Source organism: Spirillospora sp. NPDC049024, from assembly GCF_040649235.1.
Classification (GTDB): Bacteria; Actinomycetota; Actinomycetes; order Streptosporangiales; family Streptosporangiaceae; genus Spirillospora.
Genome location: NZ_JBEZFD010000005.1, coordinates 342,945 through 399,010 on the forward strand (window position 1 = coordinate 342,945; position 56,066 = coordinate 399,010).

Below are 56,066 nucleotides of genomic sequence, written 5' to 3' on the forward strand. Positions count from 1 at the left end.
CGAGCGGGCGCGCGCCCGGCCATGATGCGGGCGATCCATGCCCGTCCCAGTTCGTGCTCCCCTCGGACCTTCCTCTCCGGAGGGGAGGGCGTCGACCGGAGACTCTCACCATCGAGCCGGTCGTACAGGGCTTGAAGGTCATCCCAGCGCTGTTCATCGGCAAGCCGGCGGACAAGCTCGGTAAGTCCCTCGCTCTCCATCTCCCCAGACTCTCCGATCGGCACCCGGACGCGGAAGAGGCCGCGGGCTCTGGTCTGGAGACGTCTGAGACCGCCACCCGGGGTATCCGGCGATCACGGAGGCGGCCGCCCGGGACGAGCCGAGGCACTTGCCTGCCCGCCGCGACCAGCCGGTACCGAGGCCGACGAGGTCGCCGTCGTCCGCTTCAGCGCCGGCGCCGCCTTCACCTTCCAATCCCGCCGCTCACTGCCGATCACCCCCGTCTGACCACCACCTTCCACCGACTCGACGTAGGCCTAGGATCCGGGGGCGTTCCCCCGGAGACCGGTCAGCGTGGCATCGACGAGGCGACCGATCGCGGCGGGATCGTGCAGGGTTCCGGCCGCTGCCAAGGCATGGAGGCAGTAGGAGGCCAGCTCGCCGGCCGGGATGTCCTGGCGCACGGCTCCCGCGCCTGCCGCGTCGGCCACCAGTTCCCCGACGAACTCGCGCAGGTGCAGGTGGGCGGCGGCGACGTGCTCACCGCTGTGCAGCACGCCGGAGGCCTCGTCATCATGCCGCCCCCGCTCCGAGACGGCCTCCGCGTACGCCGCCAGCACCGCTTCCAGCCGCCGTGCCGGGCCCTCGGCCTGGTCGCGGATCTCGACCAGGCGCATCAGGTGCTCGTCGATCTGCCGTTCGTGCCAGGCGAGCAGGATGGTCTGGACGTCGGGGAAGTACTTGTACAGCGTCGCGCGCCCGATACCGGCGTCCTTGGCGATCTGCGACATCGTCACGCCGGTCAGCCCCCGCTCCGCGACCAGGGCCGCGGTGGCGTCCAAAGCGGCGTCCCGGACCGCGTCGCGGTGCGCGGCGATCGTCTCGCTCCACAGTCTCGGCATGCCGTCGATCATACGCAGTGAAGCGTGTATAGACAGTTGACGCGAGAGCGACAACCTGTATCGTAAAAGCGCCGAGACGGACAGGAGTGTTCCCGTGACCGAGTTGCCCCCGACAGACTGCGTCCACAGCGCGGACCCCCACGCCGGCCGTCCGCCCTGGGAGATCGGCGCTCCTCAACCCGCGCTGAAGGCCCTCGCGCAGGACGGCGCGCTTCGCGGCCGCGTGCTCGACGTCGGCTGCGGGACGGGGGAGCACACCCTGATGGCCGCCGCCTCCGGCCTGGACGCCACCGGCATCGACGTGTCCGCCGATGCGTTGCGAGCCGCCGACCGCAAGGCACGCGAGCGCGGTCTGACCGTCCGGTTCCTCCACTACGACGCACTCCGGCTGAGGGAGTACGGCGAGACCTTCGACACCGTGCTGGACTCCCTCGTCCTGCACGCGTTCCGGGCCGCTGACCGCGCCGTGTACGTGGCGGGCCTGCGCACGGTCCTGAGGCCGGGAGGGCGACTGTTCGTGCTGTGTTACAGCGACCGGCACACCGGGAACCCTGCCGTCCCGCACCGGTTGTCCCGCGACGACCTCGAAGCCTGCTTCGCCGACGGCTGGGCCCTGGAGTCGGTCGAACCCACCAAGTGCGCCTCGAACCTCAGCACAGAGGGCATCGCCGCCTGGCTGGCGACCTGTACCCGAATCTGAACACCGTCAAGGAACCGGCATGCCGACCTCAGAAACCGTCCTCCGGACCGAACGTCCCCAGCGCTACCTAGTACAACTGTGTCGCCACGCGGCCGCCATGGGGAAGACCGACGGAGGCCACGGCCCCCACACACCGGACCTGCACGTCGACGCTGAATACTCCGAATCCCACGGCGTCGTCACCCTCGCCCCATGGGGCCAAGCCACCCTGGACGCCGACGAGTCCACTCTCACGGTGCGCGTCGAAGCCGCCGACGAGGAGGCCCTGCAACGAATCCAGGACATCGTCACCCGAGACCTGGAACGCTTCGGCCGCCGAGACCAGCTAACCGTCACATGGCCGCCGAACGGCACCGCGCCAAAGCCACGGCCTCCCGCTCGGCACCGCCGCCGCTACGCACTTCTCCTGATCGTGCTCGCCGTGGTGGCCGTCCACTTCGCGGTGGGGGGAGCGATCCTGTCCCGCTGGACGGCCCTGTCCGCCGACATCGTCCTCGCGGTCATCGCAGGGAAGATCCTCTTGGTAGCCCTGGGCCGCCGTGCGCTTCGCAATCGGCACGTCCCTCACCCGCACGTGCGTCTCGGAAGGTCCGCCCCCAAACCGGAGTGAGGACCTTCGACCCTCCCGAACACCGACCTTGGCCGCTGCCGATCATCCTTTGACCGGAGCACCGTGGAAACGTCCCACCAGAAGGCACGAGCCGAACCGCGCGAGGAGCGACACGGCCGGCCCTGGGAAGGAGGGGGCCACGATGATGTACGGCGACCACATGAACGGCTGGGGCTACGGCTTCATGACCGTCGGCATGCTGCTGTTCTGGGCCCTGCTGATCTTCACGGTCATCGCGCTGGTCCGCTACCTCCCCGGCAAGGACCACCGGCCGCCCCCGCCGCCGCAGCCCCCGGCCGAGGGCGCCGAACAGATCCTGGCCGAGCGCTTCGCCCGCGGCGAGATCGACGAAAGGGAGTACCGCCACCGCCTGGCCGTCCTCCGAAACGACACCACTCCAACCCCGAGCCCCTGACGCCCACCCGCCGACGAGACCTGGGATGCCGTCCTCTCGTCCGCCTGAGTCGCGCCACAGAGGCCGTGACAGGCGCCGCGATGGGCCGGGGAGCATCCACCCACCAGAATCTCGCTCGGGCCGAGGTCGCGTCCGGGATCCTCAAGCCAGCAGGGGGCTGATGACGCTGTAGAGGCCTTCGGTCAGCTCAGGGCGGTCATGGAGCACGTCCTCCAAGACCGCCCGCCAGCATCCGGCTTCTTTGTAGTAGGCGTCTTCCCGCTGAAGCCTGAGACGGGTTTCGAGCAACCGCGCTTCGAAGCCCGGCCCAAGGCACCGGCCGACCTCACCGCTCATCCACCAGCACAGATCGCTGCCGGCGGCCGCCACCAGAACGCGCGCGGCATCGAACGCCACCCGTTGCGGGCTCACGGCGGCCATGGCACAAAGCTACGATCAGCCGTTCGCCCTGTCGATCGCTCCCCGAATTCGGTCAGCCCCGTTCTGCGGCAGCGGCGCGCCCCTAGCGACAGCCGCAGGAACGGAACCGGCCGAGAAAGGCTCGCGGCTAACAAAAAGGAAACGGCCGCCTCCCCAGGATGAAAGGAACCGAGCCAAGGGGAAGGTGATTCACGTGAGAATGCTCGCCAGAGCGTTGGGCACGTCGGCGGCCGCCGTCTGCCTGGCCACGGGAGCCGTGGTGCCGGCCGCCCCGGCGGAGGCCGGCACGGGCAAATGCATCGATTACCTTGAATCATACGGCTGGGTGGCCAATGCCAAGATGCTGAAGGCCTGCCAAGTAGGTGCCAAGGGCGACACCAAGCAATGCATGGCCAAGCTGATGGGCCAGTATGTGCCCAAATCGATGGCGGCCGCGGCCTGCATTCGGGCGAAGGACTAGCAGCGCGGTGACCACCCTGCCTGATCTTCCCGCGTGCCCGCGTCCCTCGCCCCGGTCTGGCGCATGTCCGGCCGATACGGCGGCAGGCGGGAAGACCGGGCTCTCTCAACGGCCATCACGGCGCCAGCCGTTCCAGTGCCGCGAGGGCCTTACCGGGCACAGGCCGCTCGTATCAGGCGCTCGGTCCGGTCGGCGATGGCCGGGACGTCGTTGAGGGCATGGGTGGCGGTGTCGACAACGGTGGTGAACGGGTCGTCCTCCGCCTTGGGGTCGAAGCGTGCTCCGTTGAGCTTGAGGAAGACATCGGTCGCGGCGAGGCGACCCGCTTGTTCCCATCGGTGAACGGGTGAGGGGTGGTGAGCGAGTGCAGCAGCGCGGCGGCCTTTTCGAGAAGGGTGGGGTAGGGGTCCACGCCGAAGGTCACCGTGGCCGGCCGTGCGGCAGCGGATGCGACCAGCCCGAAGTCCCGTACGTTGAGGTGCTCGCCGACGGCCCGGCGCCCGACGGCGACGATCTCTTCGGCCGTCAGGTAGCGCACGCTCACGCGTCGCCCAGCCGGTCCAGCAGGTTCCGGTGGTCGCGGGCGGTCTCGTCGGCGAGCTCGAGCACGTGAGCGAGCTCGCGCCGCTGCCGGTACTCCTCAAGCGCACTGATCAAGATCGCGTTCTTGGACCGCTGCTCGGCCGCGGCCGCCTCATCGAGCCGGGCGTCCAGGTCGTCGGGAAGACGGGCTCTGTCAGCACTGGGCGTGCCGATCCGAAAGACCCTCGCGCGGGTGGTAATTGCGGCGGTTCTCGTTCTTGTCTTTTGGCGGAATCTCTTTCCGAAGGTGAATGCCTTTGATAGGTCCTGCGGTGCGTGCGAGATCGATGTACGGGTGAGGGGGGAGTAATTCCTGGTGAGGTGCCTGATTCACTCGCGCCGGCCTGGTGGGAGGTTTGGGGCTATCGGGATGAGGAGGCGGGTGGCGCCGGTGCCTACGAAGATGGTTTGTTCGGCGATTGCGTAATCGGCGGGGGTGGCGTCCGCGGGCTCTGCCATTGTTTGCGGGTTCCGGTCGAATCGGGGGTGGTTGGACGAGGCGATCTGCAGGCGGAGGCGGTGCCCGGCCGGGACGACGTGGGCCAGTGAGCCCAGGGGCAGTCGGTACGACTCGCGGCGGCCCGGTTCGAGCGGGACGGGGGCGCCGCCGTGCCGGTACCGCGCTCGGACGATGCCGTCGACGAGTCCGGTCGACCGGCCGTCCGCGTCGACCTCGGTGAGGCGCGCCGTCCAGTCGCAGTCCTCGGCGGAGGATGCGGCCTCCAGGTGCAGGACCACCTCGCCGGCGATGGTCAGGTCGGACTCCAGCGGCGCCGAGGTGAGCACCAGCACGTCCTGCCGCGCCTCGATCTCGGACTGGTCCTTGGGGCCGGAGTTGCGGGCCACGAGGAGGCCCGGCAGGAACGTCGCCCCACCGGTGGTCGGGACCGGGTTCGCCGGATCGGAGCGGTAGGTCAGCGTCCCCGGTTCAGCGGTGCCGTCCCGTGTCAGGCGGCCGCCGGCGTCCAGGGTCCAGGACGTCGGGGTGGTGGCGGGCGGTGGCCAGGACGGCAGATCGTGCCAGGTGTCGGAGCCGGTGAAGAAGATCCGCGCCTTCGGCAGATCCGGTTCCCGGCCCTCGGCGAGCGCCGAGAAGAACTCCAGGTGCAGCGCGGTCAGGTCGGTCTCGGCTCCGTATCCGTGCCAGCCGTCGCCCTGCCACGTGCTGAGGTTGCCGTGGGACCACGGGCCGACGACCAGGTACTGCCGGCGGCGCGCGTCGTCGGTCGCGGCCTCCGCGCTGAGCCGCTGGAAGTTCCGCAGCGTGCCTTCGAGGAAGATGTCGTTCCAGCCGCCGATGTGGAGTGCGGCGACGTCCATCCGCCCGTAAGCGTGGGACGGGTCGATGGCGTCCCAGAACTCGTCGCGGGCCGGGTGGTCGAGCCAGTCCCGCAGGTAGGGGGCGATCGCCTGGAGGCCGGGACGCCGCAGGGGCAGCCGGTCCATCACGCTCCAGGGGTCCTTGCGGAGTTCGTCCAGAAGCTCCCGGGCCGCCTCGCGCCGATCAAGGTCCGGCGGTGCGAGCGACTCGGTGATCCACAGGAGGACGAACCCCAGTTGCAGCGCGCCGCCGCGGTAGGTCCAGCCTTCGTAGTAGTCGGAGCCGGTCAGCTGGGGGGCGATGGCGCGCAGGCCCTTGGGCGCGACCGACGCGGCCAGCAACTGGGTCGCGCCGATGTAGGAGGCGCCGTACATGAACACGTCTCCGTCGCAGAAGTCCTGCTCCAGGAGCCAGGCGATGGTGTCGCGGCCGTCGTCCGCCTCATGTGCGAACGGGGTGAAGACGCCCTCCGAGGCGTACCGGCCGCGGGTGTCCTGGACGACGACCGCGAAACCGGCGTCGAGCGCGCGCAGGATCTCCAGCCCGATGATGTGCTGCGCCATGAGCGACGACGACTTGTCATACGGCATCCGCTGGAGCAGCACCGGAAACGGGCCGTGGCCTTCGGGAAGCCAGATGTCGGTGCACAGGTTCACGCCGTCGCTCATCGGCACGTCGACGTCGCGGCGCACGGTGTGGGAACGGGCGGTCATCGGCGAGCGCTCAGCAGCTTGGCGCGGAACCGGTCGAACGCGACCGCCAGGATCAGCAGCGAGCCCGTGGCGACCTGCTGCCAGGACGAGTCGACGTTCATCAGCGTGAGCCCGTTGCTGAGCACGCCCACGATGAGCAGGCCGATGATGGTGCCGAACACGCCGCCGGTGCCGCCCTGCAGGCTGGTGCCGCCCAGGATCACCGCGGTGACCGCCGCCAGTTCCAGGCCCGTTCCGGTGGTTCCGGACGAGGACCCGATGAGGGAGGTGTTGAGCAGCCCGGCCAGCGCCATGCACAGCCCGGAGATGACGAACGCCAGGAACAGGTTGCGCTTGACCCGGATGCCGACCAGCCTCGCGGCGTTGGAGTTGGCGCCGATGGCGTACATCTCCCGCCCGTAGACGGTGAAGCCCATGAACAGCGCGAACACGGCGGCCACGGCGAGGAAGACCAGCGCCGGCGCCGGGACGTCGAGGAAGGGCCGGGCCAGCGCCCAGCCGAATCCGTCGACCGCGATGTTCTGGCCCTTGCCGACCGCCAGCGTCAGGCCGCGGAAGATGGCCAGGGTGCCGAGCGTTGTGATCAGCGCGTTGATGCCCAGCACGTTGACCAGGAAGCCGTTGAGCAGCCCGATGGCGATGCCCCCGACGACCGCCACCAGCACCGCCTGCGCCGTGCCGAGCTCGGGCTGGAGCTTGACCAGCAGCAGGCCGACGAACCCCACGCCGCTGCCCACCGACAGGTCGAACTGCCCGGAGACCAGCAGCAGCGTGGCACCGGCGGCCAGCACACCGGTGATCGAGATGGCGGTCAGGATGTTGGTCGCGTTATCCCAGTTGAGAAAGTACGGGGAGTTCGCACTGAAGAAGGCGATCTCCAGGATCAGGAAGACCACCAGCGCGGCGCTGTTGGGGATCCGGGCGAGCGCGGACCCCCGGCCGGCGCGCCCCTCCGGCGCCGGGTCCCGGTCCACGGCAGCGGCCGCGGACCCCCGCTCGACGGTGCTATCGGACACTGAGAGCTCCTCCCGCAGATTCGGTGAGTCGGTCGGTGGTGATCTCGGCGCCGCCGAGAACGGCGACGATCCGCCCGCGGACCATGACCGCCGCCTGGTCGGCGACCGCGACGATGTCCTCGTAGTCGGAGGACGCGACCAGGACGGCGGTGCCGTCCGCGGCGAGGCGGCGGATCGCCTGGTAGATCTCCTGCCGGGCGCCGACGTCGACGCCCCGCGTCGGCTCGGCCAGCACCAGGACGCGGGAGCCGCATTCCAGCCAGCGGGCCAGCAGCACCTTCTGCTGGTTGCCGCCGGACAGGGTGCCGATGCCCTGGTCGGGGCTGTTGCGCGAGCGGACGGACAGGGCCTCGTGCCAGCGTCGGTAGGCCCGCGCCTCCCGCCCGCGGGTCATCAGGCCGCCCCGTCCGGCCAGGCGCCGCCAGCTCGGCGCGGCGAGGTTCTCCGCCACCGACCGCGACGGCAGCACCGCCTGGCCCTGCCGGTCCGGCGGAAGGAACCCCACCCCGGCCCTGATCGCGTCCGTCGGGGTGCGCAGCCGGAGCGCCTTGCCGCCGAGGCGGAGTTCGCCCCGCGCCATCCGGCGCATCCCGAACAGCGTCTCGGCCACCTCCGAAACGCCCGAACCGACCTTGCCGTACAGCCCGACCACCTCGCCGGGGGCGATGGACAGCGACACGTCGGTGAAGTTGTCACCGGACGCGTCGCGCAGGGCCAGCACCGCGGACTCGCGCGAGGACGGCCCGTCCTGCGGCCCGACGAACCGGCGGGCGACGACCGCCCGGCCCACCATGGCCCGCACCAGGTCGGCGGTGGTCACCTCGGCCACCGGCCGGTCGAGCGAGATGCGGCCGTCGCGCAGCACGCAGGCCCGGTCGGCGATCCGGAAGACCTCGTCGAGCCGGTGCGTGATGTACACGATCGCCACGCCGGAGTCGCGCAGATCGGCGATCAGCTCGAACAGCCGTCCGGCCTCCACGTCCGACAGCGCCGCGGTGGGCTCGTCGAACAGCAGGCACCGGCTCTCCCCGGCCAGCGCCCGGGCGATCTCGACGATCTGCCGCTCGCCCAACCGCAGCTCGCTGACCAGCCGGTTCAGCGGGATGTCGGCGCGCAGCCGGTCCAGCAGCCCGGCCGCGCGGCGATGGGTCTCCTTCCGGCTCACCATGCCCAGCCGCCGCGGCCACGCGCCCAGCACCACGTTCTCCGCCACGGTCAGGGTGCCCGCGTCGGCGATCTCCTGCGAGATCAGGCGGATGCCGGCGGAGCGGGCCTCGGCCACCGAACCGAAGCGGCGGTGCTCGCCGTCGATGAGGATCTCGCCGCCGTCCGCGCCGTGGTCACCGGCGAGGATCTTGACGAAGGTGCTCTTGCCGGCGCCGTTCTCGCCCAGCAGCGCCACCACCGATCCGGCCTCCGCGGTGAAGTCGATGCCGTGCAGGACCTTGACCGGGCCGAAGGACTTGGTGATGCCGCGGGTGCTCAGGAAGGACATCGAGGAGCCCCTAGCACGCGTACGACGGGTAGTACCGCTTGACGGTGTCCTTGGTGACGAACTCGTGCGGCACCAGGAGCTCGGCGGGGAGCTTCTCGCCCTTCATCGCCTTGATCAGGTTCGGGACGAGGATCTGGCCGTACTTCTCCGGGAAGTAGGCGACGCTGCCCAGCCAGTGCGGGGCGTTGTAGATGACGCAGTTCTTGGGGTTGAGGTTCTGCACGCCCAGGTAGAGGTCGTCCATCCGGTTCTGGGCGCGGGCCGCCGCCAGGGCGCCGATGACGACGTCCTCGTTGATGCCCACGACGATCACGTGCTTCGCGCCGGGCAGCGCGGTCAGCGTGTCGGTCATCTGCCGCTGCGCCGGCTCGCTGAGGCCGCCGGGCCCGGTGTCGAGCGTCCGCAGGTTGTGGATCTTGCCGCAGACGCTCTCGAAGCCCTTGCGGATGCCGCCCATCCGCAGCTCGTTGACCTGGCCCACCGCCTTGGACTCCAGCGAGACGAAGGCGTCGTACTTGCACTTGTTCTGCTTGGCGAAGTACAGCCCGACGTTGTAGCCGACGAGCTGGCCGGCGTACTCGTTCGCGGCGCCCATGAAGGTCGTCTGGCACGGCTTCTGCTCGATGTCCACGGCCATCACCGGCACGGACGGGCCCGCGTCGCAGATCCGCGGCGCGGCGCCGGCGTCGGCCTGGAAGGTGATCAGACCTTGGGCCTTCTGGGTCTTGAACTGCTTGGCGCAGTCCAGCGCGACCGCCGCGTCGGCCTTGGAGTCGCAGGTGATCAGCTTGGCGCCCGCCTTCCCGGCCTGCTCCTCCACGCCGCGCTGCACGTCCTGCGGGAAGCCGACGGAAAGGTTCAGCTGGGTGAAGCCGATGGTCAGACCCGCACCGCTGCCGGGCTTGGCGTCCTCGAACTTCGCCACCCCCGCCGGCGGGGTCGGCGGCGGCGCGTTCACGCCCGCGCCCCCTCCGCCGCCGGCACCGGCCGCTCCCGCGTCGTCGCCGTTGCACGCGGCCAGGGAGGCCATCAGCGCGAGCGATGCGCCCGCGACGGCGATCGCACGCGATCGACTTCGAACGAACATGGGCCCTCCAGATGTACCGTCCCACCAGGCGGGTGGAACGCCTCATGGACTGAAACCGGGTCGCCGTCGCCGCCGAAGCGGAGCCGGGTACCGTAATCAACCTGAGGTTTGATCGGCGCCGGGTGACGCCCGACACGTTTTGGAAACCATCACGCAGGGCGGTTTCCCGAGCTACCCGCCATCCGTCGGCGCTTCCCCGCCAACCGGCGGGTGCCCGCGCGGCGGGAGCGGTCGCGACGATGGGGAGTCATGACGGAGATGGGCAGCAGCCGGGCGCGCACGATCGGGCCGCCCCCGCCGTTCGACGCCGAACTGGCCGCCGGCCTGGCCGTCGTGCAGGGCGGCGCACCGGTGCCGTTGACCCCGGACCTGATCGGCGCCCTCCGCACCGGTCACGTCGCCGCCCACGCGGTCGGCGACGACGGGCTGCGCCGGGGCGGCGCCTACACCTTCACCGACCACCGCGTCCCCGGCCCCGCCGGCGCCCCCGACGTCACACTGCTGGTGTGCACGCCGACGGCGCTGGACGCGCCCGCCCCGGTGATCTACCACGTGCACGACGGCGGCATGGTCGCGGGCACCCGCCGGTCAGGCATGACGCCGATGCTGGACCTGGCCGAGCCGCACGGCATGGCGGTGGTGTCGGTGGAGTACCGGCTGGCGCCCGAGCACCCCTTCCCCGCCTCGGTGGAGGACTGCTACGCCGGGCTGACCTGGATCGCCGAGCACGCCGACGAACTGCTCATCGACCCGGACCGCATCGTGATCGTCGGGGTCAGCGCCGGCGGCGGCCTCGCGGCGGCGGCCACCCTGCTGTCCCGAGACCGCGGAGGCCCCGCGCTGTTCGGCCAGATGCTCGGCTACCCCATGCTGGACGACCGCAACGACAGCTGCTCCACGCTGCAGATGCGGGGACTGGGCGTCTGGGACCAGGTCTCGAACGAGACCGGCTGGCGGGCCCTCCTGGGGACGGCGTACGGCCGACCCGACGTCTCTCCCTACGCCGCCCCGGCGAGGGCCACCGACCTGTCCGGGCTGCCGCCCACGTTCATCGACGTGGGCTCGGCGGAGACGTTCAGGGACGAGGCCCTCGCGTACGCGGACCGGATCTGGCAGGCGGGCGGCGACGCCGAACTGCACGTCTGGCCCGGGGGATTCCACGCCTTCGACGCCTGGATGCCGCAGGCGGCGCTGTCGCAGGCCATGACCCGGGCCCGGCACGACTGGCTGCGCCGGCTGCTGGCGACGTGAGCCGGCCCTGAGCACAATGAACCGATGAGAGAGCTGGTCGGCCGCCTGGAGGCGCTGGACCCGGACGCCGGGGCCGCGCTGCGGGTCATCACGTTCTTCGACCAGCTGATCGAGCGCCGCGCCGGACTGGAGAACGTCGTGCGCGGTGCCGCCGTCCTGTCCGGCCATCCGGCCGTGCTCGTCGACACCGACCGCGGCGTCCGCATTCGTGTGACGCCCGACGGGACCCGCACCGAGCTCACGCCGTCCGAGCCCCAGCCCGGATGGTGCCGGCTGACCGTCGACTCCCACATCACCGTGTGGCTGGAACACCCCGGACCACCCGGGCCCGTCGAAGCGATGGTGATGGAGCGGGCCGCGATGTCGGCCCGCACGATCCTCGACCGCACCCGCGGCCGGGCCCGCCCGCAGCCGCGCCACGACGCCGAACTCGTGGAGGTGCTCCTGGACGCCGCCGCGTCGGTGGAGGACCGCTCCCATGCCGCGAAGCAACTGCGGCTGAAGCCGTCAGAGCTCGCCCGAGTCGTCGCCGAGGTCGATGGCCCGCTCCACGTCAGCACCACGTCCCCGGAGGGCGACTCACGGGTCGGCGTCGGCCCCGCGGTGCCCCTTCTGGAACTGCCCAAGACGGTGGCGGCGGCCCGGGCGGCTGCGCAGTTCACCGCGCAGGGCACGCCGACCGACCCCGGTCCGAGGATCGTCTACGCCGAGGAACTGGGCGGCCTCATCCTGCTGGCGGCCGCAGCGGACGCACCCCCCGACACGTTGCCCGACATCGCCGCCGTGGAACGAGCGGCGGCCGCCGCCCCCTGGATGCTGCCGACCTTGGACGCACTCGCCACCGGCGGAAGCCTCCGCACGGCGGCCGCGGCCCTGAAGGTCCACCACTCCACCCTCCAGGAGCGAACGACCCAAGCCGAACGCCTCCTAGGCTGGCCCCTACGCGACCACCCCGGCCGAGTAAGACTCACCGTCGCCCTAATGCTCCGCAGACTCCACCGCAACAAGGCGCAGGCCTCCTGACGGTCACTCCCGCGGGTGGAGTCGCCTGACGGCGACGGTGTGCCGGGCCAGCGCGTCCGGCCGGGGATCGATGCCGATGCCCGGCCCGTCGGGCACGCGCATGAGGTCGTGGTGCAGGACGAACGGCTCGGTGAGGTCCTCGGCGAAATAGCGGTCCGAGGCCGACAGATCGCCGGGGAGGGTGAAGCCGGGCAGAGCGGCCAGCGCCAGGTTGGCGGCGCGGCCCACGCCGGTTTCGAGGTTGCCGCCGCACCAGACGGGGACCCCGTGCGCGCCGGCGAGGTCGTGGATCCGCCGGGCCTCCAGGTAGCCGCCGACACGGGCCGGCTTGACGTTGATGGCCCGGCAGGCGTCAAGCGCGATGGCTGCGGCGGCGTCGCGCGCGGTGTGGATGGACTCGTCCAGACATATGGGGGTCGTCAGTCGCCGCTGCAACTGCGCGTGGGCGTACAGGTCGTCTTCCTGCAACGGCTCTTCGATGAGCAGCAGGTCGTACTCGTCCAGGCGGCGCAGGTGACCGGCATCGCCGAGGGTGTAAGCGGTATTGGCGTCCACCTGTAGCCGCAGGTCGTTCCCGAACAGTTCCCGGACCGCGCGCACGGGTTCGAGGTCCCAGCCAGGGGCGATCTTCAGTTTGATGCGGGCGTAGCCCTCGGCGAGATACCGCTCCACCACGTCGAGCAGCTCGCCGACCGAGTCTTGGACGCCGACGGACACGCCCACGGGAACGGCCTCCCGCGACGCGCCGAGGAAGGTGCCGAGGGACATCCCGTAGGAGCGCAGCTCGGCGTCCAGCAGCGCCGTCTCGAGCGCCGCCTTGGCCAGGCGGTTGCCCTTGACCGCCGCGAAGACCGGGGCGAGATAGGCGACCCGCGCCTCGGGCAGCGCGAGGACGCCGGGCAGCAGGAAGTCGCGGAGGACGATCTCGGCGGCGCCGGCGAACTCCGGGTAGTAGCCCGGGTCGGGGTCTCCGGCGAATTCGGCCCAGCCCTCGGCGGCGTCGGTGACCACGTGCAGCAGGAACGTCTCCCTGGTCGTCATGGTCCCGGTCGAGATTCGGAAGGGGCTCACGAGCGGCAGTGCGACCTCGATCAGGTCGACGCACTCGATCCTCATCGTCCGGCTATCGCTGGGCTGTCCATCGGCACCTCTTCTCCGATGCGCAGGCCTGGCGGACCGGTCCGTCTCTTTCGGCCTGCACCTGAAATGGGAAGTCCGGATTGATAACTTAGCTCTATGGGTCAGCGTGGACCACGGGCCGTAGAGATCGCTTTGTCGGGCCGAGAGCGCGCCGAGTCGGTGCGTTGTGCCGGGCCGGCGGATGGGCGGCCGACCGAGCGGTCCCGGATCGCGCCGGCGTGCGCCGAGGGGATCTTGAATACCGCGCTGACGGCCGAGTCGGGGTTGATCGCGACGACGATGGGTGAATGGCGTCACCGGTTCGCCGTGCGGAGTTTCGCCGAGTCGGCGGACGGTGAGCGAAGCGGGCGGCCGCAGATCGCGCTGGTGCTTTCGGGGCCTGAGCGCGCCCAGTCGATCCCGGCAGGTGCCTCGCTGCCGCGATGCCGGATCCCGGCTATGTGCGGCAATGGCCGCTCGCACCGGATCGCCGAAATCTTCCGTCGTCGGCCAGGTTCTGTGGAAGTGTGATTTCAGATACGCGTATCGGTGAATCTCTCAAGCTCTCCGGCCATCCATTGTTCGCAGCCGAGGCGGTCGGTTGTGCGCCGCCGCGGCGCCCCTGAATTCAATATATTTCCGAACCGCTTCCCACAAGATCGTTTCGCCTTGTTCGGTATTGCATCAGGCATTCGGATGCGAGGACGATGCCCAATGCGATGCCGCCCGCCTCCGGCCCTCCGTCAGCACTGAAAGGCGACATAACCGACAAAACGCCATCTAGGGCGGTGAGCGCTCTCCCCGCTGGGGCGAGATCGTTCGGTGTGCTCCCGGCGGCGGTTGTCGGCCACCTGACGACATCATCCTGTCGGCGCCCAAAAACAGTGAACCAACTTAGACTCACCATTTAGCCGCAGGATGCCGGTCATAGCGGCTTGGTGGGTATCGTGGTGAAACCGGCAACTCTTCTTCGCTCAGGAGAGCGGCGGTGATATAACTTCCGTTCGGGATGCTTAGCGATGGCCCACCTTTTGGTTGATTCGCTCGGCGCCGCTCTCTGGGGGCAGGTGGGCGACGCTTCGGAATCAGCCGAGATGGCACCGAGCCGAGGTACCCGCCGTCCCAAGAAGACCTCGGTGTCGAAGGAGTTGTGATGGGCCCTACCCACCACGATGTGATCATCGTCGGCGGAGGCGTCATCGGAGGTGGGATCGCTGAACACCTGCGATGCGGGTCGCGCCTGCGGGTCACCGTGGTGGAGCGGGAGTTCGGCGCCTGCGTGAAGACCAGCGCCTCCCAGGCGGCGGCCGGTGGGATCAACCCGCATCTCTACGACGAAGCACACGGCGCCCTCGGGCCCATGGCCCAACGCAGCCGTGACCTTTACCCAGGCTGGATCGAGCGGCTCTCCGCCGCCTGGGGCAGGCCGATCGGACTCCGCCCTTCGGGTCTCCTCTGCGCGGCGATCGAGGAGAAGGAGCACGCCCGGCTGGTCGACGACGTGCTACCGCTCCTCCGCGAGCGCGGTGTGGCCGCCGAGGAACTGGGCGCGGACGAGGCGCGCAGGCACGAGCCGCTGCTGGGGCCCGCCGTCAGGGGAGGGCTGTGGCTGCCGGACGATCTGGCGGTCGAGCCCGTGCGAGTGATGGCCGCGCTGGAGGCGGTCCTCGAGGCCGACGACGGCTTCACCTACGTCCAGGACAGCGCCGAGTCCATCCACGTGGACGGGGATGGCGTGCGGGTCGTGCTGAGATCCGGGCGCGTCCTGCGGTCCGATCGGGTGGTCGTCGCGGCGGGGCACCTGAGTCATGAGCTGGTCAAGGACTTCATCGACTGGCGGGACGACAGCTTCTGCCCCATCAAGGGGCAGATTCTCGAGGTCGCGACTCCGCCGGAGGGCGGGCTGCGCACCCAGTGCGACGCGCTGCTGCCCGACGACGAGGAGACGCACATCGTCCGTGCGTCCCCCTACGCCGAGGGCCGGGTGGCCGTGGGCGTGACCCATGACCGGGGCGACGCATCGCCGGGGACGTCTTCGCGGGCCACGGAGGACATCCTGCGGAACCTGCGGCGAATCCTGCCGGCCGTCGCCGATTGGGAGGTCATCGGCGCCCGCGCCGGGATCCGGCCGGGGACGTCGGACGGGCTGCCGATCCTCGGCTACGTCGATCCGTCCCGCCGCGTTCTGGCGGCTACCGGGCACAACGGACTGGGCATCACGCTGGCGCCGCGCACCGCGCAACTGGCCGCCAAGCTGCTGCTCGACATGCCGCTGACCGAGGACGACCGCGCCGACCTGCATGTGAGCAGGCCGGAGCGCCTCGCTTCGAGCCGCGCGCGCTAGCTCAGCCCATCCCCGACCATTCGCTCTCCGTCCGCAGCACCAGGCGCAGGCTGTTGAGCGCCATATGGTCGCGGATCCGGTCGGTGGCCAGGTCCCACTGCCGGGTCAGGCCCTGGAACCGGTCGAAGGCGTCCCACAACCCGTAGAGGCCCGGCTGGACCCGGGCCTTGGGCATCCAGTGGTGAAGCAGGTGGTCGATGACGGGTCCGATGTGCTGGAGCGTCCGGTCGAGATCCCCGGAGCCGGGCCGCGCCCGCTCGATCTGGCGGTTGACGACGTCGAGCAGCCAGTCGTGCAACGCCAGGTCCTCGACCAGGTCGAGCAGGTCGGACACGTCGGGCCAGACGACCGAGAGCCGGATCAGGCGGGTGCCCTCGGGGAGGACGGTGAAGCGGTAGAGGCCGGGGCCGCCGTTCTCCCGCACGGGCTGCAGCGCCCACCGCCACCGTCCCAGCGGAGCGTGCAGCGGCTGCCTGCCGTCGAGCAGCCGCGACCGCTGCAGGTTGAAGATCGTGGACTCGGCGGTGCGCCCCATCTCGATGTTCAGGTGGCCGTGTTCGGCCTGGGCGAATCCCGCGGCCGCGTCTTCCAGGCGCAGCCGACCGAGGTATTCGGCCACGCCGGGATTGGCCAGGTAATGCGACCACGCCTGCCGGTACTGCCGGGACGACGGCACGAGCGTCGTGTGCGAGCAGGACTGCACGATCAGGCCGCCTGTCAGGGTGGCCCGTGTCGCGAACGTGCCGACGCCCCGGACACGACGTCCCGAGAGCGAAGGCATGAAGCAGTCGATGCCGGTCAGCCGCTGGGGCGAGACGGCGTAGGCGCGCGGACGCGCGGCATGCCGCACCTGCTCACCGGGCACCAGGTCGAGCAGCCTGACCGTCTCCGCCATGGACAGTTGCGAGGAGTGCGCGAGGAGGCCGGTCCGGATCTCTCCGATGGAGAGCGCGCTCTCAGAAGCCGGCGCCGAAGACATGGGAGATCCTGCCGACGACGTCACCGGGCAGATCGACCTTCTGGGCCGCCGCCTGGGCGGCGGTCTGCTCGGTGACGGCCGGATCGACGAACACCTGGTCGAGGATGGTCCGCACGGCGGCCTCCACGTCGGCGAACCGGGCCTGGAGCAACGACATCGTCTGGAACGCGGTGAACGGCTGGGCGGCGTCGGCGAGCTGGACCAGCGGCGGAAGGTCCTCCCAACGGTCCGGGTACTCGGCCGTCCACCGCGTGGGCGAGACCACCGGCTTGCCCTGATGGCGGAGAAGCCCCAGCCGGAGCAGCTGCCAGACGGCCGAGAGCATCGCACAGGACCACCGCCGCCGGCCGTCCCGTTCGTCCCAGATCTGGACCTCCATGCAGATGCCATGAGTCCGGGCGCCGTTCTGCTCGGGAGGGTGCCAGGGCCGGGTGGCGAGCGCCTCGTCCAGGCCGTCGGGCCGGAGCCTTTCCTTGCTGTTGGAGACCCAGCCGGTGATGTGGACCGGGGGACGGAGGCCGTTGCTGCCCTGCGGGGGGTCGGAGACGATGCGTCCCAGGACCAGCTCCGCCGGAGACACGTCGCCGGCGGATGCGCACGCGGACTCCCGCACCAGGTAGTCGATGCCGAACCCGGCGTCGTGCGCCGCGTCGAGCAGCTCGGGGACGAGCTTCTTGGGCGAGGTCAGCTGGCTGAAGTAGTCGTCGACCAGGAAGCAGGTACTGATCCGCAGGGGCGCGGGGTGCCGGGCGCGGACGAAGTCCACCCATGGGCCGATCCGTTCGAAGTGGCGGCGCAGGGTCTCCGGACCGTCGAGCAGATCCTCCATGTACAGGTGGCCGAGCTCGAGCGACAGGTGCGAGCGCGGCACCAGCTCCACGCGGGGCTGGCTCGTGAGGACGTCGACCTCCAACTCGGGTTCCGTCATAGCCGGCTCCATGCCGCCGGGTCGTCCAGGTTCGCGGCGAGCTTGGCGAACGCCTCGACGGTGCCGTCGTTGGCGATCTCGGCGTAGACGTCCTCGTCGGTGATGAGCTGCTCCCGCCACTGGAGCACCGGGTCGACGGGCACCGTCGCGATCACGGAGGTCCGGCCCAGCCCCGCGATGTTGGCCTGCTCGTTGAGGCCCTTGTCGACCTGGCGCAACCACGCCTCCTGCTCGGCGCGCAGCCCCAGCACGCCCTGGTCGCTCTTCGGGTCGATCACCGCCGTCCGCACGAACCGGATGCGCCGGCGCAGCTCGTCGCGGTCGTGGCCGAACAGGTTGCCGAACTCCAGCAGCCCCCGGTCCTCGAAGACCAGGTCCGCCGCGGCCGAGATGTGCTGCCTGGTCCAGCGGTGGAAGACCAGCCAGCGGGTGTCGGAGATCCGCTCCTCCCGCGCGGTGACGGTCAGGATCATCTCCGCCGCGTGGGACCGCCCGGCGCTCAGGTCGATGAAGATCACCGAGTACTGGCTCTGCAACTGCAGCAGCAGCTCGGCGCAGCGCTCGATGACCTCGGGCTTGGCGGTGAACTCACCGCCGCCGAGGTCACCGGGGTACAGGACGAGGTTCCCGGCGCCCGTCGGCCGGGGGCCGGTGCCCGGTGGCCGGCGGCTCTCCGACCAGATGTCGACATGGCTGGGCGTCACCGTCTTGCCCTGTAAATACCGGTGGAGCCCGTCCTCGCCCTTGGTCCCATGGGCCATCTGCTCGATCCCGAAAATCGCCCCCGCCGTCGGCGAACCGAAGTCGAAGTCCAGGTAGCAGACGTCATCGCCCTGGATCGCGCGCCGGTAGGCGACGTTGCACGTGGTGACCGAGCGTCCGGTGCCGCCTTTGTCGGAGGTGGCGATGACGAGCACGTCAACCGGTCCCTTCCGCGGCGTTCTGCCGGGCCACACCGACCTTCTCCAGCATGCGCAGGATCTCCATCGCGATCCCTACGGCGGTGGCCGGCCGCAGTGACGCGATCTCATGCGCATGGTTGAGGTTGAGCCGGGCCTCCTCCAGTTGGGCCCGCAGCGCTCCCCGGTCGACCACGTTGGCCTCGAGGAGCTCCAGATCGAAGAGGTTGTCGGTCTCGCTGAGGATGCCGCGGGCGTAGGCGTGGATGCTGCTGCTGCGGGGGAGCGGATCCCGGATCAGGTTGATCGCCATGACGATGCACTCGACGATCCGCTCGGTGTAGTACCACGACGGGCGGTCGTTGTGCTTGTCGAGACCCTCGAAGACGTTCGCCGCGTCGTCCCAGAGCCCCGCGTGGATCGAGTGCTGGATCCGGCGCCGGAAGATGTGGTCCCAGATCTCGTCCGCGGCCTGCACGAGATCTTCCCGCAGATCGGCGTCCCTGGACAGCTTGGCCAGCCGCAGGACGTTCTTCAGCAGCAGGGGGGAGAAGTCGTTGAGCCGCCAGATCAGGTCGGGCCCGTCGCCGCCGCTGCCGCCGAGCTGGATCTCCGTTCCCGGCGTGTGGTAGCGGACGGCGGCATCGTCCCGGGTGGCCCGGCTGGTCACGCGGCCGCGCTCTCCGAGCTTCATGAGGATCTCCGCCAGCCGCGGGAGCTCCATGGTGCTCGTGCCGCGGACCTCCTGGTCCTGCAGGACGAGGGAGATGATCAGCAGACTGAAATGGTCGGACTCCCGGTCGTCGGTGGTGCGCCACGGCAGGTCCTCCAGCGGCCACCTGCGCGAGTCGCCGAAGGTCGCGATCGTGCCCCAGTAGCGCTGGGTGAGCTCCCACCGCAGCTTGAGCGCGCCGGCGAGGCGCTGCTGCTCCTCGTTGAGGAGGCCGAGGACGGTCGTGCGTCCGGAGAACAGGTCGGCGATGCCGTCCAGGGCGTTCACCGTGAAGTACAGGAAGGGCGCGCTCTCCGCGACGCCGGTGCGCTGGTTCGTCACCGAGGGGGCGATCTCCACCTCCGGGGCGTCCTCGGCGATGCCCCAGGTCCAACCGATCTCGAACAGCCGGTTGCGGTTCTCGATCAGCTCGGTGGCGCGCTGCTGGCGGAAACCGAAGGTCACGTCCCCGAGGGAGGCCCGGATCTCCTGCAGCGACGAGCGCAGTTCCTCGGCGACCTGGCGATTCGAGCGGTTGGTCCGGTTCACCGTGCCGAGCAGGGCCCGGCCTTCGTCGGAGTCGGGCGTGAAGACGTTGATGACGAAGCTGCGCAGCAGGCCCACCAGCGCGGCGGTCAGCCGGACGTTCGCGATCCGCTCGAGGTGGCGCAGGCGGCGCTCGACCTCGGGGTTCATGAGCGTGTTGCCGAAGCCGCGGACGAGCGACAGCGTGCTGAGCATCAGCGAGACCGCCATCGAGAACGAGTCGACGACGTCGACCTGCATCTGCTCCGGGGTGGGCTCGGCGCCGTCCTTGGCGCCCTTGAAGTAGCTGCCTCCGGAGAAGGAGGGGCCGTCGCTGTCGGTGTAGTACTCGATGTGCTCGATGAGCAACTCGATCAGGCGCTGCGGGATGTCCAGCTCGTCGCCGAGCGGCCGTAACACCTCGAGGATGTCGTCGGCGGTCTCGTCGGGCTGGTCGAGGCGGAAGTAGGGGAGGACCGTCGCCGGGTAGATGATGCACAGGAGCTGCTCGGCATCGCTGATCGAGTTGCGTTCGTAGCGGCCGCCCCATTGCCACTTGTCTCCATCGAGTGAGACCTTCACGACGGAGCGCCAGAGGTTGAGGAGTTCTTCGCGTGGTTGAATCCTCATCGTGCTCAGCTTTCAGTTGATCTTTTGATGCCGCATGCCAAGATCATCCCAGTATAGCCCGGGCGGATCGGCTTTTCCTCCGCGCTCAACCGCTTCACGTGGTGCAGTTGTGTGCAAAAAGGCATAGAAGCGACGACGTCCTCGATGGATATCGCCACGGCCGGAAAGTCCTGATCGCCGACCCGCCAGCCTTCGGAGTTCTCCATGAACGCGACGGCGAACGGAGCGCCCGGCCGGAGTGCCATGACGAACCGCGCGAGCGCCGCTTCGAACTCCTCCCTGTCTCCGGATATGGATTCGGCGACGAAGAACATCGTGCCGACGTCCCACTGCTCGCCGGGGAGGTCGAAGACCGACGCCTGCTTGACCTCGATCCGGGTGCGGGCCCTGATGGCCTCGTGCAACGGGCCGGCGGCCGCGTACGCGGGAATCTTGGCGAACTCGTCCCAGAAGGGGGTCCAGGCGGCCAGCGAGCCGCCGAGCTCGCGCGTGAGCCAGTTGATGCTGGAGGGGGACATGTCGATCAGCGTCAGCGCGGAGCAAAAGGGGAGCATGGAGAAGGCGGGATAGAGATTGGCCCCGGTGCCGACATCGACGCCTTGGAGGTCGGTTCTACCCTGAAGGTGGTCGACCATGAAGGAACCGACCATTGCGACGAAGCTCAGATCGTCCCCGTGCGGCTCCTGGTAGTTGGACCTCCAGTAGGCCGGCAAGTCCATCTGGTTCCACGAAACGTCTCGGTTGAAACTTGAATTCGCTGACCGTTCCTGGCCAAGATCAGTTTCGCGATGCCTGGACAATAGTCCTCCCGAAACTTCCCGCATACATTGTAGAAATGTATACGTGATCGCGCATCTTGGATCAAGAGCATCGACCACAGGCAGGTGGGCATGTCCGCTTTTGTAATCCGGGAACTGCGGGAGCTCGATGAGCTGGCCGCGGCCTGCGAGTTGTTCGACCGGATCTGGGGGTTCGAGGACGGCGCACTCTCGATCCTCCGGGAGATCATGCGCGGATACGCGTATGAGGGGAACTACGTCGCCGGAGCCTTTCTCGACGGCGCGCTGGTCGGCGCATCGGTCGGTCACTTCGGCCCGCCGCACAGCCGGGCGCTGCTGTCGTACGTGACCGGCGCGGTCAAGCCGCACGCCGGCCTGGAACTCAAGCTGCACCAGCGCCGCTGGGCGATGGACCACGGGATCGAGCGGATCATCTGGACCTTCGACCCGCTCGTACGCCGCAACGCGCACTTCAACCTCGCCAAACTCGGCGCGCGCGCCGAGGCGTACCTCGAGAACCACTACGGGCAGATGCCCGACGCCATCAACGGGCATGACCAGTCCGACCGCATCAGGGTCGTCTGGCACATCACGGAGCCCGAGGTGAGAGGGGCGGTCGACCGCGGCCGGCCGATGCCGATCAGGGTTCCGGCCGACGCGCAGCGGCTGCTCGTCGTCGGGCCGGACGGGGGACCGGAGCTCCGCGTGACGGATTCCGAGACGGTCCTGCTCGAGGTGCCCCCGGACATCGAGGGCATCCGCATGGCCGGCTCCGACCTGGCCGTCCGCTGGCGCAGGGCGGTGCGGGACACGCTGGGCCGACTCGTCGCGGACGGCGGGACCGTCGTCGGATTCCATGACAAGGCCAGCTACGTGCTCCAGCAGAAGTGATCAGGCTGTGCGAAGCCTCATGTCAGAAAGTGGTTGAGCGTGTCGAGAGAACCCTTACCGTCGATCAGCACCGGCGGCGTGATCAGAAGGGTCGCGGTCGCCACGGCCGCCGGGGCCTTCGCCTTCGTCATCACGAACTTCGTCGCGGACCAGGACGTCGCCCAGTCGCTCACCCTGTCGGTCCTGATCGGCGGCGTGATCATGCTGGTGCAGCTGCTGATCGACTTCGACGGCCGGGTCGAGGGGATCGAACGGTGGATGCGCGCGACCGATCTGGCCATCGAGTCCGCCAAGTGGCAGCAGGCGCTGGGCGACTCGGCCCTGGACCGCGAGGCCTTCACCCGGTTCCGCGAGGCCGTGGTGAACTTCGGCCAGGACTGCCCGCCGCTGATCAGGCGGTTCACCGAGATCCTGGTGAAGGGCGACACCGATCTGATCGACAGGCTCAGCCGGGGTGAGGGCGAGGTGACCTGCGACGGCGAGGACCACAACTGGATCCTCCAGCTCACCACCGCCACCATGAAGACCCTCGACGCGACCAGCACCACCACGGTCGACGGCAGGGGGGACAACTTCAGCGGGGGCTTCTGGACCAGCGAGCACGGCCGGCGCTACCTCAAGGCCCAGGTCGAGGCGAAGAACCGGGGAGTGGTCATCCGCCGCCTGTTCATCATGGAGGGCGACCCCGACTTCAACGACGAGGACTTCCGGTCGATCACGCAGGAGCAACGCGGTGCCGGGATCGAGGTCAGGGCGCTGCGCTACAACCAGATCCCGGCCATCCTCGACAGCCCGACCGACTTCATCCTCTTCGACGAGGAGGTCGCGTACGAAGTCGTCCCGGCCTCCAACCGCCAGCTCGGCTTCTTCATGACCCGCCTCCGCACCCGCACCGACTACACCCGCGAGTGCAAGGAGCGCTTCGAACTCCTCTGGCAACTCGCCGAGGAAAGCTCGCCGGGACGGATGTAGCCCCTCGAGGAGCGTCCGCAGGTGCCTGGGCACCGAGGACGGCCGAGACGGGTCTGGTGCAAAGGCACTAGGACGCGGGGGCGGCTAGTCCGGATGCACGACGAGGAGACGGTGTCGGGCGACGATGCCCGCCGGGGGCGCTGCGGGGAAATGTTGGAGACCGCGTGAATCTCACGCGTTCCCCCTTTCCCGCAGCGTCTGGAGTGATCAACAGGTGGCGACACTTCTTTACCGGATCGGACGGTGGGCCTTCCGGCGCCGCCGGCTCGTGCTCTGCCTGTGGCTGGGCGCCCTGCTGCTCGCCGGGGTCGCCGCCGCCACGGCGCCGGCCGGTCAGGACGAGGACCTGTCCATGCCCGGCACCGAGTCGCAGAAGGCGTTCGACCTGCTGGACGAGCGCTTCCCCCAGAGCAATTCCCAGGGCGCCGAGGCCCGCCTGGTGTTCCAGGCCCCGGACGGGCAGCGGGTGACGGCCCGGGAGAACCAGGCGGCCGTCCATCGGACGCTCCGCTCGCTGGACGGAGGCGACCAGGTCGCCTCGACCACGGACCCCTACGAGACCGGCGCCGTCAGCAAGGACGGCACCATCGCCTACTCCACGATCGGCTACACCGCGGGCGCCGTCGACCTGACCGCGCCGACGAAGGACGCCCTCCGGCACGCCGCGGACCAGGCCCGGGACGCGGGGCTGACCGTGGAGATCGGCGGCTCGGCACTGGAATCGCAAGAGGAACCGGGCGGCACGACCGAGATCGTCGGCGTGGCGGTGGCGGCGGTGGTGCTGGTGCTCGCCCTCGGGTCGCTGGTCGCGGCCGGACTGTCGCTGCTGACCGCCTTCGCGGGCGTGGCCATCGCGTTCAGCCTGATCTCCGCGCTGGCCGTCCGGCTGGGCCTGACGTCCACCGTCGCCATCCTCGCGCTGATGCTGGGGCTGGCGGTCGGCATCGACTACGCGCTGTTCATCACCTCCCGTTTCCGCGACGAGCTCGCCCAGGGCGGCGAGCCGGAGGAGGCCGCCGGCCGGGCGGTCGGCACGGCCGGTTCCGCCGTCGTCTTCGCCGGTGCGACCGTCTTCATCGCCCTGGTCGGGCTGGGCGTCGTCGGGATTCCCGAACTCACCAAGATGGGTTTGGGCGGGGCGGGCGCCGTGGCTCTCGCCGTGCTCGTCGCGCTGACCCTCGTCCCCGCGCTGCTCGGCTTCGCCGGCCGGCGGATCCTGCCCCGCGCCGTCCGCAAGGCCGCCCGGCCGGGGAGCGGGCGCCCGCACCCGGAGCCCGCCGCGGCCGGACGGCCGGGGCTCGGCGCCCGCTGGGCGCGGTTCGTGCTGCGCCGGCCGGTGACCGTGCTGCTCGCCGCCGGCCTCGGTCTCGGCGCCGTCGCCCTGCCCGCGCTGAGGCTCGAACTCGGGCTGCCCGGAGACGAGTCCAAGTCGGTCCAGACCACCGAGCGCCGCGCTTACGACCTGCTGTCCGAAGGCTTCGGCCCCGGCTTCAACGGCCCGCTGACCGTGGTCGTGGACATGTCGCGGTCCGCGGACGCCCAGACCGCCGCGGACCGTGTCGCCGAGACCGTGAGGGGAGTGGACGGGGTCGCGTCCGTCGGTGATCCGGTTCTCGACCGGACCCGGGACACGGCCGTCCTCACCGCCGTCCCGCGGACCGCGCCGGCCAGCGCCGAGACCAAGGACCTGGTGCACGAGCTCCGGGACGTCGTCTCCGGCGTCGAGGCCGACACGGGCGCCGTGGTCCTGGTGACCGGCACCACCGCGATGAACATCGACATCTCCGAAGCCATGTCCGACGCCCTGCTGCCCTACCTGACCGTGGTCATCGGCCTGGCGGTGCTCCTGCTGCTGGTGGTCTTCCGCTCCGTCCTGGTACCGGTCAAGGCCGCGCTCGGCTTCCTGCTGTCGCTGGGTTCCGCCTTCGGCGTCCTGGTCGCCGTCTTCCAGTGGGGCTGGGCGGCGGACCTGATCGGCACCGAGCAGACCGGACCGGTCATGTCGCTGATGCCGATCCTCATCATCGGGATCGTGTTCGGCCTCGCCATGGACTACGAGGTCTTCCTCCTCTCCCGGATGCGGGAGGCCTACGTCCACGGCGCGTCCCCCGGCGAGGCGGTCGTGCACGGGTTCCGGCACAGCGGACGCGTGGTGGCCGCGGCGGCGATCATCATGATCAGCGTGTTCGCCGGGTTCATCGGGATGAGCTCCCCGACCATCCAGACGATGGGCGTCGGCCTGGCCGCCGCCGTCGCGTTCGACGCCTTCGTGGTCCGGATGGCGATCGTCCCCGCGGTCCTCGCACTGCTCGGCCGCCGGGCCTGGTGGCTGCCTCGTATCCTGAACCGCGTGCTGCCGAACGTGGACATCGAGGGGGAGAAGCTCAGCCGCCACGTCCCGGCGGACGCGACCAGGCCGGACGCGGCGGTGCCGCTGCTCCCCGGCGGCAGGCGCTGAGCCGGCCATGACGAACCCGGACGGCGGTGCCCCGCGACCACGCGGCCCGTGGTGGCGCGAGGGAGCGATCACGGGGGCGGCGTTCGCCCTCTGCCTGCTCGGCGGCATGGTGCGGGTCAACGACACGCTGTCCGCGCCGCCCGCCGTCACCTACCTCCTCGCCGTGGTGTCCTGTGCCGTGCTGCCGCTGCGGCACAGGGCGCCCCTGTCCGCCCTGGCGGCCACGACAGCGGCCGGCATGCTGGCACCGCTCCTGGGCCTGCTGCTGACCCCGCTCATCATGGCCCCCGCCGTGATCAGCGCCTACACGCTCACCGTCCGCACCGAACGGCGCGGGACGAGCGCGGCGCTGCTCGCCTCGGCGGTGCTGCTGGGCGCCTCCACCGCCCTGTTCGGTGCCTTCTCGTGGAAGGACGCGAGCCGGATGGCGGCGGTGGCGGCGTTCCCGCTGGTGGCCGGCGTCCTCGGTCACGCGACGCGGAACCGGCGGGCCTACCTGGCGGCCGTGGAGGAGCGGGCCCAGCGCGCCGAAGAGAGCCGGGAGTTGGAGGCGCGCCGCAGAGTGGCCGAGGAGCGGGTGCGCATCGCCCGGGAACTGCACGACCTCGTCGCCCACCAGATCACCCTCGCCAACGCGCAGGCCACGGTCGCCGCCCACCTCTTCGACAGCCACCCGGAGCAGACCCGCCAGAGCCTGAAGGAGCTCGTCGAGACCACCCGCGACGCGCTCGACGACCTGCGGGCCACGGTGGGCCTGCTGCGCCAGTCCGGGGACGCGGCCGCACCCGCCGAACCGGCGCCCGGCCTGTCCCGTCTTCCCACGCTCCTCGAATCCTTCCGCCGCGCCGGTCTGGAGGTGTCGGCCCAAGAGGAGGGGACGTCCAGGCCGCTGCCGGCGGGAGTGGACCTCACCGCCTACCGCATCGTCCAGGAGGCCCTGACCAACGTGACCAAGCACGCAGGCACCGGCGGCGCCCAGGTGCGCCTCACCTGGAACCACGACCGCGTGACCATCACCGTCGCCGACGACGGCGCCCATACGGCACCAGACGCGTCCCCGGACCGTCCACCCGGTTACGGCCTGATCGGGATGCGTGAACGCGCCACCGCCGTAGGGGGCCATCTCTCCGCAGGCAAGCGCCCGGAGGGCGGCTTCCTCGTATCCGCCGAGCTGCCCTTCCCGCCCGCCAAGGACACGGCGCGGGACGCGGCAACGACCACCGGGCCGACAAGCCGCGGAGCGGCGGGGGATGCGCCGTGACGCTCCGGGTCCTCCTCGCCGACGATCAGGCCCTCCTGCGCGCCGCCTTCCGGACGCTGCTTGACACCGCCGACGACATCGCCGTCGTCGGCGAGGCCGCCGACGGCGGCGAGGCGGTCAGACTCACCCGGGAGATGCACCCGGATGTAGTGATCATGGACATCCGCATGCCCGAGGTGGACGGTCTCACCGCCACGTCGCAGATCTGCGCGGACCCGGACCTGCGCGCCAGCCGCATCCTGATCCTCACCACGTACGAGACCGACGAGTACGTCGCCCAGGCGCTGCGCGCGGGCGCGAGCGGTTTCATCGGCAAGGGCATCGGCGCCGAGGACCTGATGGACGCCGTGCGCACGATCGCCGCCGGCGACACCCTCCTGTCTCCAGCCGCCACCCGCTCCCTGGTGGCACGTTTCCTGGCCACGCCGGACAACGCCCCGGTGCGGCATCCCGAACAGCTTGCCGTGCTCACCCCGCGCGAACGCGAGATGGTGGCCCTGGTCGCCACCGGCCTGTCCAACCAGGAGATCGCCGAGCGGATGTATCTCAGCCCCTACACCGTCCGCGCCCACGTGCAGCGCGCCATGATGAAGCTGGAGGCCCGCGACCGCGCCCAGCTCGTCGTCATCGCCTACCGCACGGGCCTGGTCCAACCCGACCACGACACCGACCCCCTCCCGTAACGTTCGGTGGATCAGCGAAGGGTGGGGACGGGGTCCTCAGAGGCGGGGGCGGCCGGAGGGGGAGTCCGGGTGGTGCGACGGGGGACGGTCAGGACGGCGAGGATGCCCGCGAGGGTGAGGACGGCCGCGACGTAGACCGCGTCGCGCAGGCCGTCGGAGGTGGCGGCGCGCAGGGACTCGCCGGTCAGGCCGGCGAGACCGGAGGCGGAGACGCTGACCAGGATGGCCAGGCCCACGCTGACGCCGATCTGGAGGGCCGTGTTGGCCATGCCCCCGGCGGCGCCCTGGTCCTCGTCGGCCACACCGGTGCCGGAGGTGCCGAACATCGTCGGGTAGATCGTCCCCATGCCCATGCCGTAGACGACGAGGCCGGGGAGGATCGTCCAGTACGAGCCGTCGGTGCGCATGCCGGCGGCCATCAGCGCGCCGCCCGCGGAGCCGAGCAGCAGAGCGATGATCAGGGTCGTCCGGGCGCCGATGCGGATGATCAGTCGTTCGGCGACGAAGTTGGCGGTGCCGATCACCACCGAGAGGGTCAGGAAGGCCAGCCCTCCCTGCAGCGCCGAGTAGCCGAGCACGTCCTGGAAGTAAAGGGTGAGGAAGTAGACCGAGTTCTGCATGGTGATGCCGAAGGTGAGGATCACCAGCAGGCCGGCGCGGAGGTGGGGGTTGGCGAACAGCCGCAGCGGCATCAGCGGGTGCCGGGTGCGGGCCTCGATGAGGACGAACGCGGCCAGCAGAGCCACGGCGAGGACGGCGGAGGCGAGGACGGAGGCCGCGGTCCAGCCGGCCTCCGGGCCCTGCGCGATGGCGAAGACGAGAAGGGTCAGTCCGGCCGTGCCGGTCAGGGCGCCAGGGAGGTCGAAGCCGCGTCCCCGTTCGCGCGGGCCTTCCGGGTCGAGCAGGGCGAACGCGCCCACGGTGCCCACCACGACCAGCGGCACGTTCACGAGGAACACCGCCTCCCAGCCGACGGCGTGGGTCAGCACACCGCCGAGCAGGGCGCCCAGGCTCAGCCCGCCCGCGCCGGCCCCGGCCCACACGGCCAGGGCCCGGACGCGCTCGGGGCCTTCGGCGAACCTGGTGGTGACCAGCGAGAGCGTGGCGGGGAACAGGACGGCGCCGCCGACTCCCTGGAGCGCCCGCGCGGCGATCAGTGCCGCGGGCGAGGTCGCCAGGCCGCCCAGCAGCGACGCGCCGCCGAACAGGAGCATGCCCAGGACGAACATGCGGCGGCGGCCCAGCAGGTCGGCCGAGCGGCCGCCCAGGAGCAGGAACCCGCCGAACGAGATGGCGTAGGCACTGATCACCCACTGGACGGCGTGACCGGAGAGCCCGATCTCGCGGGCGATGTCGGGCAGCGCCACGTAGACGATGGTGAAGTCGAGCGAGGTGATCAAGCTGGAGAAGGCCAGCAGGCAGAGGATCCAGCGCGGTCTCGCGCCGGTGGCGGGCTTCTTGGGCGATGGCATCGCGGTCTCCCTAGAAGATTCAGGACAAGGCTTCGTCACGCCGCATAGGGGCGTTCGGCACGGGCGTCCCGCAGGGTGCGGGCCCACCAGGTCAGCTGGTCGAGCAGGCTGTCGGCCGCCGCGCGGCAGCCGGCCGCGTCGATCGGGCGGCCGTGGTCGTCGAACCTGTCCCAGCAGGAGTGGAAGCTGACCGTGTTGCGGACGGTGACGGCGTGGAGCTCGGCGAAGACCTGCCGGAGATGCTCGACGGCGCGCAGGCCACCGGAGATTCCGCCGTAGGAGACGAAACCGACCGGCTTGGCCTTCCATTCGTCCACGTACCAGTCGACGGCCGTCTTGAGCGAGGCCGGGAAGCTGCGGTTGTACTCGGGCGTCACGATCACGAAGGCGTCGGCCCGGTCCAGCCGCTCTCCCAGCGCCCGTACCGGTTCGGGCAGCTCGGAGGGCTCCGCGTCGTCGGCGGCGAGAACGCCGGGGAGGGCGGTCTCGGCGAGGTCGACGAGGTCGAGGCGGAAGGCGGGGCGCCGGCCGGCCTCTTCGGCGAACCATGCGGCCACCGTGGGGCCGAACCGGCCTTCCCGGGTGCTGCCGACGATGATGGCGAGGTTCAGCGGTCCGGTCGGGGTCATCACGCTCTCCCTTCGAGAGTTACTGCGCGGCTCGGTGGGGCGAGCATGGCGACCGGCGCTTACCCGGCGCTTACCGCGCGCTTTCCGCTCGCGGCGGGCTGGGGCAAGCGGGCCGTTCCCAGGGGAAATCGCCCGATAGCGTGGGGGCATGCGATTCGGGGTGCTCGGGCCGCTCGGGGCATGGACGGCGGACGGCGCCCCGGTGGCGGTGCGCGGGGCCAAGGTCCGCGCGCTGCTGGCCGTCCTGATCGCGCACGAGGGGCGGCCGGTGCCGGTGGATCGGCTGATCGACGACCTGTGGGGCGACGCGCCGCCCCGCAATCCATCCGGAGCGCTGCAGGTCAAGGTCTCGCAGCTGCGCCGTGCCCTGGACGAGGCCGAGCCCGGCGCGCGGCACCTGGTGTCCTTCGAAGAAGCCCTGGGATATCGGCTCCGGGCGGATCCCGAGGCCGTCGACGCGACGCGCTTCACCCAGCTGCTGGCACGGACGCGTGAAGCCTCCGACCCGCGCGCACGGGAGGGCCTGCTGACCGAGGCGCTCGAGCTGTGGCGCGGGCGCGCTTTCGCCGACTTCGCCGACGCGGAGTTCGCGCGCCCGGCGGCAGCGCTCTTGGAGGAGCAGCGGCTCACCGCCCTGGAGGAACGGGCCGAGGCGCAACTGGAGATCGGCGAGCAGGGTGCGCTCGCCGACGAACTGGGCGACCTGGTGGAGCGCCATCCGCTGCGCGAACGCCTCCGCTCCGCGTACATGCGCGCCCTCTACGGCACCGGTCGGCAGAGTGACGCCCTCAAGACCTACGCCGACCTCCGGACGCGGCTGCGTGAGGAACTGGGCGTGGACCCCGGGCCGGAGATCGCCGAGTTGCACCAGCGGATCCTCCAGCAGGACTCCGCCCTGGCCACCGTGCCCGGGCCGCCGCCGCAGACGAACCTCCCCGCACAGCTCAGCGAACTGGTCGGGCGCGACGAGGCGATGGCGCAGGTCCAGGCGCTGATGAAGTCAGCCCGGCTCGTCACCCTCACCGGCCCGGGCGGTGTCGGCAAGACGCGGCTGGCCCTGGAGACCGCAGCGCGGGCAGCCGCGGACCATCCGGACGGCGTGTGGCTGGTCGAGCTGGCCGGGCTCGACCGGTCGGCCAGGGCGCCGGGGCTCGACCGGCTCGTGGAGACCGTGATCGCCGTCCTCGACATCCGCGACGACACCGCCCCCGGCCTCCCGCGTTCCGGCACGCCCGCCGATCCGGCCGCGCGGCTCGCCGACGCGCTGCGGACCCGCCGGACGCTGCTCGTCCTGGACAACTGCGAGCACGTGATCGACGAAGTCGCCGCGTTGGGCCAGCGGCTGCTGCGAGCGGCGCCGGAGCTGCGGATCCTCGCCACCAGCCGGGAGCCCCTGGGGCTCGCGGGGGAGTCGGTCTGGCCGGTGCCGCCGCTGCAGACGCCCCACTCTCCTGCCGACTACGGGCCCGCGACCGTCCGGAGGTTCAGCGCCGTCCGGCTGTTCGAAGCGCGCGCGAGGGCCGCCGCCCCGGGGTTCGCGATCGACACCGCCAACGCCGGCGCGGTCGCCGCGATCTGCCGCCGGCTGGACGGCGTCCCGCTCGCCCTGGAGCTGGCCGCCGTCCGTCTGCGCGCACTGGACGTCCACGATCTGGCCGAGCGGCTCGACGACCGGTTCCGGTTGCTCTCCTCGGGGCATCGCGGCACCCCGGCCCGGCAGCAGACCCTGCGTGCGATGATCGACTGGAGTTGGGAGCTGCTGTCCGAGCCCGAACGCCTCGTCCTGCGCCGGCTCGCGGTCCACTACGAAGGCTGCACACTGGAGGCGGCAGAGGAAGTCTGCGCGGACGGCGACGAAGTCTCCCCCGAAGACGTCCTCGACCTGCTGGCCCGCCTAGTCGACCGCTCCATGGTGGTTCGAGCCGAAAGCCCAGGCCAGACCCGGTACCGGCTGCTGGAATCGGTCGCGGCCTATGCCCTCGACCGCCTGGAGGAGACCGGCGAGACCGAGCGGGTCCGCCTCCAGCACCTCACCTTCCACACCGAACTGGCCGAACGCGCGGAGCCGAGGCTCCGCGGCCCGGACCAGCGGCGCTGGCTGCGGCGCCTGGACGCCGAGCACGCCAACCTGCGCGGCGCGATCGAGGAGGCCGTGCGGCGGCGCGACGCCGACCTCGCGCTGCGTCTGGTCAACGCGCTGGCCTGGTACTGGTACCTGCGCGGCAGGATCGGCGAGGGACGGCGCGCGTTCGCGATGGCGCTGGGCATCGGGGCCGAGGCCCCTACCGCGGCGAGGGCGCGGGCCGAGGCGTGGCAGACAGGGCTCGATCTGCTGGGGGAGCGTACAGCGGACGTCCGCACGCCCCCCGCGGCCATCGCCGACCCGGGCGAACGCGCCAGAGCAGAGTGGTTTCTCAGCGACGTGCTGCTCGGCGCCGGCGATCTGGACCTCAGCCGCGACCTGGTGGAACGGGCGCTGCCGGTGTTCCGGCGGCTCGGCGACCGCTGGGGCGCCGCCGCGGCCCTGGCCACGGAGGCCAACCACGCCCTCGTCCGCGGCGACCTGGGCACGCTCGAACGGTCCGGGCGGGAGAGCCTGGCGATCTTCGAAACGCTGGGAGACCGGTGGGGGCAGGTCCGGGCCGTCGAACTGCTCGCCCGGCTCGCGGAGATCAAGGGCGACCTTCGCAGGTCCGCCGAGCTGTGCCGCGACGGACTCCGGCTGGCCGAGGAACTCGGGCTGTGGCTCCAGGTCTCGCTGCTCCAGTCCGGGCTGGGCCGGATCGCCCTGCTGGCGGGCGACCACGCCGAGTCGGACCGGCGCCACGAACAGGGCAGGCTCCTTGCCGTCGAGCACGGCTACCGCCCTGGCGAGGCCTTCGCCCTCACCGGCCTCGCCCTCACCGCCCGCCGCGCGGGCCGCCTCGACGACGCCGAGGCCCACATGCACGACGCACTCGCGAGGGCACGCGAGGCGCGGTACGCGCCGGGCATCGCGCTCGGACTGGCCGAGCTCGGGTTCATCGCTGAGCAGAGAGGGAACGCCGCGGCGGCCGCGGAACTCCACCGGGAGGCCCTCACCGTCGCCCAAGGCATCGGAGACCCCAGGGCGATCGCGCTCGCCCTCGAAGGCCTGGCCGGCGCAGCGGCCCTGACGGGCACCTCCGCGGAAGCGGCACGACTCCTCGGCGAAGCCGCCGCCCTGCGCGAGTCCACAGGCGCACCCCTGCCACCGGAGGAACGGACTGACGTCGACCGCATCACGGCCACGGCGCGATCCGCCCTCGGCGACGACGCCTTCACCACGGCCTTCGCCGAAGGCCACGCCACACCCCGCGCTCCCTGAGCCGACCGCACCCACCCGGCTCCACGTGCACGGTAGGGCTTTGCCGCTCGGAGACGTGCAACGCCGCCCCGCGTCGCCGCCGAACCGGCCCCCGCGGCCGCGCTACGAGGAGCCGCGCCACGAGCGAGACATCCCGAGAACGGAAGCCCTCGGACGAGATGGTTCGGCAGCTCCCGGAAGGGAGCCGGACAGTGAAGCAGATGAGCTAGGACGAGCTGCTCGCCCTCCCCACCACGGTCAGCGTTGAGACCGCCGCTCGTGCCCTCGGGCTCGGACGAACACGCGCCTACCAGCTCGCCCGCCAAGGCCAGTTCCTCTGCAAGGTGATTCGCATCGGCACGAGCTACCGCATCGTGACGGTCGACCTCCGCCGGCTCCTCGGCATCGAGCCGAGCTAGCGACTCGTCCAACGAACGAAGGTCCGGTTCCCGTTCGGGAGCCGGGCCTTCCGTGTAGGCCCCCGCTCCGAACGTGTCCCCACCCGCCAGGCTCCCCGGTCTGGGGCTGGTAGGGCGGACCCAGTCGAGAGCCTGGAAATCCCAGGGTCCTCAGCGAACTGAAGGGTCCTCAGCGAACGGAGGGTGGCTTTGGGGGCGTGGCGGGCGTATCCGGTCCTTGGGTTCGGGAGCAAGGGACGACGTACGGCTCTGCAGGCTGACCGGGGACCACGAGCGCGTCGGCAGGCTGACCGTCGACGAGCAGCGGTGGACGCCGCGCTTGCGTTCGAGCGCGCTCGAACTCTTAGCGTCGCCGGCATGACATCTCAAGCAGGGACTCAGCGGACATGGATCATCACCGGCGCGTCGGCGGGCTTTGGCCGTGCCATCGCGGAGTGTGCGGTCGGGCGGGGCGACAACGTGGTGCTGGCCGTGCGGCGCCCCCGGTCGGTGGCCGACCTCGCGGACGCCCACCGCGACCAGGTGCTGGTCGCCGAGCTCGACGTGCGTGACACCGGGCGCGCCGGGGACGTCGTACGGGCGGCGGTCGACCGGTTCGGTCGGGTGGACGTGCTGGTGAACAACGCGGGCCGCGGGGTCGTCGGCGCGGCCGAGGAGGTCGGCGAACAGGAGCTTCGCGCGTCTTTGGAACTGCACCTGCTGGGTCCGGCGGCGCTCGTGCGGGCCGTCCTGCCGTACTTCCGCGAGCAGGGGTCGGGCACGATCGTGCAGATGAGCAGCCAGGGAGGGCGCATCTCCTTCCCCGGTGTCGGCGCGTACTCGGCCGGCAAGTTCGCGCTCGAAGGCTGGTCGGAGGCGCTGGCCGGCGAGGTAGCGCCGTTCGGGGTCCGGGTGATGATCGTCGAGCCGAGCCGGTTCCGCACCTCGTTCAACGCGCCCGACGTGCTCGGGGTCGCCGACGCCAGCCCCGCGTACGCCGGGCTGCTGGGGGCCGTCCGGAACGACATGGCGAGCGCCGACGGGATCCAGGAGGGCGATCCGGTACGGGCCGCGGAGATCATCGTGGACCTGGTCGCCGGTGGCGAGTTGCCGCTGCGCCTTCCGCTCGGGCGTGAGGCGGTCGAGCGCATCGGAAGGTCCTACCGGCAGAACCTGGAGGAACTCGAACGCTGGGCCCCTACCGCGCGTGCCGCCGACTTCCCCGGCGCTCCCGCATCCGCCCGGCCGATTTAGAGTGTCGCCATGGCCACGGACGATCTGATGTCGAGGGCGCTCGCCGCCCTCGACGAGGTCGACGGCCCGATGTCGGTCGAGGTGATCCACCGCCTCGTCGACGTCAGCGCCGCCACCGACCCCATGACCATCACGGAGGTCGCCGACCTGCTCGACATGTCGCCGCACACGCTGCGCTACTACGAGCGGATCGGGCTGGTCGAGGTGGCCCGCGACGCCAGCGGCCACCGCAGCTACGACGCGGCGGCGGTGCGGCGACTGGTGTTCCTGACCCGCATGCGCCTGTCCGGGATGGCCATGCGCGACCTCCAGCACTACATGCGGCTGGCCGACGAGGGCGACGACACCGTCCCCGAGCGCCTCGACCTGCTGCTCGAACACCGCGACACGATCCGCCGACAGCTCAAGGAGCTGACCCTGTCGCTGGCGGCGACCGAATACAAGATCGCCACCTACGGCGGCCACACCGGCCCGTCGTCAGCGGAGCAGGCCTGACCAACCGAACCGTGCCGAATGGGTCCACCGAGCCCAGTCGGCACGGTCACCCTCGTCTTCGTCGCTGGGGCGAAGACATCGGCTCGACGCGGACGTCATGATCGGTGCCGACGGCATCCACGCGCGGACCCGGCAGATGATCGACCCGGACGTACCGAAGGCCCAGCCACACATGGAGGGTTGGGGGCACGCCCGGGAGCCGGACCTTCCGCGTCGAGGACGCACGATCCGCCACCGTGCTGATCTCCGCCAGGGACAGTCAGACCATGATCGCGAAGCACGGCAGTTGAACCAGGATGCCGCTCAGACGTGCCAGATCCCAGTGACAAACGGGTGACAATTGATCTTCAAAAGGGCACCCAAGATCGCCCCACGGGGCTCTGACCTGGGGAAACAAAAGAGCGGGCGACGGGAATCGAACCCGCGTAGCCAGTTTGGAAGACTGGGGCTCTACCATTGAGCTACGCCCGCGAGCGCTAGGGCCCGGGTGGGCCTCGATCGCCAACCCGTAGCGTACAGGGTTCTCGGGGCGGGTGTGCCGGGGCGGAGCGGGCGAGGGCCGATCGGGACTACACTGCTCGCGTCATCGCGTTCGGCGGTGGTGTGCGGGCTGTAGCGCAGTTTGGTAGCGCACTGGCTTTGGGTGCCAGGGGTCGTGGGTTCAAATCCCGCCAGCCCGACCAATGGGACGTCCGCACGGGGTGCGGGCGACCCCGTGCGGACGTTGACTACGACTTCGCCGCCAGGAGGGCGCGGGCTTCGGTTGCCGCGGTCGTCAGCGCCCTTGGCAGGTTCTCCGGGTGGCGGCCGCCCGCGTTCGCGATCCGGCCCTTGCCGCCCGCGCCGCCGCCCACCTCGCGGGCCGCGGAGGTCAGCAGGTCGCGGGCCTGGAGGCCGGTGGACGTGCCCGCCGCCGCTACCAGCACCGCCTTGCCGTCCGATTCGGTGCCGAGGACGATGACGCCGCGCTGGTCGCGGCGGGTGAGGACGCCGGTCGCGATCGTGCGGAGGTCGGCGCCGGTCAGGCCGGGGACGGAGCGCGCCACCAGCCAGCCGCCGGGCACCGGTTCGGCGAGCGAGGCCAGGTGGTCGGCGTGCCGGTCGAGTTCGGTGCGGTGCATCGCCTCCAAGCGGCGCTGTGTCGCCGCGAGTGTTTCCAGGCGTTGCCGGAGGCGGGCCGGGGCCTGGTCGGGACGGACGTTCAGCAGCGCCGCGAGCTCCTTCAGGAGCGACGCGGTGCGGTCGTGGTGGCGGAGGGCGTCGGCGCCGGTGAGGGCCTCGATCCGGCGCAGGCCGGTGCCGATGGACGACTCGCCGACGATGTGGACGGGGCCCGCCTGCGAGCCGTGGCCGACGTGGGTGCCGCCGCAGAGTTCGCGGGAGGCGTCCCCGATGTCCACGATGCGGACGTCGTCGCCGTACCTCTCGCCGAACAGCGCGATCGCGCCCGCGCGTTCCGCCTCCGCCCGGCTCGCCTCCCAGACGCGCACCTCGGGGTCGGCGAGGAGGTAGTCGTTGACGAGGGTCTGGACGAGGTCGGTGTCGACGGGGGAGAAGTGCGCGAAGTCGAAGCGCAGGCGTCCGGGCTCGACGCGGGAGCCCTGCTGCGCGGCGTGGTCGCCGAGGGTGCGGCGCAGCATCGCGTGCAGGACGTGGGTGGCGCTGTGCGAGCGCGCGGTGGCCGCGCGGCGGTCTCCGTCCACGACCGCCTCGGCGTCGTCGCCTGGGCGGATCTCGCCGTCCACGATGCGGACGGTGTGGACGTGCAGGCCGTCCAGTCCTGGCCGGGTGTCGACGACCTCCAGGGTCGCGCCGGAGGTGCGGATCGTGCCCGTGTCGCCGACCTGGCCGCCTGACTCCGCGTAGAAGGGGCTCCGGGTCAGGATCACCTCCAGTTCGTCGCCCTCGGCCGCGGTGGGCACCTCGCCGTCCGGGCCGAGCAGGGCGCCGATCTGTGTTTCGGCTGTTTCGGTGGAGTGGCCGACGAAGTCGGTGAGGCCGTGCGACGCGGCGACGCGCCGGTAGAGGTCCTGGCGCGCGACCGCGCCGCCCTTGCGGCCCTGGCCGGCGCGGTGCGCCTGGCGGCGCTGCGCTTCGAGGAGCTCGGCGAACGCCTCCTCGTCGACGGTGAGGCCGGCCGACCGCGCCGCGTCGACGGTCAGGTCGATCGGGAAGCCGTAGGTGTCGTGCAGCTCGAACGCGGTCCGGCCGGAGATGGTGGTCGTCGCGCGGCCGATCGCCGCGTCGAGGAGCTGGGAGCCCTGGCGCAGCGTCCGCTCGAACGCCTCCTCTTCGGCCGTGACGACCTGCTCGATCAGCTCGGACCGCCGCGACAGCTCCGGCCAGGTCCCGCCGAGGGTGCCGACGACGCTGGAGGTCAGTGCGGGCAGGGCGGGGCCGTCGATGCCGAGCTTGCGCGCGTGCCGGATCGCGCGGCGCATCAGGCCGCGCAGGACGTAGCCGCGGCCGTCGCCGGCGGGCATGACGCCGTCCGCGACGAGGAACGCGATCGAGCGGGAGTGTTCGGTGACGATGCGGAAGGACGCCGAGTCGTCGCTGCCGTCGCGCCCCGGGTAGCCGCGTCCCGCCATCTCCTGGACGAGCCTGAACGTCGGCGCGAGCATGTCGGTCTCGCACGCGGTGTCGACGCCCTGCAGCACCGCCGCGAGACGGTCGAGACCGAGCCCCGTGTCGATGTTCTGTGAGGGGAGCTCGCCGAGGATCGGATATCCGTCCTTGCCGGAGCCCTCCCCACGGAGGTTCTGCATGAAGACGAGGTTCCACAGCTCCAGGTATCGCTCGCCGTCCACGGCGGGTCCGCCCTCACGTCCGAAGGACGGCCCCCTGTCGTAGTGCAGTTCGGAGGACGGTCCGCAGGGGCCGGGGATGCCCATCGACCAGTAGTTGTCCTCCATACCGAGCCGCTGGATCCGCTCGGAGGGGACCCCGACGCGACGCCAGAGCCGGACGGCCTCGTCGTCGTCCAGGTAGACGGTGACCCAGAGGCGGAGTGGGTCGAGGCCGTAGTGGCGGGTGAGAAGCTCCCACGCCCAGGAGATGGCCTCCGCCTTGAAGTAGTCGCCGAAGGAGAAGTTGCCGAGCATCTCGAAGAACGTGGTGTGCCGCGCGGTGCGGCCCACGTTCTCGATGTCGGACGTACGCACGCACTTCTGCACGGACACCGCGCGGGGGTGTTCGGGCGTGGTCTCGCCTAGGAAGTGCGGCTTGAACTGGTTCATGCCCGCGTTCACCAGCAGGAGCGTGGGATCCGAGGGGATCAGCGGGCTGGACGGCACGACGCGGTGGTCGCGCTCCTGGAAGAAGTCCAGGAAGGTCGAACGGATGTCAGTCGAGCGCATGGGACGGCCTCACGAGGTCGATGGGATGACGGAGCACACCGCCGAGCCGGGCCGGGCACGTCTGCGCGTTCCCCGGCTCGGCGCGGCTAGCTCGCCGTCCCACCTCGTGAATGACCATCGCCGCCCACGTTAGCTGCGCACGTCCTCCGACTGCACGTCGTTTTGGCGGGCGTCGTAGTCGGCGCGGGCCGTGTCGATCTGGACAAGGTGGTCCTCGGCCCAGGCGACGAGGGTGCCGGCGGCGTCCATCAGCGTCGCGCCCATGGGAGTGAGGGTGTACTCCACGCGCGGAGGCACCACGGGGTAGACCGTCCGGATGACGATGCCGTCGCGTTCCAGGCCGCGCAGCGTGACGGTGAGCATCCGCTGGCTGATGCCGTCGATCTCGCGCTTCAGCTCGGTGAACCGCTTGGTGCCCTCGCCGAGCAGCGCGATGACCAGCAGGGACCACTTGTCCCCGATCCGGTCGAGGATCTCGCGGGCGCGGCAGCCCGCGACGGTGTGCTCCATTGGTTCTCTCCAGGTGACCAGGGCAGAAAAAAGTGCCTTCTTGTGCCGGTTGTTGCGGTGTCCGCACCATGGTGACGGTTCCCAATCGGAACCGCCTTACCTTCCATAACCGTAGGAGACACGATGACGGCCCAGCTTGTCGAGATCCCCGGCTACATCGCCGGAACCTGGACCATCGACCCCCTGCACACCGGGATCGGCTTCACCATCCGGCATCTGATGGTCAGCCGGGTCCGCGGCCGCTTCGGGACGTTCGACGGGACGATCGTGACCGGCGCCGACCCGCTCGACTCGTCGGTGACCGCGACGATCGACCTGGCGTCGGTCGACACCGGGAACGCCCAGCGCGACGAGCACCTCAGGTCCGCCGACTACCTGGACGTCGCGAAGTACCCCGCCATGACCTACGCCTCCACCGGAGTGCGCCCCGACGGCGAGGACTTCGTGCTGGACGGCGAGTTGACGCTGCGCGGGCTGACCAGGGAGGTCCCGCTCCGGCTGGAGGTCGGCGGGTTCGGCCCCGACCCGTTCCGGCAGGACGACCCGTCCAAGGGCGCCCGCGCCGGTTTCACCGCGACGGGTGAGATCAGCCGGCTGGAGTTCGGGGTCGGCGCGGCGACGACCCTCGCGGGCGGCGGGCTCGCGCTGAGCGACAAGATCCAGATCGTCCTGGAGATCCAGGCGGTCCTCCAGACCGACTGAGACCGGCCGAGCGCCCCGGACGGTGCGCGCCGCCGCCGCGGAGGCGGTGCCCACCGCCCGGGAGAGCGGACGGTCAGCCCGTGAGCAGCGGGGGGAGCGCGTCCAGCGTCGTGATGCGCGGGACGTCCAGGGCGGACGGCTCCGGGGCGCCGGAGCGGTCGAGCCACACGCCGGTGAGGCCCGCGGCGGCGGCGCCCTGCGCGTCGGTGACGAGGCGGTCCCCGACGTAGGCGGCCGCGTGCGGCTCGGCGCCGAGGGCCGCGCAGGCGGTCAGGAAGATCCCGGCGGCGGGCTTGGCGGAGCCGGCCTCGCTGGAGGCCACGACGACGGGGAGCCGCTCGGCGAACCCGATCCGCTCGACCTTCGAGCGCTGCTGCGCGGCGTCGCCGTTGGTGACGACTCCGAGGCGGAGGCCGCGCGCGGCGAGCAGGTCGAGCGCCGGCTCCGCGTCCGGGAACGGGCGCCAGGCGGCCTTGTAGCGGGCCACGTACCCGCTGAGCCGGGCGTCGGCGCGGGCGTCGTCCCAGTCGCCGAGGCCGAGTTCCCGGGCGAGCGTGGCCATCCGGAAGCGGCGCTGCTCGATGAAGGTCAGCTCGCCCGCCACGTACCGGTCGACCGCCTCGTCGGTCAGCTCCGCCCAGCGCGGGACGAGCCACGCAGGATCGACGTCCGGGAACGTCGCGACGATCGCCTCGCGCGAGGCCCCCTCGTGGTCGAGGAGCGTCCCGTCCAGGTCGAACAGCACCGCCGCGATCATGTGAGGAAACCGAGGAGCGCGGCGGCCAGCTCGGCGGGCGCGTCCTCCTGCACCAGGTGCCCCGCGCCCTCGATCGGCTGGAGGCGCGAGCCCGGGACGAGGCCGGCCAGTTCGTGGCCCTTCTCGATCGGGATCCAGGTGTCCTCGGCGCCCCAGCAGATCAGGACCGGGAGGTCCAGCTCGCCGTAGCGGCCCTGGACCTCGTCGGTGAAGCGCTGGTCGGCCTGCGCGATCTGCCGGTAGAACGCGGGCTGCCCGGCTTCCCCCAGCCACGGATCCACTAGCGCGTCGAGGGTGGCCGGGTGCAGGCCGCGGTGGCTCGCCGACGTCACGTACTCCCGGACGAGGGCGCCGTGCAACGCGGGCGGCAGCTGCTCGAACACCTCCGCGTTGGCCCCGACAAGGCGGAAGAACGGCGACCCCCACGGGGCGAGCGCGACCGGATCGACCAGGACGAGGTCGCGGTAGCGCGCCCCGTGCAGGAGATGCGCCCGCAGGGACACGGCTCCGCCGAAGTCGTGCGCCACGACGGACGGCTCGTCCAGGCCCCAATGCGCCAGCAGTTCGGTGAACACCCTGCCTTGCGCCGCCAGCGAGACGTCCTGCCCATCGCTCATCTCGGACGTCCCATAGCCCGGCATGTCCCACACGTACACGCGGTGGGTAGCCGCCAGAGCGCGCGCGACACCACGCCACACATACGAAGAGAACGGTGTGCCATGCAGGAGGACGACCGGATCCGCATGCTCGTTCCCGAACACATCCCACCTGACCTCACCACTCTTGCTTCGGTGGATCTGACGCAGCGTCCAGTCCTGCAAGGAAGCTCCCCAATGTCGTCGAATCGGGTCAGCCGAACCCGTGGGATTCGGCGAGTACCCGTGCCGCCTCCATGACCGACGCGCGGCGGCGCGCGAAGGCGGCGGCGTCGTCCTCCTCGTCCAGGATCACCCGGCGCAGCTGCGGGACGGCGAAGTTCCACGCGATGAGGCCGAACACGGTGAACATCAGGTCTTGGACGGCCCGCGTACGGCCCGGGTCCGCGGGGCCGCCGCCGTGCTCCGTGAAGCGCGCGGCCTTGCGCCGGAACTCCTCGCGGCGCTCCGCCTCGCCCTGCACCTGGCCCGGGGTCTCCAAAGCTTCCCAGAGCAGCAGCCTGACCAGCTCCGGGTGCTCCCTGTACCAGTCGAACAGCCGGCCCACGGAGTCCGCCAGGCCGTCCGGATCGATGTCGGTCGCGTTGCCGATCTCCGCCATCTTCGCGCGCACCACGGCGCCGAACAACTTCTCCTTGCCGCCGAAGTACAGGTAGATGGCCTGCTTGTTGGCCCGCGCCTCGGTGGCGATGCGATCGATCCGGGCGCCCGCGAGCCCGCGCGCGGCGAACTCGGCGGTGGCGGCCTGGAAGATCCGCCGGCGGGTCGCCTCCGCGTCGTAGCCCATACGCGGATTAAACCACCCGGTTGACTTCGGCCGGGCCGGCGGGCACTCTAAAACAACCAGATGGTTTATTTATGGAGGACGCATGACCACGACCGAAGCACCCGTCCCAGTCCGCTCACCGCTCCCGGAGAGCCTCGCCGGCCGCACGGCGGTGATCCTCGGAGGCAGCTCCGGCATCGGCCTGGCCGCGGGGGAACTGCTCGCCTCGGTCGGTGCGCGGATCGTGCTCGCGAGCCGCGACAGGACCCGGCTGGACACCGCCGTGGCGCGAGTGGCCGCGGCCGGGACCGCGGCCCAGGTGCTGGGAGCGGCCGCCGACGTCACGGACGAGAACGCGCTGGAGGAGGTATTCGAGAGCGCCGGCACCGTCGACCACGTGCTGGTGACGGCCGGGCGCCCCGCCGGGATGGGGCCGCTCACCGGGCTCACCCGGGACATCGTGCGGGACGCCGTCGAGGGACCGGCGTGGGCGGTGGTCGCCGTCGCGCGCGCCGCCGCCCGCCGGATGCCCCCGGGCGGGTCGATCACGCTGACCTCGGGCATCCTCGTCACGCGTCCCCGTCCGGGGATGTCCGCGCCGGTCGCGGGGGGCGGCGCCGTCGAGACGCTCACCCGCGCGCTCGCCGTCGAGTACGCGCCCGCACGCCTGCGGGTCAACGCGATCCGGTTCGGGGCCTTCGACACCCCCCTGCTGCGGACGGCCTACGGAACCGCCTCCGGCGCGGAGGGCGACGCGGCCATGGCCGAGGCGGGCGGGTCCATGCCGCTCGGACGGTTCGGGACGGCCGAGGAGGCCGCCTCCGCCGCCCTGTTCCTCATGGCCAACCCCTACATGAACGGCGAGATCCTCACGGTGGACGGAGGCCAGTCCCTCGTCTGAGCAAGGGGCGGGCCCCTGACCGGCGTCCGGTGGTCAGGGGCCCGAAGTCTCGGCTGTCTGAGGGGCTGGGAGTCCCCTTCTGCGAACAGCTCAGCCGAGACCGCTCTTGATCGCGGTGATCAGTTCACCGCCCGTCGTGTCGCCGCTGAGCTCCCAGAAGAAGGCGCCGCCGAGACCCTGGTCGTTGGCGAAGCCCGTCTTCCCGCGGATGGTGGACGGGGTGTCGTAGCTCCACCACTCGCTGCCGCACTTGGCGTAGGCGGTCCCGGCGACCGTCCCCGTCGCGGGGCACTTGCCCTTGAGGACCTTGTAGTCCTCGATGCCGGCCTCGTAGGTGCCGGGCGCGGCGCCCGTCGCGGTGCCGCCCGGCTCGGACTGGGTGACGCCGGTCCAGCCGCGGCCGTAGAAGCCGATCCCGAGCAGGAGCTTGGCCGCCGGCACGCCCTTGGCCCGGAGCTTGGAGATGGCGTCGGTGGTGTTGAAGCCCTGCTGCGGGATGCCCGGGTAGGACGTGAGCGGCGAGTGCGGCGCCGTCGGTCCCTTGGCGTCCCAGGCGCCGAAGTAGTCGTAGGTCATGGGGTTGTACCAGTCGACGTACTGGGCGGCGCCCGCGTAGTCGGTGACGTCCATCTTGCCGCCGTCGCTCGCGTCCGCGGTGATCGCGGCCGTCACGAGGTTGCCGGACCCGAACTTGGCCCGCACCGCCGACATCAGCTTCTTGAACGCGTCCGGGCCGCTGGTGTCGCAGGTGAGGCCGCAGGCGTTCGGGTACTCCCAGTCGATGTCGATGCCGTCGAACACGTCGGCCCAGCGCGGGTCCTCGACGAGGTTGTAGCAGGACTCGGCGAACGCGGCCGGGTTCTGGGCGGCCTGGCCGAAGCCGCCGGACCAGGTCCAGCCGCCGAAGGACCACAGCACCTTGAGGTTCGGGTGCAGCTTCTTCAGCTTGCGCAGCTGGTTGAAGTTGCCGCGCAGCGGCTGGTCCCAGTTGTCGGCGACGCCGTCGACGCTCTGGTCGGCGGTGTAGGCCTTGTCGTAGTCGGCGTAGGAGTCGCCGATCGCGCAGCGGCCGCCCGTCACGTTGCCGAACGCGTAGTTGATGTGCGTGAGCTTGTCGGCCGAGCCGCTCGTCTCGATGTTCTTGACGTGGTAGTTGCGCTGGTAGACGCCCCAGTTGGTGAAGTAGCCGACGACCTTGCCGCCGCCGCCCGGGTTGCCGCCGCCGCCGTCGGCGGTGGTGACCGACACCGAGGCCGACGCGGGGGAGGTGTTCCCTGCGGCGTCCTTGGCCTTGACGGTGAAGGTGTAGGCGGTCTTGGCGGACAGCCCGCCGACGGTCGTGCCGGTGCCGGTCACGGACGCGGCCTTGGCGGAGCCGTTGTAGACGTCGTAGCCGGTGACGCCGACGTTGTCGGTCGAGGCGTTCCAGGCCAGCGACACGCTGGTGGCGGTCGTGCCGGTGGAGCGGAGGCCGGACGGAGCCGAGGGGGCCTCGGTGTCGTCGCCGGGGGGAGTGGAGCCGTCGCAGGCGGCGCCGTTGATCGTGCAGCCGGTGAACCAGCCGGAGCCGCTGCCGCCGAACCCGAAGCTGGCGCTCGCGCCCGCGGCGACCGTGCCGTTCCAGCCGGCGTTGGCGAACGTGTAGTGGTTCCCGGAGACGGTCTTCGTCGCGTCCCAGACGCTGCCGATCGACGTCCCCGACGGCAGGTCCGCCTCCAGCTTCCAGCTGCTGATCGCGGAACCGGTCCCGTTGGTGATGGTGCACTTGCCGTCGAAGCCGGTGCCCCAGTCGGAGGTCTTGGTGCAGGCGGCGGTGACGGTCCCGGCCGACGACGCCGGGGGCGCCGTGAGCAGGGCGGTGGCCGCCGTCAGTATCGCTGCGCCGGCGAGCGCGATGGCCCGCCGTCCGCCCGGTCGTGACATGGTTCTCCGTTCGGTTCGGCCCCCGAAGCAAACAGGAATCCCGCGTACTCTTAGGAAAGTTTCCTAAGAATTGCGCCGATCGTAACCGGGCCGAACGGTGCCGACAAGGCCCTCAGGGCACCCCGCCGACGCCGGACCGAGTGGTCTAAGCGACTGCCTGGACCCATACGGTCACCGGCCGCGCAGAAAAATCAGGACGTGCCGAACCATCCCGGCATGTCGAGCCGCCACAGGTCCGCGGGCGTCATCCGGCGGAGGTCCTGCTCCAGGGCGCGCATGCGGTCGGCGCCGAGCGTCCGGACCCAGTCGCCCCGGATCCGCTCGAAGACGCGCTCGGACCGGGCGAGGGAGTCCACGGCCCGCGGGGTCAGCCGGACGATCTTTCGGCGGGCGTCCCGCGGGTCGCTGCCGCGCTCCAGGTAGCCCGCCCGCTCCAGCGACTTCACCATCTTGCCCGCGGCCTGCTTGGACACCCCGAGCCGGCGGCCGAGCTCCACCGCCGTCGTGCCGTCCAGGCCGATGGCCTGGAAGACGAAGCCGTGCATCGGGCGCAGGTCCGGATGCCCCTCCCGGGCCAGCTCGGCGTGCAGCTCGTCGCTGATCGTGCGGAACGCCAGGAAGAGCCGCAGCGGCAGCTCGAAGCCGGGCGCGTCCCGCGGCCCGTCGTCACTTGACATGAAAGACAACCTCGTTGACTATATGGACAACCACATTGTCTAACTTAGGGGACGGAGAGCCATGACGCTCATCCGCAACGCCGAGAGCCGCCGGACCGAGACGCCGAACGCCGTGATGATCACCGCCGCCACGCCGACCCAGGGCGGCACCGAGGGGCTCGCCGTCTGGCGCGTGGAGATGGCGCCGGGCAAGACCGGTCCGCTGCACGCCATGGACACCGAGCAGGTGTGGACGTTCCTCGACGGCGACGCCACCGTCGACCTCGACGGCCGCAAGCTGGAGGCGGGCCCGGGCGACACCGTCGTCCTGCCCGCCGACGTGCGCCGGCAGATCACGACAGGGGACACCGGGTTCACCGCCGTCGTCGCGGCCCACGCGGGCTGCCTCGCCTACGACCCGGACGCGCTGGTGGACGAGACCCGGTGCGCGATCGCGCCCCAGGGGGACGAGCGGATCGTCCCGCCCTGGGCCCAGTGACCGGAGGCCCGGTGACCGGAGGCCCGGTGACCGGAGGCCCGGTGACCGGAGGCCCGGTGACCGGAAGCCCCGGTGATCAGGCGCCCAGGTAGGCCAGGACCGCGAGGACGCGGCGGTTGTCGTCCTCGGACGGCGGCAGTCCGAGCTTGCCGAAGATGCTGTTGGTGTGCTTGCTGATCGCCTTCTCGGTGACGAACAGCTTCGCGGCGATCGCGGCGTTCGAGCGGCCCTCCGCCATCAGCCCGAGCACCTCGCGCTCGCGGGGAGTGAGCTGCTGCAGCGGCTCCTCGCGGGCGTGCCGGGTGAGCAGCTGGGCCACCACGTCCGGGTCGAGGGCGGTGCCGCCGTCCGCGACCCGGCGCACCGCCTCCACGAAGACCTTGACGTCCGAGACGCGGTCCTTCAGCAGGTAGCCGATGCCGCCCGTGCTGTCGGACAGCAGTTCCCGCGCGTACAGCTGCTCCACGTGCTGGGACAGCACGAGCACCGGCAGGCCCGGGATCTCCTTGCGGGCCTCCAGCGCGGCCTTCAGGCCCTCGTCGGTGAACGTCGGCGGGAGCCGGACGTCCACCACCGCCACGTCCGGGCGGTGCGCGGTCAGCGCCCGCAGCAGGGACGGGCCGTTGTCGACCGCCTCGACGACCTCGAAGCCGAACGCGCCCAGCAGGCGGATCAGCCCGTCCCGGAGGAGGGCGAGGTCTTCGGCGATGACAACGCGCACGGCAGCTCCATGGTCACGACGGTCGGCCCGCCGACCGGGCTCGTCACGGCCATGGTCCCATCGAAAGCCGCGAGCCTGCGCTCGATACCGCGCATTCCGCTCCCGGCCGCCGGGTCGGCGCCGCCCGTGCCGTCGTCTCCGACGATCATGAGCAGCCGGTCCCCGGTGTGCTCGATCTGCACCCACGCGCGCCGCGCGGCCGAGTGCTTGACGGTGTTGGCGAGCATCTCCGCGACCGCGAAGTACGCCGCCGACTCCACCGGGGCGTCACTGCGCCCGGGCAGGTCGATCCGGACGTCCACGGGCAGCGGCAGGGTGAGCGCCAGTGCGCGCACCGCCCCGTCGAGCCCGCGCTCGGCCAGCACCGGCGGATGGATGCCCCGGACCAGGTCGCGCAGCTCCGTCAGCGCCGTTCCGCTCGCCTCGCGGGCCTCGGCCAGGAGTTGCTGCGCCGTCTCGGGGTCGTGCTTCATCATCTCCTCGGCGAGGCCGATGTTCATGCTCAGCGCGACCAGCCGGGCCTGCGCGCCGTCGTGCAGGTCCCGCTCGATGCGGCGCAGCTCGGCCGCCGAGGCGTCCACCGCGTCCGACCGCGTCTCGGTGAGCCGCTGGACGCGCTCGGCCAGCGCGCCCCGCGTCGGCGCCAGCAGCGACCGGCAGAACACCGCGTGCGCCTTCAGGAGCACCGGCCCGAGCCGGACCGCCAGCGCGGTCAGCGCCGCGCCCAGCACGATGGTCCCGACGACGCCGACCACGCCCCAGTCGGCCAGCAACCAGAAGGGGCCCCACCCGTAGTCGGTCAGCTGCGCCACCCACCACGCTACGAGGACGCCCTCCAGCCCGTAGATCGTCATGCCCCCCGCGAGGACGCCGAGGACGAGCGCGACCGGCACGTTCAGGATCGTCCACAGCAGGTCCCGCCACGAGGCCGGGTCGGTGAGGATCCATTTCAGCCGGCCGAAGGGGCCCGCGCCGGCGGGCTCCGGCCGGTACGGGACGGGGACCGCCACCCCCGACCACTCGGCCGCCCAGGCGCGCTGCTGGTTGGTGAGCGTGCGGATCGCCTGGAACATCACGGGTGCCAGCACGACCCCGAACCCCAGGGGGATGAACGCCACCGACAGCACGGTCAGGATGAACAACGGCAGGCCCACCGCGTACGCCAGCACGATCTGGACGACGGAGCGGAGGAAGTCGATGAGGGCGCGCCGCCCGTACTCGCGCAGTAGCTCGCCCACCCGTTCCTCCAGGGATTCGCCGTTCTTGCGGACCTCCACCATTGTCATGGTTCGCGTCCCGGCGCTCGGTGGTGCTAGACCCCCTCTTCACGGCCGGGGCGGTGGGGTTAGGCCTACCGTCATCCGGTCCCGACAAGACAACAGGCCCCGTTCCCTGGACAATGCACAGGCGACACCCAGGGGAGAAAGCGAATCCAAGCTGTGACAGCGACCATCAGCCAGACGTCCGACGGCCAGGGCCACGGGCCCGCCCTCCGGCCCATCACCGAGCGCATCGCCGAGGAGATCGGCGTCCGCGAGGGCCAGGTGCGGGTCGCGGTGGACCTGCTCGACGGCGGGGCGACCGTCCCGTTCATCGCCCGCTACCGCAAGGAGGCGACCGGAGCGCTCGACGACGCCCAGCTCCGCGCGCTGGAGGAGCGGCTGCGCTACCTGCGCGAGCTGGACGAGCGCCGCGCCGCGATCCTGGAGTCGGTCGAGTCGCAGGGCAAGCTCACGGACGAGCTGCGGGCCCAGATCATGACGGCCGACTCCAAGGCGCGGCTGGAGGACATCTACCTCCCGTACAAGCCGAAGCGCCGCACCAAGGCGCAGATCGCCCGCGAGGCCGGACTCGAACCGCTCGCCGAGATGCTGCTCGGCGACCCGTCCCGCGACCCGCAGGCCGAGGCCGCCGCCTTCGTGGACGAGGAGAAGGGCGTCGCCGACGCGGCCGCCGCGCTGGAGGGCGCCCGCGCCATCCTGGTCGAGCGCTTCGCCGAGGACGCCGACCTCATCGGCGCGCTGCGCGAGCGCATGTGGAACCAGGGCCGCATGGTCTCGCGCGTCCGGGAGGGCAAGCAGGAGTCGGGCGCGAAGTTCTCCGACTACTTCGAGTTCGCCGAGCCGTTCGCGAAGCTGCCCTCGCACCGCGTCCTCGCGCTGTTCCGCGGGGAGAAGGAAGAGGTCCTCGACCTCGACCTGGAGCCCGAGGAGGCGGGGGACGACCCCGCGGCGCGCAGCTCCTACGAGGTGGAGATCGCGCGCCGGTTCCAGATCACCGACCAGGGCCGTCCCGCCGACAAGTGGCTGTCGGACGCCGTCCGGTGGGCCTGGCGCACCCGGATCCTCGTCCACCTCGGCATCGACCTGCGCACCCGGCTGCGGCAGGAGGCCGAGGACGAGGCGGTCCGCGTGTTCGCGGCCAACCTGCGCGACCTCCTGCTCGCCGCGCCCGCCGGCACCCGCGCCACCATGGGCCTGGACCCGGGCCTGCGCACCGGCGTCAAGGTCGCCGTCGTCGACGCGACCGGCAAGGTCGTGGCGACCGACACCATCTACCCGCACGAGCCCCGGCGCAAGTGGGACGAGTCGATCGAGACGCTCGCCCGGCTGGCCCGCGAGCACCGGGTCGACCTGGTCTCGATCGGCAACGGCACCGCCTCGCGCGAGACCGACAAGCTCGCCGCCGACCTGATCGCCCGGTACCCCGACCTGGGGCTCACCAAGGTCATGGTGTCGGAGGCGGGCGCGTCGGTGTACTCGGCGTCGGAGTACGCGGGCCGCGAGCTTCCCGGCATGGACGTCTCGCTGCGCGGCGCCGTGTCCATCGCCCGCCGCCTGCAGGACCCGCTCGCCGAACTCGTCAAGATCGACCCCAAGTCGATCGGCGTCGGCCAGTACCAGCACGACGTCTCCGAGGTGAAGCTGTCGCGCTCCCTCGACGCCGTCGTGGAGGACTGCGTGAACGCCGTCGGCGTCGACGTCAACACCGCGTCCGCGCCGCTGCTCACCCGCGTGTCCGGCATCGGGGAGGGCCTCGCGGAGAACATCGTCGCGCACCGCGACGCCAACGGCCCCTTCCGCAGCCGCGCGGGGCTGAAGGGCGTCCCGCGGCTCGGCCCGAAGGCGTTCGAGCAGTGCGCCGGCTTCCTGCGCATCCCCGGTGGGGACGACCCGCTCGACGCCTCCAGCGTGCACCCCGAGTCCTACCCGGTCGTCCGCCGGATCCTGGACGCCGCCGGCACCGACATCAAGGCCCTCGTCGGCAACACCGCCGTCCTGCGCTCGCTCAGGCCGGCGGAGTTCGTCGACGACACCTTCGGGCTGCCGACCGTCACCGACATCCTCGCCGAGCTGGAGAAGCCCGGCCGCGACCCGCGCCCCGCGTTCCGGACCGCCACGTTCAAGGAGGGCGTCGACAAGCTCGGCGACCTCGAACCCGGCATGGTCCTGGAAGGCGTCGTCACCAACGTCGCGGCGTTCGGGGCGTTCGTGGACGTCGGCGTCCACCAGGACGGGCTCGTCCACATCTCCGCGATGTCGGACAAGTTCGTGTCCGACCCGCGCGACGTCGCCAAGCCCGGCGACATCGTCCGGGTGAAGGTCCTGGACGTCGACCTGCAGCGCAAGCGCATCTCGCTGACCCTGCGCCTGGACGACGAGCCGGGCCGCGACCAGCAGGGCGGCGGTCGCCGCGCTGAGCAGGGCGGCGGGCGCCGCGGCGGCGGCGAGCAGCGCGACCGCGGTCCGCGTCCGGGCCGCGGCGGGCAGGACGGGCGCGGCGACCAAAACCGGCGCGGTCAGGGCCAGCGCGGTCAGGACCAGCGCGGTCAGGACCAGCGCGGTCAGGACCAGCGCGGCCGGAACCAGCGGGGAGGGCAGCGCGGCGGCGGGCAGGGCGGCGGCGGGCAGGGCGGCGGCGACTTCTCCGGCGGCGGCGCCATGGCCGACGCGCTCCGGCGGGCCGGCCTGGACAAGGGCCTGCCCGGCAAGGACAAGGGCCGCTCCGGCAAGGGCCGCTGAGCCCGGCTACGCGTAACGGACGGCGTCCCGTGCTCCGCGCAGGGGCGCCGTTCAGCCGTCGCCGAAGCCGCGCCAGCGCCCGTCCGAACCCGTGTCGGTCGGGGGCTGCGGCCGGACGGGACGGCGCGGCTGCTGCGACGCCGCATCCGGATGAGGGGCCTCGGGACGGTCGTAGGGGCCCCTCCCGAGCGGGTCGGTCGCGTAAGGGGAGCGCTGCGGCGGCACCTGGGGGGCCTGCCCGAGGCGCGGGCCGCCCAGGACGGGCCCGCCGACCGCCGTGCTACCGAACGGGTCCACCTCGTCGGCGGCCTCCGTGCGGGCGGAGTCGTCCGGCCCCTCCGGTATCGGCCGGTGCCGGGGGAACTGGAGGACGGCGATCGCGCCCAGCGCCAGCGCGCCCAGCCGCATCGCGGAGCGGCCCACGTCCTGCGGCCACGGCTCCGCGTAGAGGAAGGTGCCCATGGTCAGCAGGTAGCTCTTCGCGCTCACCGTCATCACGGTGGCCACGATCGACACCCGGCAGCGCTGGAAGGCCGCGACCATGATCCCGAACCCGACCGCCGCCGCCAGCACCGTCAGGTACGGCCACGGCGTCGCGGCGATCCGCAGGCTGGTGGCGTGCGCGTCGTCGCTCCACCCCTTGATCGCCAGCTCGGCGGTGCCGACCGGGAAGCCCGAGCTCAGCCCGTAGGCGATGCCGGTGACCGGGCGCGCGTGCCGGCCGTCCGGCCGGTGGTCGCCGAGGACGAGGATCAGCAGCGGCACGATCACCGCGGGGGCGACCACCGCGGCGATCTTCCACAGCGGCGCGTCGGCGGAGCCGATCGGCTCGTCCCCGCGCAGCGACCCGGTCAGCAGCAGGATCGCCGCGCCGATCAGCACCAGGCTGAGCCACTCGCGCGCGGTCAGCCGCTCGCCGAAGAACACCAGCGCGATCAGCAGCAGCGGCACGATGCCGGACATGAAGATCGGTACCGCGGTGGACAGGGGCAGGTTGCGCAGCGCGAGGATCTGCAGGCTGAGCCCGCCGAGCACGATCCCGAGCGCGATCAGGAAGATCCAGTTGCGGAGGACCGTCCACGCCAGGTGCGGGATGCGGTTGCCCCGGACAGGGGGCATCCGGTCCGCCGCCAGCTTGAACACGGCGAACCCGAGGTAGTAGAGACCGGTCGCACTGAAGGCCGCAGCTATCCCGTTCATCCCGGACGAGTATGGGGGTTCCGGTGCCCTATGTCACTGCCCGTGCGGCATCGTTGACGCGGTTTCGCCGGGCTTGTGGACGTCCGATGTCCGCAGACGGCGCCGCTACCCCATAGACTTGGCCGCGCGAAGGCGCGGAGCCGTATCTCGGCGTGGCCGCGCCGCTGAGAGACTGACCGGCCGAGCACCGCGGTGCAGCCGCCGCGCGGAGGCCGAGGGCTCGCAGGCAAAGAGAGAAGAGTACGCGTCGAACGCCGCGGCCGAGACAGCGCCCGATCAAGGAGACCGACCCCAGTGAAGACCGATGTCGAGGAGCTGACCCCCACGCGGGTCAAGCTCACCGTCGAGGTTCCGTTCGACGAGCTCAAGCCGAACCTCGACAAGGCGTACAAGGAGATCTCGCAGCAGGTGCGGATCAAGGGCTTCCGGCCCGGCAAGGTTCCCGCCCCGCTGATCGACAAGTACGTCGGCCGGGGCGCGGTCCTCCAGGAGGCGGTCAACGACGCGCTTCCCGAGCTGTACGGCCGCGCCGTCGAGGAGTCCGAGATCTTCGTGCTCGGGCAGCCCGACGTCGAGGTGACCGAGCTGGAGGACGGCACCCAGTTCGCGTTCACCGCCGAGGTCGACATCCGGCCGAAGTTCGAGGTGCCCGACTACGACGGCCTCGAGGTCGTCGTCGAGGACGCCGAGGTCACCGACGAGCAGGTCGAGGAGACCATCGGCAACCTCCGCGAGCGCTTCGCCTCCCTCACCGGCGCCGAGCGCGCGGCCGAGGAGGGCGACTTCGCCACCATCGACCTCGTCGCGCGGATCGACGGCGAGGAGATCGAGGACGCCTCCACCACCGGCTACTCCTACGAGGTCGGCAGCAACTCCGCCATCGAGGGCCTGGACGAGGCGATCACCGGTCTGGCCGCGGGCGAGGACAAGACCTTCACCGGCACCCTGGTCGGCGGCGAGCACGCCGGCGAGGAGGCCGAGATCACCGTCACGGTGCAGAGCGTCAAGGTGAAGAACCTGCCCGACCTGGACGACGAGTTCGCCCAGCTCGCCAGCGAGTTCGACACGATCGAGGAGCTGCGCGAGGACGTCCGCGTCCGGCTCGGCCGGCAGGTGAAGCTGCAGCAGCTGTCCGAGGCGCGCGACAAGGCCCTCGAGGCGCTCCTGGAGAAGGTCGACATCCCGCTTCCCGAGAAGGTCGTGGAAGAGGAGATCAGCCGCCGCAACCAGCAGCTGGAGCAGCAGCTCCAGATGGCGGGGATGTCCAAGGACGACTACCTCGAGGAAGAGGAGAAGACCGCCGAGGAGTTCGACGCCGAGGTCGCCGACGCGGCCCGGCTCGCGGTCAAGGGCGGCTTCGTGCTCGACCAGCTCGCCGTCCAGGAGGAGCTCGGCGTCGAGAACGAGGAGCTCAGCGAGTACGTCGTCTCGCAGGCGATGCAGATGGGCGTGCAGCCGCAGCAGCTCGCCGAGTACCTGACGCAGAACAACCAGCTTCCGGCGATCGTCTCCGAGGTGCTGCGCAGCAAGGCGCTGAACCTCGTCGTCGAGCACGTCACGGTCAAGGACGAGTCCGGCAACGAGATCGACGTCGACGCCGTCCAGCGGGAGCTGAACGGCGAGACCGTCCAGGCGGAGGACGCCGCCGAGGCCGAGGCCGCTGCCGAGCCCGAGGCCGGTGCGCAGGACGAGACCCCCGAGGAGACGGCTGAGGCCGCCGCTGAGGAGACCCCCGCCGCCGAGGCGGCCGACGAGCAGGACGCGAAGAGCAAGGACGCCTAGAGCCTTCTGGACGCCTTCGACGCACCGGGCGCGCCCCGCATCCGTACGACGGGTGCGGGGCGCGCGCGTGAGCGGGCCCGGCCGGCCCGCCGGCGGTGAGGATCCTCCCCAACGTGCGAGTCGCCCGGGCAGCCCCGGGTACGCCCCTGGCGAAAAGCCGGGCCCCCGGGCGTGAGTGGGCCCGTGAGCGCGTTAATGTCCAATCATCCGAACCGATTAAAAGGACCGGAGGAACACCCGGTGAGCATGCCTCCGACTTTCGAAGAGTCGTCGCGGATCCAGGCGCGGGTCGCCGAGGCGCCCCTGCTGCCTCTGGGCGACCAGCTTTTCCAGCGGCTGCTGCGCGAGCGCATCGTCTTCCTCGGCCAGCAGGTCGACGACGACATCGCCAACCGCATCTGCGCCGAGCTCCTGCTGCTGTCGGCCGAGGACGGCCGCCGCGACATCACGCTCTACATCAACTCGCCAGGTGGCTCCGTCACCGCCGGCATGGCGATCTACGACATCATGCAGTACGTCCCGAACGACGTCGTCACGGTCGGCATGGGCCTGGCCGCGTCGATGGGCCAGTTCCTGCTGTGCGCGGGCGCCCGGGGCAAGCGGTACGCCCTGCCGCACGCGCGGATCATGATGCACCAGCCGTCCGGCGGCATCGGCGGCACCGCCTCCGACATCAAGATCCAGGCCGAGCAGATGCTGTACGTGAAGAAGACGCTCGCCGAGAAGATCGCCGAACACACCGGCCAGGAACTCGACCAGATCGAGCGCGACTCCGACCGGGACCGCTGGTTCACCGCCGACGAGGCCAAGGACTACGGGTTCGTCGACCACGTGGTGCTCAGCGCCAACCAGGTGCCCTCCGAGGGCCCCGTCTCCTGACGACCTCACAACGATTCGGAGGCACACAGTGAGCGACCTCATCCGACCCGGCTTCAGCGATATGGTCCGGCCCGGCGCGTACGCCGGCGGGGCCCCGCGGCCGGTCGACGACCGCTACATCATTCCGTCGTTCGTCGAGCGCACCACGTACGGGGTCAAGGAGATGAACCCGTACAACAAGCTCTTCGAAGAGCGGATCATCTTCCTCGGCGTGCAGATCGACGACGCGTCCGCCAACGACGTGATGGCCCAGCTGATCACGCTGGAGTCGATCGACCCCGACCGCGACATCAGCATCTACATCAACTCGCCCGGCGGTTCGTTCACCGCCATGACGGCGATCTACGACACGATGCAGTTCGTCAAGCCCGACATCCAGACCGTGTGCATCGGCCAGGCCGCGTCCGCCGCGGCGGTCCTGCTCGCGGCCGGGACGCCGGGCAAGCGGGCGGCGCTGCCCAACTCGCGGATCCTGATCCACCAGCCCGCGACCGAGGGCACCTACGGCCAGTCCAGCGACATCGAGATCCAGGCGCGCGAGATCATGCGGATCCGCGACCTGCTCGAGACGATCCTGGCCGAGCACAGCGGCAAGGGCATCGACGAGGTCCGCCGCGACATCGAGCGAGACAAGATCCTCACGGCGGCCGAGGCCAAGGACTACGGCCTCATCGACGACGTCTTCGCCAGCAGGAAGCGGAAGGCCGAGGTAGTGTCGTCCTGAGACGGCACGAGGACGAGGGAGTCCCCCAGCCCGGTCGTCACACTTCCGGGCGAGGGGCTTTCCAAGTCCGCTGGAGGCGGTAACGTCGATTGCGACGTCGTGAGCCTCCGGGACGCAGACCAGCTGCGCCGCATCCTCCAAGGCTGGCGGCCCCACGAAAAGGAGACGGTTGGGTGGCACGCATCGGCGACGGCGGTGACCTGCTCAAGTGCTCGTTCTGCGGGAAGAGCCAGAAGCAGGTCAAGAAGCTCATCGCGGGTCCGGGCGTGTACATCTGCGACGAGTGCATCGATCTCTGCAACGAGATCATCGAGGAGGAGCTCTCCGAGACCTCCGACCTCAAGTGGGACAACCTGCCCAAGCCGCGGGAGATCTACGAGTTCCTCGACTCCTACGTCATCGGGCAGGAGACGGCGAAGAAGGCGCTCTCCGTCGCCGTCTACAACCACTACAAGCGGATCCAGTCGGGTGACACCGGCCGTGACGACCTGGTCGAGCTGGGCAAGTCCAACATCCTGCTCCTCGGTCCCACCGGATCCGGCAAGACGCTGCTCGCGCAGACGCTCGCCAAGCTGCTCAACGTCCCGTTCGCGATCGCGGACGCCACGGCGCTGACGGAGGCGGGCTACGTCGGGGAGGACGTGGAGAACATCCTCCTCAAGTTGATCCAGGCGGCCGACTACGACGTCAAGAAGGCCGAGACCGGGATCATCTACATCGACGAGGTCGACAAGATCGCCCGCAAGAGCGAGAACCCGTCGATCACCCGCGACGTGTCGGGGGAGGGCGTCCAGCAGGCCCTGCTGAAGATCCTGGAGGGCACCACCGCGAGCGTCCCGCCGCAGGGCGGCCGCAAGCACCCGCACCAGGAGTTCATCCAGATCGACACCACGAACGTGCTGTTCATCTGCGGTGGCGCGTTCGCCGGCCTGGAGAAGATCGTCGAGTCCCGGGTCGGCAAGCAGGGCATGGGCTTCGGCGCGCAGATCCGCTCCAAGTCCGACTTCGAGGAGTCGTCGGCCGTGCTCGGCGACGTGATGCCGGAGGACCTGCTGAAGTTCGGGATGATCCCCGAGTTCATCGGCCGGCTCCCGGTGATCAC

The 56,066-nt window shown here is 71.0% G+C and carries 50 protein-coding genes and 2 tRNA genes (2 of these 52 cut by a window edge); 25 read left to right on the top strand and 27 right to left on the bottom strand.

Features of this window, described 5'->3' with window-relative positions:
- A protein-coding gene (locus tag AB0C21_RS11945; RefSeq protein ID WP_500204024.1) for a hypothetical protein crosses the window boundary here: on the bottom strand, window positions 1–23 show its start. The gene continues 784 nt to the left of window position 1, outside the view; only the first 23 of its 807 coding nucleotides appear in the window; it begins with the start codon at window positions 21–23; its stop codon lies off the left edge, out of view.
- Between the two features lie 453 nt (window positions 24–476).
- A complete protein-coding gene (locus AB0C21_RS11950) occupies window positions 477–1,061 on the bottom strand; it encodes a TetR/AcrR family transcriptional regulator (RefSeq protein ID WP_500204025.1) in 585 nt (194 codons plus the stop codon).
- A gap of 94 nt (window positions 1,062–1,155) precedes the next feature.
- Here AB0C21_RS11950 and AB0C21_RS11955 point away from each other — a divergent pair, with 94 nt between their 5' ends.
- The 3 genes from AB0C21_RS11955 (at window position 1,156) to AB0C21_RS11965 (ending at window position 2,786) form a co-directional block, all read left to right on the top strand.
- Entirely contained in the window at window positions 1,156–1,761 is a 606-nt protein-coding gene (locus tag AB0C21_RS11955; protein WP_500204026.1) for a class I SAM-dependent methyltransferase, read from the top strand.
- A 19-nt stretch (window positions 1,762–1,780) separates the two neighbouring features.
- Entirely contained in the window at window positions 1,781–2,371 is a 591-nt protein-coding gene (locus AB0C21_RS11960) for a DUF2218 domain-containing protein (RefSeq protein WP_500204027.1), read from the top strand.
- Window positions 2,372–2,513: 142 nt separating this feature from the next.
- Window positions 2,514–2,786, top strand: a complete 273-nt coding sequence (locus AB0C21_RS11965; protein WP_500204028.1) for an SHOCT domain-containing protein — start codon at window positions 2,514–2,516, stop codon at window positions 2,784–2,786.
- Window positions 2,787–2,927: 141 nt separating this feature from the next.
- Here AB0C21_RS11965 and AB0C21_RS11970 read toward each other — a convergent pair whose 3' ends face one another.
- Window positions 2,928–3,206, bottom strand: coding sequence for a hypothetical protein (locus AB0C21_RS11970; RefSeq protein WP_500204029.1), 279 nt, complete (start codon window positions 3,204–3,206; stop codon window positions 2,928–2,930).
- A gap of 193 nt (window positions 3,207–3,399) precedes the next feature.
- On the opposite strand from AB0C21_RS11970, the gene AB0C21_RS11975 reads away from it, so the two are divergent.
- On the top strand, window positions 3,400–3,666 hold the full coding sequence (locus AB0C21_RS11975; protein WP_500204030.1) for a hypothetical protein: 267 nt from the start codon (window positions 3,400–3,402) through the stop codon (window positions 3,664–3,666).
- Between the two features lie 172 nt (window positions 3,667–3,838).
- On the opposite strand, the gene AB0C21_RS11980 is transcribed toward AB0C21_RS11975, so the two are convergent.
- The 5 genes from AB0C21_RS11980 to AB0C21_RS12000 form a co-directional block, all read right to left on the bottom strand.
- Entirely contained in the window at window positions 3,839–4,210 is a 372-nt protein-coding gene (locus AB0C21_RS11980; RefSeq protein ID WP_500204031.1) for a type II toxin-antitoxin system death-on-curing family toxin, read from the bottom strand.
- Window positions 4,211–4,578: 368 nt separating this feature from the next.
- Complete coding sequence (locus AB0C21_RS11985) at window positions 4,579–6,282, bottom strand: CocE/NonD family hydrolase (protein ID WP_500204032.1); 1,704 nt, start codon at window positions 6,280–6,282, stop codon at window positions 4,579–4,581.
- Complete coding sequence (locus AB0C21_RS11990; protein ID WP_500204033.1) at window positions 6,279–7,298, bottom strand: ABC transporter permease; 1,020 nt, start codon at window positions 7,296–7,298, stop codon at window positions 6,279–6,281. The genes AB0C21_RS11985 and AB0C21_RS11990 overlap by 4 nt, the downstream gene beginning before the upstream one ends.
- A complete protein-coding gene (locus tag AB0C21_RS11995) occupies window positions 7,288–8,793 on the bottom strand; it encodes a sugar ABC transporter ATP-binding protein (RefSeq protein ID WP_500204034.1) in 1,506 nt (501 codons plus the stop codon). Before AB0C21_RS11995 ends, AB0C21_RS11990 begins: the two co-directional genes overlap by 11 nt.
- Before the next feature lie 10 nt (window positions 8,794–8,803).
- The gene (locus tag AB0C21_RS12000; RefSeq protein ID WP_500204035.1) at window positions 8,804–9,880 is read right to left on the bottom strand and encodes a sugar ABC transporter substrate-binding protein; all 1,077 of its coding nucleotides are present in this window, start codon (window positions 9,878–9,880) and stop codon (window positions 8,804–8,806) included.
- A 249-nt stretch (window positions 9,881–10,129) separates the two neighbouring features.
- Between AB0C21_RS12000 and AB0C21_RS12005 the strand changes: the two genes are divergently transcribed.
- Both AB0C21_RS12005 and AB0C21_RS12010 read left to right on the top strand, forming a co-directional pair.
- Window positions 10,130–11,131, top strand: coding sequence for an alpha/beta hydrolase (locus AB0C21_RS12005; protein ID WP_500204036.1), 1,002 nt, complete (start codon window positions 10,130–10,132; stop codon window positions 11,129–11,131).
- A gap of 24 nt (window positions 11,132–11,155) precedes the next feature.
- Window positions 11,156–12,154: a helix-turn-helix domain-containing protein gene (locus tag AB0C21_RS12010; RefSeq protein WP_500204037.1), complete on the top strand. Its 999-nt coding sequence runs from the start codon at window positions 11,156–11,158 to the stop codon at window positions 12,152–12,154.
- Between the two features lie 3 nt (window positions 12,155–12,157).
- Here the strand turns inward: AB0C21_RS12010 and menC are convergent, their stop codons facing one another.
- Window positions 12,158–13,270, bottom strand: coding sequence for an o-succinylbenzoate synthase (gene menC, locus AB0C21_RS12015; RefSeq protein ID WP_500204038.1), 1,113 nt, complete (start codon window positions 13,268–13,270; stop codon window positions 12,158–12,160).
- Between the two features lie 258 nt (window positions 13,271–13,528).
- Here menC and AB0C21_RS12020 point away from each other — a divergent pair, with 258 nt between their 5' ends.
- Both AB0C21_RS12020 and AB0C21_RS12025 read left to right on the top strand, forming a co-directional pair.
- The gene (locus tag AB0C21_RS12020) at window positions 13,529–13,804 is read left to right on the top strand and encodes a hypothetical protein (RefSeq protein ID WP_500204039.1); all 276 of its coding nucleotides are present in this window, start codon (window positions 13,529–13,531) and stop codon (window positions 13,802–13,804) included.
- Window positions 13,805–14,426: 622 nt separating this feature from the next.
- Complete coding sequence (locus tag AB0C21_RS12025; protein WP_500204040.1) at window positions 14,427–15,617, top strand: NAD(P)/FAD-dependent oxidoreductase; 1,191 nt, start codon at window positions 14,427–14,429, stop codon at window positions 15,615–15,617.
- A 1-nt stretch (window position 15,618) separates the two neighbouring features.
- Here the strand turns inward: AB0C21_RS12025 and AB0C21_RS12030 are convergent, their stop codons facing one another.
- The 5 genes from AB0C21_RS12030 to AB0C21_RS12050 are packed head-to-tail and all read right to left on the bottom strand — an operon-like array spanning window position 15,619 to window position 21,114.
- Window positions 15,619–16,596: an SCO2521 family protein gene (locus tag AB0C21_RS12030; protein ID WP_500204041.1), complete on the bottom strand. Its 978-nt coding sequence runs from the start codon at window positions 16,594–16,596 to the stop codon at window positions 15,619–15,621.
- The gene (locus AB0C21_RS12035; RefSeq protein WP_500204042.1) at window positions 16,574–17,524 is read right to left on the bottom strand and encodes an SCO2522 family protein; all 951 of its coding nucleotides are present in this window, start codon (window positions 17,522–17,524) and stop codon (window positions 16,574–16,576) included. Before AB0C21_RS12035 ends, AB0C21_RS12030 begins: the two co-directional genes overlap by 23 nt.
- Window positions 17,521–18,441: an SCO2523 family variant P-loop protein gene (locus AB0C21_RS12040; RefSeq protein WP_149261551.1), complete on the bottom strand. Its 921-nt coding sequence runs from the start codon at window positions 18,439–18,441 to the stop codon at window positions 17,521–17,523. The genes AB0C21_RS12035 and AB0C21_RS12040 overlap by 4 nt, the downstream gene beginning before the upstream one ends.
- Window position 18,442: 1 nt before the next feature.
- A complete protein-coding gene (locus AB0C21_RS12045; protein WP_500204043.1) occupies window positions 18,443–20,290 on the bottom strand; it encodes an SCO2524 family protein in 1,848 nt (615 codons plus the stop codon).
- 5 nt (window positions 20,291–20,295) lie between these two features.
- Complete coding sequence (locus tag AB0C21_RS12050; RefSeq protein WP_500204044.1) at window positions 20,296–21,114, bottom strand: SCO2525 family SAM-dependent methyltransferase; 819 nt, start codon at window positions 21,112–21,114, stop codon at window positions 20,296–20,298.
- Window positions 21,115–21,180: 66 nt separating this feature from the next.
- Between AB0C21_RS12050 and AB0C21_RS12055 the strand changes: the two genes are divergently transcribed.
- From AB0C21_RS12055 to AB0C21_RS12075, 5 genes are all read left to right on the top strand, one after another.
- Window positions 21,181–21,960: a GNAT family N-acetyltransferase gene (locus tag AB0C21_RS12055; protein WP_500204045.1), complete on the top strand. Its 780-nt coding sequence runs from the start codon at window positions 21,181–21,183 to the stop codon at window positions 21,958–21,960.
- 78 nt (window positions 21,961–22,038) lie between these two features.
- Window positions 22,039–22,932: a hypothetical protein gene (locus AB0C21_RS12060; protein ID WP_149261555.1), complete on the top strand. Its 894-nt coding sequence runs from the start codon at window positions 22,039–22,041 to the stop codon at window positions 22,930–22,932.
- A 214-nt stretch (window positions 22,933–23,146) separates the two neighbouring features.
- A complete protein-coding gene (locus AB0C21_RS12065) occupies window positions 23,147–25,390 on the top strand; it encodes an MMPL family transporter (RefSeq protein WP_500204046.1) in 2,244 nt (747 codons plus the stop codon).
- Between the two features lie 7 nt (window positions 25,391–25,397).
- The gene (locus AB0C21_RS12070) at window positions 25,398–26,651 is read left to right on the top strand and encodes a sensor histidine kinase (protein ID WP_500204047.1); all 1,254 of its coding nucleotides are present in this window, start codon (window positions 25,398–25,400) and stop codon (window positions 26,649–26,651) included.
- The gene (locus AB0C21_RS12075; RefSeq protein WP_500204048.1) at window positions 26,648–27,334 is read left to right on the top strand and encodes a response regulator transcription factor; all 687 of its coding nucleotides are present in this window, start codon (window positions 26,648–26,650) and stop codon (window positions 27,332–27,334) included. The genes AB0C21_RS12070 and AB0C21_RS12075 overlap by 4 nt, the downstream gene beginning before the upstream one ends.
- A gap of 11 nt (window positions 27,335–27,345) precedes the next feature.
- Here the strand turns inward: AB0C21_RS12075 and AB0C21_RS12080 are convergent, their stop codons facing one another.
- Both AB0C21_RS12080 and AB0C21_RS12085 read right to left on the bottom strand, forming a co-directional pair.
- Window positions 27,346–28,806 carry an MFS transporter gene (locus AB0C21_RS12080; protein ID WP_500204049.1) on the bottom strand — a complete coding sequence of 487 codons (1,461 nt, stop codon included), beginning with the start codon at window positions 28,804–28,806 and terminating at the stop codon, window positions 27,346–27,348.
- A 35-nt stretch (window positions 28,807–28,841) separates the two neighbouring features.
- Complete coding sequence (locus AB0C21_RS12085) at window positions 28,842–29,435, bottom strand: NADPH-dependent FMN reductase (RefSeq protein WP_500204050.1); 594 nt, start codon at window positions 29,433–29,435, stop codon at window positions 28,842–28,844.
- A 148-nt stretch (window positions 29,436–29,583) separates the two neighbouring features.
- Here AB0C21_RS12085 and AB0C21_RS12090 point away from each other — a divergent pair, with 148 nt between their 5' ends.
- From AB0C21_RS12090 to AB0C21_RS12100, 3 genes are all read left to right on the top strand, one after another.
- Window positions 29,584–32,781 carry an AfsR/SARP family transcriptional regulator gene (locus AB0C21_RS12090; RefSeq protein WP_500204051.1) on the top strand — a complete coding sequence of 1,066 codons (3,198 nt, stop codon included), beginning with the start codon at window positions 29,584–29,586 and terminating at the stop codon, window positions 32,779–32,781.
- A 755-nt stretch (window positions 32,782–33,536) separates the two neighbouring features.
- The gene (locus tag AB0C21_RS12095; protein WP_500204052.1) at window positions 33,537–34,412 is read left to right on the top strand and encodes an SDR family NAD(P)-dependent oxidoreductase; all 876 of its coding nucleotides are present in this window, start codon (window positions 33,537–33,539) and stop codon (window positions 34,410–34,412) included.
- Window positions 34,413–34,421: 9 nt separating this feature from the next.
- Window positions 34,422–34,907 (top strand): MerR family transcriptional regulator, encoded by a 486-nt coding sequence (locus AB0C21_RS12100; RefSeq protein WP_500204053.1) that lies wholly within the window; start codon window positions 34,422–34,424, stop codon window positions 34,905–34,907.
- A gap of 400 nt (window positions 34,908–35,307) precedes the next feature.
- Here AB0C21_RS12100 and AB0C21_RS12105 read toward each other — a convergent pair.
- Window positions 35,308–35,378 (bottom strand) — tRNA-Gly (locus AB0C21_RS12105).
- A 135-nt stretch (window positions 35,379–35,513) separates the two neighbouring features.
- Here AB0C21_RS12105 and AB0C21_RS12110 point away from each other — a divergent pair.
- Window positions 35,514–35,590: transfer RNA gene (locus AB0C21_RS12110), tRNA-Pro, on the top strand.
- Window positions 35,591–35,635: 45 nt separating this feature from the next.
- On the opposite strand, the gene alaS is transcribed toward AB0C21_RS12110, so the two are convergent.
- Together alaS and AB0C21_RS12120 are read right to left on the bottom strand one after the other, a co-directional pair.
- Window positions 35,636–38,266, bottom strand: a complete 2,631-nt coding sequence (gene alaS / locus AB0C21_RS12115) for an alanine--tRNA ligase (protein WP_500204054.1) — start codon at window positions 38,264–38,266, stop codon at window positions 35,636–35,638.
- 129 nt (window positions 38,267–38,395) lie between these two features.
- Window positions 38,396–38,776 (bottom strand): winged helix-turn-helix transcriptional regulator, encoded by a 381-nt coding sequence (locus AB0C21_RS12120; RefSeq protein WP_500204055.1) that lies wholly within the window; start codon window positions 38,774–38,776, stop codon window positions 38,396–38,398.
- A 123-nt stretch (window positions 38,777–38,899) separates the two neighbouring features.
- Here AB0C21_RS12120 and AB0C21_RS12125 point away from each other — a divergent pair, with 123 nt between their 5' ends.
- Complete coding sequence (locus tag AB0C21_RS12125; protein WP_500204056.1) at window positions 38,900–39,478, top strand: YceI family protein; 579 nt, start codon at window positions 38,900–38,902, stop codon at window positions 39,476–39,478.
- A 73-nt stretch (window positions 39,479–39,551) separates the two neighbouring features.
- Here the strand turns inward: AB0C21_RS12125 and AB0C21_RS12130 are convergent, their stop codons facing one another.
- Genes AB0C21_RS12130 through AB0C21_RS12140 form a run of 3 tightly spaced genes read right to left on the bottom strand, consistent with a single transcriptional unit; the run spans window position 39,552 to window position 41,678 of the window.
- A complete protein-coding gene (locus tag AB0C21_RS12130) occupies window positions 39,552–40,235 on the bottom strand; it encodes an HAD family hydrolase (protein ID WP_500204057.1) in 684 nt (227 codons plus the stop codon).
- Window positions 40,232–41,056 carry an alpha/beta fold hydrolase gene (locus tag AB0C21_RS12135; RefSeq protein ID WP_500204058.1) on the bottom strand — a complete coding sequence of 275 codons (825 nt, stop codon included), beginning with the start codon at window positions 41,054–41,056 and terminating at the stop codon, window positions 40,232–40,234. The genes AB0C21_RS12130 and AB0C21_RS12135 overlap by 4 nt, the downstream gene beginning before the upstream one ends.
- A gap of 28 nt (window positions 41,057–41,084) precedes the next feature.
- Window positions 41,085–41,678 carry a TetR/AcrR family transcriptional regulator gene (locus tag AB0C21_RS12140; protein WP_500204059.1) on the bottom strand — a complete coding sequence of 198 codons (594 nt, stop codon included), beginning with the start codon at window positions 41,676–41,678 and terminating at the stop codon, window positions 41,085–41,087.
- A gap of 82 nt (window positions 41,679–41,760) precedes the next feature.
- On the opposite strand from AB0C21_RS12140, the gene AB0C21_RS12145 reads away from it, so the two are divergent.
- Window positions 41,761–42,558, top strand: coding sequence for an SDR family oxidoreductase (locus tag AB0C21_RS12145; protein WP_500204060.1), 798 nt, complete (start codon window positions 41,761–41,763; stop codon window positions 42,556–42,558).
- A 90-nt stretch (window positions 42,559–42,648) separates the two neighbouring features.
- Here AB0C21_RS12145 and AB0C21_RS12150 read toward each other — a convergent pair whose 3' ends face one another.
- The gene (locus tag AB0C21_RS12150; protein ID WP_500204061.1) at window positions 42,649–44,481 is read right to left on the bottom strand and encodes a glycosyl hydrolase family 18 protein; all 1,833 of its coding nucleotides are present in this window, start codon (window positions 44,479–44,481) and stop codon (window positions 42,649–42,651) included.
- A gap of 191 nt (window positions 44,482–44,672) precedes the next feature.
- The gene (locus tag AB0C21_RS12155) at window positions 44,673–45,158 is read right to left on the bottom strand and encodes a MarR family winged helix-turn-helix transcriptional regulator (RefSeq protein WP_500204062.1); all 486 of its coding nucleotides are present in this window, start codon (window positions 45,156–45,158) and stop codon (window positions 44,673–44,675) included.
- A 61-nt stretch (window positions 45,159–45,219) separates the two neighbouring features.
- Between AB0C21_RS12155 and AB0C21_RS12160 the strand changes: the two genes are divergently transcribed.
- On the top strand, window positions 45,220–45,636 hold the full coding sequence (locus AB0C21_RS12160; protein ID WP_500204063.1) for a cupin domain-containing protein: 417 nt from the start codon (window positions 45,220–45,222) through the stop codon (window positions 45,634–45,636).
- Between the two features lie 76 nt (window positions 45,637–45,712).
- Here AB0C21_RS12160 and AB0C21_RS12165 read toward each other — a convergent pair whose 3' ends face one another.
- Window positions 45,713–46,357, bottom strand: a complete 645-nt coding sequence (locus tag AB0C21_RS12165; RefSeq protein WP_500204064.1) for a LuxR C-terminal-related transcriptional regulator — start codon at window positions 46,355–46,357, stop codon at window positions 45,713–45,715.
- Window positions 46,309–47,643: a sensor histidine kinase gene (locus AB0C21_RS12170; protein ID WP_500204065.1), complete on the bottom strand. Its 1,335-nt coding sequence runs from the start codon at window positions 47,641–47,643 to the stop codon at window positions 46,309–46,311. Before AB0C21_RS12170 ends, AB0C21_RS12165 begins: the two co-directional genes overlap by 49 nt.
- Before the next feature lie 153 nt (window positions 47,644–47,796).
- Here AB0C21_RS12170 and AB0C21_RS12175 point away from each other — a divergent pair, with 153 nt between their 5' ends.
- Window positions 47,797–50,379 (top strand): Tex family protein, encoded by a 2,583-nt coding sequence (locus AB0C21_RS12175; protein WP_500204066.1) that lies wholly within the window; start codon window positions 47,797–47,799, stop codon window positions 50,377–50,379.
- Window positions 50,380–50,430: 51 nt separating this feature from the next.
- Here the strand turns inward: AB0C21_RS12175 and AB0C21_RS12180 are convergent, their stop codons facing one another.
- Window positions 50,431–51,579, bottom strand: coding sequence for a DMT family transporter (locus AB0C21_RS12180; protein ID WP_500204067.1), 1,149 nt, complete (start codon window positions 51,577–51,579; stop codon window positions 50,431–50,433).
- A 294-nt stretch (window positions 51,580–51,873) separates the two neighbouring features.
- Here AB0C21_RS12180 and tig point away from each other — a divergent pair, with 294 nt between their 5' ends.
- The 4 genes from tig to clpX form a co-directional block, all read left to right on the top strand.
- Window positions 51,874–53,361 (top strand): trigger factor, encoded by a 1,488-nt coding sequence (tig, locus tag AB0C21_RS12185; RefSeq protein ID WP_500204068.1) that lies wholly within the window; start codon window positions 51,874–51,876, stop codon window positions 53,359–53,361.
- A 246-nt stretch (window positions 53,362–53,607) separates the two neighbouring features.
- Window positions 53,608–54,240: a ClpP family protease gene (locus AB0C21_RS12190; RefSeq protein WP_149261679.1), complete on the top strand. Its 633-nt coding sequence runs from the start codon at window positions 53,608–53,610 to the stop codon at window positions 54,238–54,240.
- Window positions 54,241–54,301: 61 nt separating this feature from the next.
- Complete coding sequence (locus AB0C21_RS12195; RefSeq protein ID WP_353821402.1) at window positions 54,302–54,964, top strand: ATP-dependent Clp protease proteolytic subunit; 663 nt, start codon at window positions 54,302–54,304, stop codon at window positions 54,962–54,964.
- Between the two features lie 173 nt (window positions 54,965–55,137).
- Window positions 55,138–56,066, top strand: partial view of an ATP-dependent Clp protease ATP-binding subunit ClpX gene (gene clpX / locus AB0C21_RS12200; protein WP_149261596.1) — the 5' portion only. 346 nt of this gene lie beyond the right edge of the window; 929 of the gene's 1,275 nt are visible here — the first part of the coding sequence; it begins with the start codon at window positions 55,138–55,140; the stop codon falls past the right edge of the window.

Excerpts from the sequence above, each read along its gene's own strand:
- AB0C21_RS12160 (WP_500204063.1), top strand. The coding sequence starts at position 45,220 with ATGACGCTCATCCGCAACGCCGAGAGCCGCCGGACCGAGACGCCGAAC.
- AB0C21_RS11950 (WP_500204025.1), bottom strand. The coding sequence starts at position 1,061 with ATGCCGAGACTGTGGAGCGAGACGATCGCCGCGCACCGCGACGCGGTC.
- AB0C21_RS12130 (WP_500204057.1), bottom strand. The coding sequence starts at position 40,235 with ATGATCGCGGCGGTGCTGTTCGACCTGGACGGGACGCTCCTCGACCAC.
- AB0C21_RS12120 (WP_500204055.1), bottom strand. The coding sequence starts at position 38,776 with ATGGAGCACACCGTCGCGGGCTGCCGCGCCCGCGAGATCCTCGACCGG.
- AB0C21_RS12085 (WP_500204050.1), bottom strand. The coding sequence starts at position 29,435 with ATGACCCCGACCGGACCGCTGAACCTCGCCATCATCGTCGGCAGCACC.
- AB0C21_RS12005 (WP_500204036.1), top strand. The coding sequence starts at position 10,130 with ATGACGGAGATGGGCAGCAGCCGGGCGCGCACGATCGGGCCGCCCCCG.
- AB0C21_RS12140 (WP_500204059.1), bottom strand. The coding sequence starts at position 41,678 with ATGGGCTACGACGCGGAGGCGACCCGCCGGCGGATCTTCCAGGCCGCC.
- menC (WP_500204038.1), bottom strand. The coding sequence starts at position 13,270 with ATGAGGATCGAGTGCGTCGACCTGATCGAGGTCGCACTGCCGCTCGTG.
- AB0C21_RS12125 (WP_500204056.1), top strand. The coding sequence starts at position 38,900 with ATGACGGCCCAGCTTGTCGAGATCCCCGGCTACATCGCCGGAACCTGG.
- AB0C21_RS12000 (WP_500204035.1), bottom strand. The coding sequence starts at position 9,880 with ATGTTCGTTCGAAGTCGATCGCGTGCGATCGCCGTCGCGGGCGCATCG.
- AB0C21_RS12145 (WP_500204060.1), top strand. The coding sequence starts at position 41,761 with ATGACCACGACCGAAGCACCCGTCCCAGTCCGCTCACCGCTCCCGGAG.
- AB0C21_RS11995 (WP_500204034.1), bottom strand. The coding sequence starts at position 8,793 with ATGTCCTTCCTGAGCACCCGCGGCATCACCAAGTCCTTCGGCCCGGTC.
- AB0C21_RS12155 (WP_500204062.1), bottom strand. The coding sequence starts at position 45,158 with ATGTCAAGTGACGACGGGCCGCGGGACGCGCCCGGCTTCGAGCTGCCG.
- AB0C21_RS11960 (WP_500204027.1), top strand. The coding sequence starts at position 1,781 with ATGCCGACCTCAGAAACCGTCCTCCGGACCGAACGTCCCCAGCGCTAC.
- alaS (WP_500204054.1), bottom strand. The coding sequence starts at position 38,266 with ATGCGCTCGACTGACATCCGTTCGACCTTCCTGGACTTCTTCCAGGAG.
- AB0C21_RS12190 (WP_149261679.1), top strand. The coding sequence starts at position 53,608 with ATGCCTCCGACTTTCGAAGAGTCGTCGCGGATCCAGGCGCGGGTCGCC.
- AB0C21_RS12180 (WP_500204067.1), bottom strand. The coding sequence starts at position 51,579 with ATGAACGGGATAGCTGCGGCCTTCAGTGCGACCGGTCTCTACTACCTC.
- AB0C21_RS11970 (WP_500204029.1), bottom strand. The coding sequence starts at position 3,206 with ATGGCCGCCGTGAGCCCGCAACGGGTGGCGTTCGATGCCGCGCGCGTT.
- AB0C21_RS12195 (WP_353821402.1), top strand. The coding sequence starts at position 54,302 with ATGGTCCGGCCCGGCGCGTACGCCGGCGGGGCCCCGCGGCCGGTCGAC.
- AB0C21_RS12090 (WP_500204051.1), top strand. The coding sequence starts at position 29,584 with ATGCGATTCGGGGTGCTCGGGCCGCTCGGGGCATGGACGGCGGACGGC.
- AB0C21_RS12095 (WP_500204052.1), top strand. The coding sequence starts at position 33,537 with ATGACATCTCAAGCAGGGACTCAGCGGACATGGATCATCACCGGCGCG.
- AB0C21_RS12055 (WP_500204045.1), top strand. The coding sequence starts at position 21,181 with ATGTCCGCTTTTGTAATCCGGGAACTGCGGGAGCTCGATGAGCTGGCC.
- AB0C21_RS12170 (WP_500204065.1), bottom strand. The coding sequence starts at position 47,643 with ATGACAATGGTGGAGGTCCGCAAGAACGGCGAATCCCTGGAGGAACGG.
- AB0C21_RS12025 (WP_500204040.1), top strand. The coding sequence starts at position 14,427 with ATGGGCCCTACCCACCACGATGTGATCATCGTCGGCGGAGGCGTCATC.
- AB0C21_RS11965 (WP_500204028.1), top strand. The coding sequence starts at position 2,514 with ATGATGTACGGCGACCACATGAACGGCTGGGGCTACGGCTTCATGACC.
- AB0C21_RS12030 (WP_500204041.1), bottom strand. The coding sequence starts at position 16,596 with ATGTCTTCGGCGCCGGCTTCTGAGAGCGCGCTCTCCATCGGAGAGATC.
- AB0C21_RS12150 (WP_500204061.1), bottom strand. The coding sequence starts at position 44,481 with ATGTCACGACCGGGCGGACGGCGGGCCATCGCGCTCGCCGGCGCAGCG.
- AB0C21_RS12050 (WP_500204044.1), bottom strand. The coding sequence starts at position 21,114 with ATGCGGGAAGTTTCGGGAGGACTATTGTCCAGGCATCGCGAAACTGAT.
- AB0C21_RS12100 (WP_500204053.1), top strand. The coding sequence starts at position 34,422 with ATGGCCACGGACGATCTGATGTCGAGGGCGCTCGCCGCCCTCGACGAG.
- AB0C21_RS12035 (WP_500204042.1), bottom strand. The coding sequence starts at position 17,524 with ATGACGGAACCCGAGTTGGAGGTCGACGTCCTCACGAGCCAGCCCCGC.
- AB0C21_RS12010 (WP_500204037.1), top strand. The coding sequence starts at position 11,156 with ATGAGAGAGCTGGTCGGCCGCCTGGAGGCGCTGGACCCGGACGCCGGG.
- AB0C21_RS12045 (WP_500204043.1), bottom strand. The coding sequence starts at position 20,290 with ATGAGGATTCAACCACGCGAAGAACTCCTCAACCTCTGGCGCTCCGTC.
- AB0C21_RS12080 (WP_500204049.1), bottom strand. The coding sequence starts at position 28,806 with ATGCCATCGCCCAAGAAGCCCGCCACCGGCGCGAGACCGCGCTGGATC.
- AB0C21_RS12070 (WP_500204047.1), top strand. The coding sequence starts at position 25,398 with ATGACGAACCCGGACGGCGGTGCCCCGCGACCACGCGGCCCGTGGTGG.
- AB0C21_RS11985 (WP_500204032.1), bottom strand. The coding sequence starts at position 6,282 with ATGACCGCCCGTTCCCACACCGTGCGCCGCGACGTCGACGTGCCGATG.